The sequence below is a fragment of the Kutzneria sp. CA-103260 genome (genome assembly GCF_018263855.1).
Lineage (GTDB): Bacteria > Actinomycetota > Actinomycetes > Mycobacteriales > Pseudonocardiaceae > Kutzneria.
In genome coordinates this window covers 2,872,301-2,928,033 of sequence record NZ_CP073318.1, presented here as the reverse complement: position 1 = coordinate 2,928,033, position 55,733 = coordinate 2,872,301, and the positions used below count along the sequence as shown (strand labels likewise).

Here is a 55,733-nt window from a genome sequence, read left to right as displayed (position 1 = left end):
AGCCCCGGCGACCGCGATCCTGGCCAAGCCCGCCGGGCTGGGGTGGGCCGAGGCGGGGTCGCTGATGCTGACCGGCACCACAGCGGTCCACGCGCTGCACGCCGCCGGGGTGGCTGCCGGCGACGCGGTGCTCGTCCACGGCGGGTCCGGTGGCGTCGGTCTGATGGGCGTGCAACTGGCCGCCGCTGCGGGGGCGACTGTGATCGCCACCGCAGCCGAACGCAACCACGCGTTGCTGCGTGAACTCGGCGCAACCCCCGTTGTCTACGGCCCAGGGCTGGCCGGCCGGGTGCGCACCGCCGCGCCGCACGGTGTCAGTGCCGCGGTCGACTTTGCCGGAACCGACGAGGCGCTTCAGGTCTCGCTGGAGCTGGTGGCCGACCGCACCCGAATCGCCTCGATCACCGGGTCGCCGCGCCGCGCCGCCGCCGGCATCAAGCTGCTCGGCTACGGCCCGGGGCAGGACGCGGGCACCGAGATCCGCAGCGCCGCCCGCGGTGCCCTCATCGACCGCGTCGAGTCCGGCGCCCTACGCGTCATCGTCGACACCACCTTCCCGCTCACCCTGGCCGCGAAGGCCCACGAGGTCGGTATCGCCGGGCACGCTCCCGGCAAGCTCGTGCTCATCCCCTGAGCAGGCCATCGGTCGACGGGAAAGGAGAGCGAGACGATGACTGGGCAGGGACTGGGCGGCGGGTCGTCACCGGCCGACGATGTCGTCGATGTGGCGGTGGTGGGCGCGGGACCGGTGGGCCTGACGCTGGCGGCGCTGCTGGGGCAGGCCGGTCGCTCCGTGGTGGTGCTGGAGCGCTACCCCGGGCTCTACGGCCTGCCGCGCGCCGCTAGCTTCGACGGCGAGATCCTCCGGCTGCTCGCCGGGCTAGGCCTGGTGGAGGAGCTGTGGCCCACCCTGCATGTGCAGACTGCCTACCAGTGGAGCGACGCCGCCGGCGAGATTCTGGTCAACATGGAGAGCCGGCTCGTTGGCGACAGCGGCTGGCCCGACATGGTCATGTTCCATCAACCCGTCCTCGAACAGGCACTGCACGCGCGGTGTGCGTCGCTACCGATGGTCGAGGTCCGGCTCGGCGCGGCAGTAACCGGCCTCGAGCAGACCGAGGAGGGGGTTCGCCTCGCCACGGCCGAGGGCGGCACGGTGCGTGCGCGCTACGTCGTGGCCTGCGACGGCGGCAACAGCTTTGTGCGGGCGGCGCTCGGCATCGACCAGGACGATCTCGACTTCGCCGAGCCGTGGCTGGTGTGCGACTTCAAGCTCGGGCGTCCCGCCGACGAACTGGGCCTGCCCTCGGCCCTGCAGATCGGTGATCCCGAGGAGCCCACCACGATCATCACCACCGGCGCGGGACACCAGCGGTTCTGCTTCATGCTCGACGAGGCGGACGTAGGTCGGGAGTTCTCCGACGGGGAGACGTGGCAGCGGGTAAAGCGGTACCTGACCCCGGCCGATGCCGACCTCGTGCGCGTCGCGACCTACACGTTCCGGTCCCTGATCGCACGACGCTGGCGCGACCGGCGTGTCCTGCTCGCCGGCGACGCCGCCCACCAGATGCCGCCGTTCCTCGGGCAGGGCATGTGTTCGGGGATGCGCGACGCGGCGAACCTCGCGTTCAAGCTGGACCTTGTGCTGGCCGGCGTGCGTGAGACCGACGTGCTCGACACCTATCAAAGCGAGCGCGAGCCGCATGTTCGCACCATCACCGAGACCAGCATGGCGCTTGGGCGTCAGCACACCCTGACCGACCCCGAGCTTGCCCGCCAACGCGACGACAGGCTGCGGGCCCGTCGCGACTCCCGCCTCGAGCCCGAGCGAATCCGCCTTCCCGACCTTGGTCCCGGCCTGCACGGTCCCGGCGGCGGTACCCGCTCGGTACAGGGCCGGGTTGATGACGGCCAGCAGGTCGGACTACGTGACCAGGTCGTCGGTGGCGGTTTCCGGCTGCTGGTGCGCGAGGACAGTCTCGCCGGCGTCGACGTCCCGGCCCTGCGCGCCGCCGGCGTCACCGTGATCGTGATCGGTGAACTGGCTGGAAACGGCGTTGTGGCCGACGTGGACGGCACCCTGCACCGCTGGTTCGACCACCTCGGCGCCGCCGCGATCGCCGAGCGCCCCGATCACTACGTCCTCGCCGCCGGGCCCGATGCGAACGAGGTCGCGCACGAACTCCTGGCGTCCTGTGGCAGGGTGGCCTCCGGATGCCGTGCCGCGTCATCTACTGGGGTGTCGACACCCTGTTCAGCCTGAGGCCCGCGAACGGCTGGCAGTACGAGCGGCGTTGGGGCAGCCGCAAGAACCCTGAACAAGCGAAAACCAGTTGGCCTGGTGCCCTGAAACCGAGACGCTCGGCGTCGAAGGAAAGGGGCGGACGACGGTGCGCGGAACAGAATCGCGACGGGCGGTGGCTGCGGCGATCGCGGCGGTGTCGTCACAAGGCCTGGCCGGCGACGAAGCGGTCGTGCTGCAGGACTCGAACAAGCTCACGGTGCGGCTGCTCCCCGCTGACGTGCTGGCCCGGGTGGCGCCAGTGACGGATCAGGTGGCGCAGCTGGAAATCGACGTGGCACAAGGGCTGGCCGCGAACGGAAGCCCGGTGGCTGCCCTTGATCCCCGAGTGGAGCCGCGTGTCCACGAGCGTGACGGATTCGCGGTGACTCTGTGGAAGTACTACGAACCATTGCCACGAAAAGAGATCGCGCCGGTGGAGTACGCGAAGGCGTTGGAACGACTGCATGCTGGGATGCGCGGGCTCAAAGTGCCAACGCCGCACGTCACGGATCGGGTGGAGCAGGCCCAGCGCCTGGTGGCCAGTCGCGAGCGCACGCCGGAGCTGCCGGACGGTGATCGGGAGGTGCTCGCGGCGACGTTGCGGGATCTGAGTGGCGTGACCAGCGGCGGGGCGCAGCAGATCCTGCACGGCGAACCGCATCCGGGCAACGTGCTCAGCACGACGGAAGGCCCGCGGTTCATCGACCTGGAGACGTGCTGCCGTGGGCCGGTGGAGTTCGACCTCGCCCACGCGCCGGAGGAAGTCGGCGAGCACTATCCGGGCGTCGACCAGAACCTGTTGCGCGCGTGCCGGATCCTCGTGCTGGCCATCATCACGACCTGGCGCTGGGATCGGGACGACCAGCTTCCCGGCGGGCGCGAGCTGGCCGCGGAATGGCTGGGCCAGATCCGGACGGCGCGAGCCTGAGATCAGGCGTGGGCGACGTGGCGCCTCAAACGGCCCAATGACCGGTGTCATGGAGCCATTCGGGTGGGCAACTGGCGCGCTTCGGGCACCCACCGTGCCGGGTGGACGGGGCCATGACCTCGTCCCACACCGGCACGGGGAATCGCTCAGAACGCCGGCGGCACCAGTTCCAGCCGCAGCTCGGTGGCGCGGTGGCCGTCGGCATTGGCCGTGATCCGCAGCAGCACCGTCTCGGCGATGCTGCGCACCCGAACGGTAGCTGCGCCGGTCTCGTCGGTGATCGCGGTTTTGTGCGACAACAGGCCGCGATTGACCTCGAAGGAGACCTCGACGCCGGCCCTGGGTTCGGCCAATGTGGCGGTGATCGTAGCCACCGACCGGCCGTCGGCCAGCAGCTCCGGCCGGCCGTCGCCGTCGTTGTCCACGACGGCGAGCGCCTGGGCGAGGGCGCTGATGTCGGACATGGAGGTTCGCCCTCGGGATTGCCTTGTGTGGCACGAAACTATCCGCGGAGGTGATTTCCGGTCGCCGTTCTGCCCGATGGCGCGGCACTTTCCGCTCCTTCGCGAAGCGGGCCGGGTTCATTTGCGGGCGGCGGTGCCTCGGGGCGGGTAGTGGGACTCGGGGTCGACGGTGGCCAGGATCTGCTGGGCGATGGCGGTGAGCTGGCCGACCTGCTCCGGGGCCAGGGTGTCCAGGACGTAGCGGCGGGCCAGTTCCAGGTGGACGGGAGCGGTCCGCACCACCAGGTCGAAGCCGGCGTCGGTCAGGGTGGCGTTGGTGACGCGGCCGTTGCCGGGGCAGGCGGCACGGGTGACCCAGCCGTTGCCCTCCAGCTTGGCGATCACGTGCGAGAGCCGGGACAGGGAGGCGTTGGACAGCGTCGCCAGCTCGCTCATCGGCAGCGTGCGCTCGGCCGCCTCGGACAGGGCGCTCATGGCCAGGTACTCGAAGTGCGCGAGGCCGGTCCGGCGGCGCAACTCGCCCTCCAGCGCGGCCGGCACCTTGATCAGGACGCCGACCAGCGCGATCCAGGCGTCGGTCTCGGCGGCGGACAGCCAGCGGGGCTCGGTGCTCACGGCGTCATCCTAACTCACGCTTGAAGCTTCAACTGAGCGCCGCTAGGCTCACAAGGCTGAGTTGAAGCTTCAAGTCAGGGAGGCGTCATGCTGACACGACGGGGTTTGCTCGCGACGACGGTGGCCGGGGCAGGCGCGTACCTCAGTGGCTCACTCGGGCCGCGGGGTCACGCGGATGAGGATCCAACGGGGCTGGACGCCAGTCACGGGACGCCACGGTTGGCGGCCCAGGTGACCAGCCTGTATCGGGACAAGTCGACCGCCGACGTGGACCGCACCATGGCCCACTTCGCCCGGAGTCCGATGTTCTACACCGACGCCACGGTCGGCTGGTACATGCCGAGCTGGGACAGCCTGCGCGCGGTGTTCCAGCAGTACATGCCCTCCTGGCCCAAGACGGCCCGGTCGTATCCGACCCGGGTGATCGGCGACGAGCGCAGCGCGGTGGTGGTGTTCACCGACTCCCCCGAGCTGTTCGGCCACGAGATCCGGATCGTGGCCGCAGTGGATTTCCGTGACGGCAAGGTGATCCGTCAGGTCGACTATTGGGACGGCCGGCACTTCGGCATCGACGCCACCGCTGCGCTGCGGGTGCCGCCCTCGCAGTACCCGCCGACCTACGGCGAGGACGTGGTCGGCGCCCAGTCGTCCCCGGTGGTGCGGTCGGTGGCGGCACGGCTGGTCGCCGGGGACACCGCCGACCTGTTCGCCGCGGACGCCGTGTTGGAGGATCTGGCTCTGCGCGTGGAGATCGTCGGCCGTCAGGCCATTGAGGACTATCTGGGGCGGGCGTGGGCGTCGCTGCCGTACGGGCCCGGAGCGGCGATCCGGCACACCGTCGGCAGCGCCCAGGGCGGCGGCTACGAGTGGACCCGTCGGGGCGCGGCTGTCGATCACGGCATCGTCGCGTTCGAACTGGACGATCAGCGTCGGATCACCCGCCTCACCGTCACCTGGGACGGCGCCGCGCTGTCGGATGCCGCGATGATCTCGCTGCTGGCCGCGACGCTGGAGCGCTGAGCCGGCGTAATGGGCGTCGAGCGCTAGCCCATGTAGGCTCGGGGCATGGCGAACAGTGCCGAGCCGGAGGGGCCGCCGGCTGCCCGCGTGGTGGTGGACCTGCTGAACACGCGGGCTCATGCCATACATCCGGACACGTTGGCCGATCCGTCGGTGTCGGCGGCCCGGGCCGCGCTGCAGGCGGCGGTGGACGGTGATCCGGCGGCGTGGGCGGCGTTTGACGAGGCCACCACCGATGTGACGTTCCGGATGGAGTTCGGCCCTCTTGAGATCGGCACCGCGCAGGCGCGGCCGGTGCCGGTGACCGGGGATGCGGTGCTGGGTTCCGTGGTGCTGGCGGTGTCGGAGCTGGTTGCTCAGGGGCTGTGGTCGCGGATCCGGGTGTGCGCCAACGAGGAGTGCCGCAAGGTCTTCTACGACACGACCCGCAGTCGGACCCGGCGGTGGCACTCATACGAGGTGTGCGGCAACCGCGTGAACGTGGCGGCCTATCGGGCCCGGGCGACCTCCGGCTGAAACCCGGTCGCCCGCGGGGCGTTGGCGTGGCAGGGTCGGCGGGTGCGTTTCGAGCCGATCACCCGCGCGGACGGGGCCTTCCAGCAGTCCTTGACCGCCCCGGAGATCGCCGCCGTGTGCCGGCGGGGCTTCGGACGGGAGCCGGTTTCGGTGGTGGAGCTGGACGGCGGCTCGTTCAACACCACGTACCGGGTCGACTTCGGCTCCGGCGAGGCGCCGGTGATCCTACGGGTGGCGCCGGCGTGGTCGCACCGGATCGAGCGGGACTTCATGCGGCACGAGCATGCCGCGCTGCCATTCTTCGCCCCCATCGCCGCCTTGATGCCACGCACCCTGTTCGTGGACTTCACCCGGGAGTTGGTGCCACGGGACTACACGTTCCAGACCATGCTCGGCGGGGTGTCCGGCCCGGACGGGTTCCGCGCGCTGGCCGACAAGCCCGGGTTCTTCCGGCAGCTGGGTTCGATCGTTCGCGCGGTGCACGGTGTTCGCGGCTCCCGGTTCGGCCGTCCCGCCGGCCCGCTGTTCGCCACCTGGAGCGAGGCCGTTCTGTCCGCTGTGGACGACACCGTCGCCGACGTCCACGACGCCGGCCTCGACGACACCGACCTGCGGGAGTTGGCCGTCCTGGCCGCGAAGAACACCGCCGTGCTGGACGAGGTCACCGAGCCTCGGCTGCTGCACGGCGACCTGTGGGTGCCCAATGTGCGGTTGGACGGGGAGCGGATCGTCGGCGTCTTCGACCACGACCGGGCCTCGTGGGGCGATCCCGCCGCCGACTGGAGCATCTACGAGGCGCACCGCCGCCCCGGCACCGACCGTGACGCGTTCTGGGACACCTACGGCCGCCCGACCCCGTCCCCCGCCGCGGCGTGGCGCGCCAACCTGTACCGGGCGGTTCACCTCGGGGCGGTGCGGATCGAGCGTCACCGCCTCGGCCTCACCGACAAGATCCCGGACAGCTACGACGAGATGGCCGAAGTGTTGGCCGAGCTGCGCTAGCGGGGCCGTTCGCCGGTCGCGCCGTCGGCCTGTTCGCGCAGCAGGTCGAGGTGGCCGAGGTGGCGGGCGGTCTCCTCGATCAGGTGCAGCAGGATCCAGCGCAGCGACCGGTCCCGGTTCGCCGCCTTCTGGTCCAGGGTCTCGGCGGCCAGGATGACCTCGTCGCAGCGCTTCTGCTCGGCGGCGTAGTTGGCCAGCAGCTGGGCCATGGGGACGTCGTCGGGGATCCGGAAGTCGCCGTCCTCGTCCTCGTCGGTGAAGTCGAAGGTCAGGTCGGGCTGGTCGGCGAAGGCCTGGCGGAACCAGCCGCGCTCGCAGTTGGTCAGGTGGTTGACCACGCCCTGCGCGGTCATGCCGCTGGCGGTGCTGACGGCCCGCAGCACGTCCTCGTCGCCGCCCTGCACCTTCCACGCCACCAGGTCCCGCTGTCGTTGCAGGAACTCCAGCAGTGACTCGCGTTCGATGTCGCTCATGGCCGTGCAGGCTACGGTCATCAGCCCCGGCTCACGACCGAGTTTCGGCCAGGCCGCTGACCGTGGCCGTCATAGTCACGTTTGACTACGGATTCATAGTCATGTTTGACTAGCGCCGTGAACAGCACGCGGCTTTTCGCCCTCAGCGCCCTGGCTCGCGGCGGCGCGATGCACGGCTACGCCATTCGACAGGCCGCCCAGCTCGACCGCACCGAGCTGTGGACCGACGTGAAGCCTGGCTCGCTCTACAACGCGTTGAAGCGGATGACCGACGAGGGCCTGGTCCGGGTGGCGCGCACGGAGCGTGACGGCAATCCGCCGGAGCGAACCATCTTCGAGATCACCGAGGCCGGCCGGGCCGAGTTGACCAAGCAGCGTGATTCCGCGCTGGCCGATGTCCGTCTGCTGCCTGACCCCGTGGATCTGGCGTTGCAGTTCACCCCCGACCTCTCCCCTGGCCAGCTGGTCGCGGCGTTCACGGCGCGCCGGCAGGCGGTGGCCGAGCAGTTGGCCCGGTTCCGACGCGAGCAGGTGACCGCCGCGCCGGATCTCGTGGGGTTGGAACCGTTGATCTTCGAGCACTGCGTCGCCCGGCTGGAGGCGGACCTGGCGTGGCACGACCGCGTGCTCTCCCGACTGGAGGAGACGACATGATCCTGGTGACCGGCGCGACCGGTGAGATCGGCCGCGCTGTGGTGGACTCGTTGCTGGCACAGGACATTCCTGTCCGGGCCACCAGCCGCGATCCCTCGCGGGCCCGGCTCCCCGACGGCGTCGACGTCGTGCGGGCCGATCTCGGCGACGCCGCGGCCGTGGCCGCCGCGGTGTCCGGTGTGGACGGTGTGTTCCTGCTGACCGGTGGACCCGAGATTCCCCTGCACGACAAGACTGTGGCCACCGCGGCTGCCTCGGCCGGCGTGCGGCGGATCGTCAAGCTGTCCAGCGGGCGGGCCGGCGACGACACCGCCACCGACCCGATCCCACGCTGGCACCGTGCCGGCGAACGCGCCGTCCGCGAGTCCGGCGTGCCCTGGATCATGGTGCGGCCCATGGGTTTCATGTCCAACGCCCTGATGTGGGCCGGTTCCATCCGGGCTCAGGACGCTGTTTTCGCCCCCTACGCCGACGGTCGTGTCGCGGTGATCGATCCCCTCGACATCGCCGCCGTCGCGGCCGTCGCCCTGACCTCCGCCGCCACCGGCCAGGTCTTGACCCTGTCCGGCCCGCAGGCCCTGTCCCCGGGCGAGCAGGTGGAGACCTTGGCCTCGGTCCTCGGCCGGCCGCTCCGTTTCGTGGAGGTCACGCCGGCCGCCGCCCGGGATGCGATCATCTCCCACGGCGTGTCCCCGTCGATGGCCGACGCGATCATGGCGCTGCGGGCGACCGCCCTGGAGGAGTTCACCTCCGTCGTGCATCCCACCGTCGGGCGGGTCACCGGCCGTCCCGCCGGCACTTTTCACGCCTGGGCCATCCGAAACCTCGCCGCCTTCGGCTGAGGGTTGCTCCGACGCGGCGTCCAACTGCTCGGTTGCGCAGGTTGTGCCCAATCGGCCGCCGTGGTGACGGTGATCGCCGTACGTTCCACCGGTCCGGGTTCGGCGGCGTGGCGGGCTACTGCTCGTGGTCGGCTTGGTCGAGGGTGTCGAGTTGGCGCTGCACCCGTTCGGCGTCCTCGTCGCGTCCCTGCTGCCGGTACAGCTCCAGCGCTTCCCGCCACACGGTGCGGGCCTGCTCGTGCTGGCCGAGAGCGGCACGGGGGTGCCCGAGGCGGTCGAGGGTGTCGGCGGAGTTGTAGGTGTCGCCGAGGCCGCGGAGCAGGGTGAGGGCCCGCTGGTAGTGGTGGATGGCCTGGTGATGGTGGCCGGTGTGGTGGTCGATGTAGCCCAGGCTGTCCAGGGTTTCCGCCTCGCCGTGGGGGTGATGATGGAGGGCGAGGGCGGCCTGGCAGTGGGCGCGGGCGGTGTCGTAGTCGCCGAGACGGGCAGCATGCCATCCCACCTGGTTGAGCGCCTGCGCTTCCCACACCGGCTGGTCGAGGGTGCGGTAGAGGTTCAGGGCCTGGGTGGCGTGGTCCAGGGCCCGCCGATCGTCCCCCCGCCGCTCCCAGGCCCACGCGAGTGTTGCGTGGGTGAGGGCCCGGGTGGTCGGGTCGTGGTGGTGTTCGGCCAGGGCGAGGGCTTGGTGGAGGTGCCCGATCGCGTCATCGTGGTGCCCCAGGTCGGCGTAGGCACGGCCGAGGCGCCGGTGGGTGAGGGCGCGGGTGGTGGGGTCGGGCAGGTGTTCGGCGGCGGTCAGCGCGGCCCGCCACACGGCAAGCGCGTCGTGGCGATGTCCCCGTCGGCGCTGGAAACTGGCCAGGGCCCAGGCCAGCTGCCACACAGTGTCGTGCCAGGCGTGGCTGGTGGCGGTGTGCTGGGCGGCCAGCAGGTTGGGGTGTTCGATGTCGAACCAGGCCAGTGCCGCCGGCATGTCGGGCAGCGGCTGGGGGTGGGTCCCAGGGGCGGGTGAGGCAAGTCGGACGCGCCGGGCGTGGGGGTCCAGGAGGCGGTCGGCGGCGTGGGCGGTATGCAGGTAGAAATCGACCAGCCGCCGCAGCGCTGCCTCCCGGTCGGCCTCGGGATGGTCGCGGCGGGCTTTGTCGGCGGCGAACAGGCCGACCAGGTCGTGCATCCGGTAGCGGCCCGGAACCTGCTGCTGGACGAGGGAAACCCGCTCCAAAGCCCGCAACACCGCCATAGCCTGGCCAACAGGCAGGGCGGTCAGGCTGGCGACGGCGGGCACGCTGATGTCGGGGCCGGGGGCGATGCCCAGCAGCCCGAACACCCGCGTCTGCTCATCGGTGAGGGCACGGTAGGACCAGGACAGCACTGCGGGCAGGCTGGCGGCCGGGGCGTCCTCGTCCAGGACATTCAGCCGGGTGGTGGCATCACGTAACTCGGCGGCCAGTCCAGCTAGTGGAAAGCCGGGATGGGTTTGGGCGCGGCCGGCGACGATGCTCAACGCCAACGGCAACCCGGCGCAGCAGGCCAACAACTCCGCGGCGGCCTCCGGTTCGGCGGTCAGCCGGTCAGCGCCCAGCCGGTGCGCGAGCAGGTCGCGGGCCGCCGGCTCGTCGAGGACGTCCAGGGCCAGTGGGCGTGCGCCGTGCGTGGAGCTCAGTCCGGTGAGTCGGTTGCGGCTGGTGACCACCACCGTGCAGGTGGGGCTGCCGGGTAGCAGCGGGGCGATCTGGGTGGTGTCGGCGGCGTTGTCCAGCAGGATCAGCATCCGTTTGCCGGCGACCAGGCTGCGGTACAACGCGGCCTGCGCATCGAGGTCGACCGGAGTCGAGTCGGGGGCGACGCCGAGAGTGTCCAGGAAGCCGTACACGGCGGCCGCCGCTGGCATCGGCTGCCCGGTGGGGTCGAAGCCGCGCAGGTTCACGTACAGCTGTCCGTCGGGGAACCGGTCGAGGTGTTGGTGGGCCCAGTACAGGGCCAGCCAGGTCTTGCCGATCCCACCCGCGCCACCGATCGCTGAGATCACCACTGTCGCACCCGACTCTGAGCCGGCGTTCATGGCCTGGGTGAGCGCGGCCAGCTCGGTCGTGCGGCCGGTGAACCATCGTGGTGGCGCCGGCAACTGGTGCGGCACCGGCGGCCGGCGGGAACTGGCCGTGCTGCCGGTCGGGCTGGCCAAGCGCGGATCAGCGGTCAGGATCTGCTGGTGCAGGACCTGCAAGGGTGGGCTGGGATCCGTGCCCAGCTCCTCGGCCAACCGCTGGCGGCTGTGGCGGTAGTGCCGCAGGGCGTCGGCCTGGCGGCCACTGCGGTACAGGGCGAGCATCAGTTGGCCGGCAACGCGTTCATCCAGTGGGTGTTGTGCGGCGCGGGTGGACAGTGTGGCGAGCAGTTCGGTGTGCCGGCCGCAGCGCAGTGCGGCATCGGTGTGGTCGAGTTCGGCGGCCCACCGCTCGGCGGCCAGGGTCGCGCGGAGGGTGGCCAGCCAGGGGGAGTCCAGGTCGGAGAAGGCGTCCGCCTGCCACAGGCCGAGGGCCTGCTCGAGCAACGTCAGGGCCTGTTGATCGTCGGGGCTGGCCCGGGCTTGGGCCACCAGGCGGCGGAAGCGACACAGGTCCACGGCCGTCTCGTCGACGGTCAGCAGGTAGCCGCCACGGCGACGGCTGATGGTCACCTCCGTGGCCGCGAGGCTGTGCCGCAGGCGTGACAGGTAGCTGTAGAGCACCTCGCGGTGGCGTTGGGGCGGGTGCTGTCCCCATACCCGGTCCACCAACAGATCGACCGGCATGGGGTGATTGGCCTGCACCAGCAGCGTGACCAGCACGCACCGTTGCCGGGCGGGACCGAGCTCGATGGGGCGGCCATCGCTGGTGGCTGTCACCGGGCCGAGTACGTGGAACTCCACCGCCATCTGCGGCTCCCTGGTGTCATGCGGCTCCGGTGCGTGCCGGGCCCCTGGTCTTGCACATCGCGGTTCTGACGAGCCGATTCAAGGTGTTGGTCAAGGTGCGGTGATGGTTGTCGGCGCATCGTGGTCTCGGTGGCGGCCCGCCCGACGGAGGGGACCGGGCGGGCCGCCGCACCGACACCGCGACCGCAGTGCGGCACCACCTGTGCGGCCCTTGGGGAGATGGTTCGCATGACAGATGACCTCCCTCGGTTACTCGCAAGACTGGTTGATCCCGACGAGGACCCCGTCGAGCAATGCTCGGCTCTCTTGGTGTCCACGTCTCGTGGAGTTGGCGGCGAAAAGCTGACATTGGCGCGGATGCGTTCTCGCAGGCGCGCTCCGGCAGCGCACGCCCGATAACCGCCGTCCGGCGCCGATCCCTGTCCGGCGTCGCGCGACCACGAAAGGGTGCTGGTTGTTCATGAATTCGTTTCTCAGCTGCATGCGACACCGGCCGTCCACGCTGCTCGTCGCCTCGACCATCGCGCTGTTCGGCGCCACAGGTCTGTCCACCGCTGTCGCGCCAACCGCCTCGGCCGCCGTGTGCGCCGACGTCGACGTCGGCGTGGCTCGCGGCACCTTCGAGCCCGGCAACCTCGGCCTGATCGTCGGCGACCGGGTGTTCTCCGCCCTGCGTCACACGCTGCCGTCCACCTCGCTGAGCGGCTACCGCGTGAACTACCCGGCCAGCCTCGACCAGCCGGCTTCGGTACAGCAGGGCAACACCGATCTGGTCGCCCACGTGAGGACCCGGGCGGCGGCGTGTCCCCGCGAGCGGTTCGTCCTGGTCGGGTATTCCCAGGGCGCCAACGTGGTGGACAACGCGCTGGGTGTCAGCAGCGCCGGGGCCCTCGTCGGCGGGCCGATCGTGGCCGTCCTCCCGGCGTCGGTCGAGCTCAGGGTCGCCGCCGTTCTCCTGTTCGGCAGCCCCGGCCGTCGTATCGGCAGAAGCATCACCGGCGTCTACCAGAACCGCACCAAGGACTACTGCGCCCACGGCGACCCGGTCTGCCAGAACGGCGGCCTCAACCCGCTGGCTCATTTCAGCTACGGCAGCGACGCCGCCGACGCGGCCGCCTTCGCCGCCAGCAAGCTCTGAATCCACCACATCTCACGACAGGAAACAAACGGCAATGACCAGTATCGAATCCACGGTCAACCACCAACTCGGGACATCGCTGAGCATTGGCAAGGGGCGACCCGCGGCGACCGCGCTCTACCAGCACTACTGGCCGCCGGTCGCCCACTTCGCCGGGTTGAACGCGGAGCTGACCGACTTCATCGACTCCCCCGCCGACACCCAGAAGCGCCTCCTGGCCGGCCTGCGGCACGACGCCACCGAACACGGCCGATTCCTGCACGAGAACTTGGCCGAGCTGTACGCGTACAACTTCGGGTACCGGGACGGGGCGTGCACCGCCGACGTGGACGACGCACAGGAGATCGGCATGTTCCGGGCCAGAGTGGCGCTGGAGCGCGAACTGTTCGACCACTGGATGACACCGGAGCCGGTGCCGCACCACACCCACCAGCTCGCGGCGGCGGACTATCTGGACGAGTTGGCCGAGACCAACCCCGGCGTGGGGCATCCGCTGTTCGACTTCCTGCGCGACGAGGCCGATCCAGTGCAGCTGCTCCGTTTCCTGCAAGCCGATCTGATCCGCAACGAGGTCGTGGACGACGAGGTCGCCATGCTGGTCGTCGGCCTACAGGGCACGCAGAAGGCCGTGGCCGCGGCCAACCTGTGGGACGAGTGCGGCCGAGGCAGGCTGGAGAACTTCCACACCTACTGGCTGCGTCGCCTGCTGACGGCTACCGACGGGTGGGATCGACTCCGTACGTATCGGGCGCGGCATCCGTGGTTCGCCCGGTTCACCTCCAACACCAACGCCGCGCTCCTGACCCGGCCGGCCCGGAAGTTGGCGGCGTACGGCTGCTTCCTGGTCTTCGAAAGCTGGGTGGCGCCGCACTTTGTCGCGGTGCTGGGCGCCATGGACCGGCTTGGCATCGTCGACGACGACATCCGGATCTATTTCAGCGCCCACGTCAAGATCGATCCTCGGCACAGCCAGGAACTCGCCGACGGCCTGCGGATGCAACGGCCGGAACTGAGCGCGGACGAACTCCGCAAGGTGGTGTACGGCGCGCACCTGGCCGCCAGCGCCGGAAAACGCCAGTTCGACCACATGCTCGACCACCTGCGTGACCTGCCGATCCAGGAGCGGGTTCGATGAGCGCCAACCCAGCCGTGCGCCTGGTCACGGCAGCGCACCTGCCGGAGCTGGCGCCCGACGACCAGGAATTGTTGAAAGCGTTGCGGCGCAAGGGTATTGACACCGAGGTCGTGGTGTGGGGTGACGCCACGGTGGACTGGTCGACCGCGCGGCTGACGGTGATCCGGTCGGTGTTCGACTACCACCTGCGGTGCGCCGAGTTCCTCCGGTGGCTCGATCACGTCGAGTCCCGCACGATCGTGCACAACGCGCCGGAGATCATCAGATGGAACACGCACAAGTCCTACCTGCGTGCCGTTGCCGACGCCGGGTTCAGCACCATCCCGACCGAGTGGCTTCACCCGGGACAGCCGGTCGACCTGCGCCGGATCCGGGCCGACCGCGGTTGGGCCGAGGTGATCGTCAAGCCGGCGGTGTCGGCATCGGCGCACAACACGCTCAAGGTCACCGAGGACAACCTGGACGACGGCCAGGCGCACGCCGAACGGCTGGTCGCCGACGACCTCGCCCTGGTGCAGCCGTACCTGTACGACTTCGAAACCGTCGGCGAGACATCGGTGATCTACCTCGGCGGACAGCGGACGCACTGCGTGCGTCGGCCATCGGGCATCCACACCACACTGGAGCAGGCGCACGTCGGCGCGCCACTACAGCCGACGCAGGCCGAACTGGCGCTGGCCCAACGGGCCTTCGACTGGATCGCGCCGCAGCCGCTGTACGCACGAATCGACCTGATCGACAGCGTCGACCACGGCCTGCTCGTGCTCGAACTGGAACTGGTCGAACCAGCGCTCTATCTGCGCCATTCCACCGAAGCGACCGCCGCGTTCGCGGCCGCTGTCCAAGCACGGCTTTCCTGAAACCGTTCCCCAGCCCGGGCGACGGACACCGGTCTTTCCGGGCCCGTCGCCCAAGCCGCTCCCGTGCGGGAGATCGTCAGGCCGAACGCGAGGTCTGCTCCCAGTCCGACCAGGTCTTGACCCGCTCCGCGTAGATGTTCTGCGCGATGTCGTAGGCGGTGCCCGACAGCAGGAGCCGGCGCGGCGGGGTGTCGGCGTCGATGGCGGCGAAGACCGCGGCGGTGGTGTCGTCCGGGCCCGGCCGGTTGTCGGCCATCGAGGCCCGGCGCTGGCCCATGGCGTCACGCAGCGGCTGGTAGGCCGGGTTGGGCTCGGAGTGCGCGGCCGAGGAGCCGCCCCAGTCGGTGGCGTAGCCGCCGGGCTCGATGATCGTCACCTTGATGCCGAAGCCGGCGACCTCCTGGGCCAGCGCCTCGCTGAAGCCCTCCAGGGCCCACTTCGAGGAGTTGTAGATGCCGACCGTGGGGAACGCGGCCACGCCGCCGATGCTGGAGATCTGCACGATGTGGCCGGAGCCCTGCTCGCGCATCAGCGGGATGGCGGCCTGCGTCACCCACAGCGCGCCGAACAGGTTGGTCTCGAACTGGGCGCGGGCCTCGTCCTCGGTGATCTCCTCGATGAAGCCGAAGTGGCCGTAGCCGGCGTTGTTGACCACGATGTCCAGCCGGCCGAAGTGGGCGTGCGCCTGCCGCACGGCGGCGATGTCGGCGGCCCGGTCGGTGACGTCCAGCTGGATGGGCAGCAGGGCGTCGCCGAAGGTCTCGGCCAGGTCCTTCAACGTGGCCACGTCGCGGGCGGTGGCGGCGACCTTGTCGCCGCGCTCCAGGGCGGCCTTGGTCCAGCTGCGGCCGAAGCCGCGGGAGGCGCCGGTGATGAACCAGATCTTGCTCATGGGGACGCGTCCTTCCCGCGCCGCGGCTCGCGCGGCGCCGGCGGTACAAAGGGCTGCTAGTTGTCGAATCCGGTGCTGGCCCGGGCGAAACAGGCGCGGGCGATCTCCAGCAGGCGGTCGAAGCCGTCGTCGGGCGACCACATCGCGTAGGCCGTGCCCATCACGGCCTGCACGGTGTGCAGCATCAGGGTGTTGTCCAGCTCGTGGCCGGGGCCCGAGCGCTCGGCGATCCAGTCGCTCAGCTCGGTGCGGAACATCTCGCCGTGCTCGCGGGTCGACTCCGCCAGTTTCGGCGAGGTCTGCTTGAGCCGCTTCTGCACGACCAGCCGGTCGGAGAAGGTCGCCATGTAGCCCAGCGCGACTTCCCGCAGCGCCGACCACACCGGCTCGTCAGCCGGCCGGTCCCGCATCAGGGCCCGCCACACCTCCGGCTCCCCCGGGTCCGGGTCCAGCACCACGGCTTCCTTGGTCGGGAAGTAGTTGAACATCGTGCTGCGCGACACGTTCGCCGCCGCCGCGATCTCCTCGATGCTCACCGCGTCGTACCCGCGCTCCTCGATCAGCCGCAGCGCCGCCGCCCGGATCGCCCGCCAGGTCTGCAGCTTCTTGCGCGCTCGCAGTCCCTGCCCGTCACCATCGGCCACGTGTCCCACCGTAGGGGAAACTTAGACTCAGTGCAACGTTGATCGGAGTGCAAATCATGCTGGTCGTGCTGCGGGGCAACTCCGGCTCGGGAAAGTCGACGGTCGCCCGCGCCGTGCGGGCCCGGGCCGACCGGGTCGCCCTCGTGCAACAGGACGTCGTGCGCCGCCAGGTGCTGCACGAGCAGGACGTGCCGGGCGGCGCGAACATCGGACTGCTGGACCTGATCACCCGCTACGCGCTCGGCCACGGCTATCACGTGGTCCTGGAGGGCATCCTCGACGCCGGCCGCTACGGCGTCATGCTGCGCGACCTGGCCCGCGACCATGGCGGGGTGTTCTTCTACCTCGACGTGTCGTTCGAGGAGACCGTCCGACGACATGCCACCCGGCCCGAGGTGGCGGAGTTCTCGGCGGCGCGCATGCGCGGCTGGTACCGGGAAAGGGACCTGCTGGTGGACCCGGCGGAGCGGATCATCCCCGAGTCCACTCCCCTGGACGTCAGCGTTGACCTCGTCGCTGAGGTGCTGAACGCGAGGTCAGCGGGTGGCCGGTGAGAAGTCGTCGGGGTCGGCGGCGGCCTCGAAGTCGGCGGGGGTGGCGTCGGTGTTGTCGTAGTCGACGACGATGCGCCAGCGGCCGTCGGTCTTGCGGGTGAAGGTGTGGAAGTGGCCGTGGAAGACGGCGGAGTCGCCGTCGGCGCGGGTGCCGGTGAGGCGGTAGACGCCGCGTTCGCTGGCCAGGACGCCGTCGGTGATGCGCTCGGTGAAGCGGAACTCGATGGCGACGCTGCTGCCCCGCGCGGTCAGGTCGGCTCGCCAGGCGCGGCTGGCGGCAGCGTAGGTGGGGAAGTCGAGCACGGTCTGGCCGGGGCCGCCGGCGCGGATGAGGTCGGGGGCGTGCAGGGCGAGGAACGCCTCGGTGTCGCCGGCGGCGTGCGCGGCGCGGTAGGGCCGCCAGATCTGGGCGTTGAGCTCGGCCAGCGATCGGGCGACGGGCCCGCCGTGGACCATGGTGAGTGGGCCGTCGCCCTGTCCGTCGACGACAAACCCGTTGCGGCGGTAGAGATCCAGGGCGGGGACGTTGGCGGCGAAGACCTCCAGCCGCACGGTCCGCTCCCCCGCCCAGTCCAGCAGTTCGCCGACGAGGGCGTCGCCAAGGCCGCGGCCGCGGGCGGGCGGTGCGACCCACAGGGACACCAGCTCGACGCTGCCGTCGGGGTTGTCGGCGGCGCCGATCATGCCGGCCGGCTTGTCCTCGGCGAGGGCGACCAGGTGCAGGGCGCCGGCGGCGAGGCGGTTGCGCCAGCGCAGCTCGGAGGCGTCGCGCCAGTCGTCCAACGTCGAGGTGAACGCGTGCGGGGCGTCGGCGAGCGCGGCCAGTCGCAGCTCCCGCCAGATGGCCCAGTCGTCGACGCCCACAGCGCGCACGGTGATCATGCCGACCACCCTAGCCAGGGCGTCCGGCGGAGACGGTCAGTTGACCGGTTCCAGCACGAAAACCGGGATCTCGCGGTCGGTCTTGGTCTGGTACTGGTCGTAGTCCGGCCAGACCTGCGCGGCGCGGCCCCACCACAGGGCCCGCTCCTCGCCGGCCAGCTCGCGGGCCCGGTAGTCCTTCTTCACGGTCTTGTCCTGCACCTCGACCAGCGGGTTGGCCTTGAAGTTGTGGTACCAGACCGGGTGCGTGGGCGCGCCGCCCTGGGAGGCGACCGCGGCGTAGACGCCGTCGTGCTCGACCCGCATCACCGGGTTCTTGCGCAGCTTGCCGGACTTGGAGCCGACGGAGGTGACGACGATGACCGGCACGCCCCGCAACTCGGTGCCCTCGGTGCCGCCGGACCGCTCGTACTTCTCGACCTGCTCCCGCACCCAGTCGGAGGGGCTCGGCTCGTACTCGCCCTGCAAAGGCATGGCTTCTGCTCCAAAGTGAGAGGGGGTAACGCTGTCCACCTTGCTCCGTTCACCTGCCGGTCGTCAAGTGACTCACTTGCCGCTGGAAGGTGAAAATGCGAGGATGCGACGGTGACCGGAGTCCGCGCCGAACAGGCCCGCCGCACCCGCGCCGGCATCCAGGCCGCCGCGCTGGCGTTGTTCGCCGCCCGCGGCTATGACGCCACCTCGTTACAGGACATCGCCGACGAGCTGGGCCTGACCAAGGCGGCGGTGTACTACCACTTCCCCAGCAAGCTGGAGCTGCTGCAGTCGATCTGCGAGCCGGTCTACGAGAGCGTGTCGGCGATCATCGCCCGCAGCGCCGAGCAGGGCTCCCGGCAGCGGCGCATCGACGTGCTGGCCGAGGGTTTCGCCGATCTGACGGTGTCGCGCCGGTCCACGATCAGCGTGCTGGCCGCGGATCCGGTGATGCACGGCCGGATGAAGGCCGCCAGCAAGATGGACGACCTGCTCGACCAGGCCGCCCGCGTCCTCTATGGCGACGCCCCGACGCCCGACCAGGTGCTGGCGGTGCGGGCGATCGCGCCGCTGAGCGACAGCATCTCGGCGTTGCCGGAGCTGGGCGACGAGCAGGCCCGCGAGGTGTTGTGCCGGGCGGTGAAGCGGCTACTTCCCCGCCGCTGAGGACCAGTGCGCCGGCCGGTGCACGCTGTCCGGAATCCGGGTGGCGGCGTCGCCGCGGGCGGCGTTGATCTGGGACTGGGTGAGGAACAGCGTGTCGGAGAGGTCGGCCCCGCGCAGGTCGGCGTCCCGGAAGTCCGCGCCGATGACGTCGGCCAGCCGCAGGTCCGCGCCGCGCAGGTCGGCGGCGATCAGGTAGGCGCTGCGGAGGTTGGCACCGGCCAGGTTGGCGTCCTTGAGCTTCGCGCCCATGAGGTCGGCGCCGCGGCGGTCCGGCTTCTTGCCCTTGACGGTGGCCCGGGTCAGCTCGCTGGCCTTGAGCAGCAACTCGTTGACGTCCTTGCGGTGCGCGGGAATGTCGACCGCCAGCAGGGTGTCCGATGTGGACAGTGTGATCTGCTCGATCTGCTCGTAGGCGGCGGTGATGCGGGCGTGCAGCGAGCGGGCCGGGGCGAGGGTGCGGGCCTGGGCCAGGTACCAGAGCAGTTCGTGCAGGTGCAGCATGACCGTGAACGCGTCGAACATGTGCCGGCGGTCGGCGGCCGGGGCCTCGCGCCAGCCGGCGCCGCCGAAGGTGGTCTGGGAGACCTTCTGCCCGGCGCCGAAGCAGTCGAACACCGTGCAGCCGGGGAAGCCCTTGGCCCGCAGGTCGGTGTGGATGCCGCAGCGGTGGTCGGCCAGCAGGTTGCGGCAGGGCGTGCCGGCGTTCTTGGTGATCGCGAAGTCGGCGGAGGCGGTGAAGGGCAGCGCGACGCAGCAGAGGGCGAAGCAGTTGGAGCAGTCGGCGCGCAGGTCGTCGGTCACGGCGTCCAGTATGGTCGAGCGGCCGTCACCGAATACGCCGGCAGGGCCGGGTTTCCGCGCGGGCGGGCGGTGGCGCGGATCAGGTCGGCCTGGGTGGTGACCAACCGTCGGATCTCGGTCGGCAGGGCCGACATGTGCGCGGTGTCGGCGACGTAGTCCAGGGTCGCGGCGATCTCCCAGTCGGCGTCCTGCATGCCGTCGGCGTCCACGGTCTGGGTGGTCTCGATCCGTCAGCCGGCGTCCTCGGCGGCGCGGTGCAGGTCGTCGCGGCCGAAGACGGTGCGGACGTTGCCCTCGCCGCGTGCGCCGCCGGCCTCGATCTGGCCCTGTGCCAGCACGGCCAGCAGGTGCGGGACCTGCTCGACGGTCGTGGGCCGGAGGTCCCATTCGGACAGGCACAGCCGCCGGGCCCACGGCCGCACCCGGGCCAGGGTGTCGCGCAACTGCTCGTACGAGGCGAAGTACCAGGAGCACTGGGACAGCACGACGTGGTCGAAGGAGCCCTCCGGGAAGCTGGCTTCCAGCACGTCGGTGGCGAACCGGATCTCGATGCGCTCGCCCAGCGGGCCGGCGAGCAGGTGGGCGGCCGACTGGCCGAGGGTGACCGGCGCGCCGTAGGAGGGGTCGGCGATGTCGACGCCCACCACGCGGCCGTCGGGGCCGACGGCGTCGGCGAGCACGGCGGTCATGTCGCCCTGGCCGCAGCCGATCTCCAGCACCGACGAGCCCGGCGCGATCTTCCAGCTGTCGGCCAGTCCGAGCCGGAATCGGGTCTGCACGGCCTGCACCGCAGGGTTCAACGCGCTGGCGGCCATCAGCGCGGCGATCTGTTCGGCCCGGTCCACAGCGTCAGGCGCTACCCAGGCCTGGCCCGCGCGGCCCAGCGAATATGAGGGGTAGGAACAGCTCGTCGACGATCGACCGGATGCGGGACGGCGGCAGCGGCTTGAGTTCCATGAGCAGGTCGTGGCGCACCAGGTCGAACGGCATGTCCAGCACGGCGGCTGGGATGCGGGCCAGGTCGATCTCGCCGCGGTCGTGGGCCCGTTGGTAGAGGGCTCGGATCGGGGGGAGCCGCCGGGCGTCCATGATCCGGTCGCGGGCCTGCGCGGGGGTCAGTCCGGTGTCGGCCATCAGCCCGGCGAAGGCGGTGGCCATGGCGATGGCGAAGTAGCCGGCCAGGGCCTCGCTCACGGCCGTCAGGTGGGCCAGCAGGTCGCCGCGCAGGGTGCCGGTGTCGGGCTCGACGACCGGGTTGGCGGTGCGATGGTGCTCGATCGCCGCGAGCACGAGCTGGTCCTTGTTGGCCCAGCGCCGGTAGAGCACGGCCTCGCTGGTGCGGGCCCGCACGGCGATCGACTCCATGGTCAGGCGGGCGTAGCCGACCTCGACCAGCTCCTCCCACCCGGCGGCGAGCAGCGCCGACTCCAGCTCCTTGCCGTGCCGTCGACGGCGGACGGGTTCGGACGCCTCGGTGACCACCCTCTCAGGTTAGATAGTCTTTCCTTTCTTATCAAGGAGGCCTAGGGTAGTTAGGAAGGGATTCCTTTCTTAGGTGGGGTGGGATGAGCGAGACGATGGGTGAGACGTCGGTGCTGATCGTCGGCGCGGGGCCGACCGGGTTGACGCTGGCCTGTGAGCTGGCCCGCCGCGGCGTCTCGTTCCGGCTGGTCGACGCGACCCCCGGCCCGCAGCCCGGGTCGCGCGGCAAGGGGGTTCAGCCACGCAGCCTGGAGGTGTTCGACGATCTGGGGGTCGTGGACCGCGTGATCGCCCACGGCCGGCTGGCGATGCCGATCCGGTCGACCGGCGCTGACGGCCAGGTGACGATGAGCGGCGACGACGGGTACCGGGACCGGCCCGACATTCCTTATCCGGCAACGTTGATCACGCCCGAGTGGCGGATCGAGGAGGCGCTGCGGCTGCGGCTGGCGGAGCTTGGCGGCACCGTTGAGTTCGGGACCGCGCTCGACAGCTTCGAGCAGTCGGACGAGGGCGTGCGGGCGGTGGTCGTCAAGGGCGGCGAGGTCGAGACGGTCGCCGCGCGGTGGCTGGTCGGGTGCGACGGCGGGCACAGCGTGGTCCGCAAGCAGGCCGGCATCGCCTTCGAGGGCGAGACCCGCGACGAGGTGCGGATGATCGTCGCCGATGTGGCGGTCGACGGCCTGGACCGCGAGGTGTGGCACATGTGGCGGCACGAAGAGGGCATGGTCAACCTGTGCCCGCTGCCCTCCACCGACGTCTTCCAGTACCAGGCGTCCATCGGTCCGGGGCAGGATCCGGCGCTCAGCCTGGCCAACATGCAGGCGATCCTCGATCGGCGCAGCGGCCGCACGGACGTCCGCCTGCGCGAGCCGGAGTGGTCGTCGTTGTGGCGGGCCAACATCCGACTCGTCGACCGCTATCGCGAGGGTCGGGTGTTCCTGGCCGGCGACGCGGCGCACATCCGCTCACCGGCCGGCGGTCAGGGCATGAACACCGGCATCCAGGACGCCCACAACCTCGGCTGGAAACTCGCAGCGGTCGTGAACGGCGCTCCGCCGGCGTTGCTCGACAGCTACGAGGCCGAGCGGCGGCCGGTCGCGGTCGGCGTCCTCGCGTTGTCCAACGCCCGTCTCGCGCAGGCGATCGAGCAGAAGGGCGTCCCCGTCCGCCGCGACGCGGACACGATGCAGCTCACGGTGAACTATCGCGGCTCCGCTCTCGCGCTCGACGACCGTGACGAGACCGCACGGCTCCGGGCCGGCGACCGCGCCCCCGACGCGACCAAGCTGGCGACACTCGATGGCGAACGGCGGCTGTTCGACCTGACCCGCGGCGGCCGGTTCACCTTGCTGTGCTTCGGGCCCACGCTCGACGTACCCGGCCTCAGGACCCTCCACGTCGTCGCCCAACCGACCGGCCCCGACGACATCGCCGACACCGAAGGCCACCTGGCCGCCGCCTACGGCGCGACCGACCGCACGCTGGTGCTGATCCGCCCGGACGGCTATGTCGGCGTGATCTCCGACGCCGGCGACGTCTCGGCGGTGTCGGCCTATCTGGCTGCCCTGAGCTGGGACAAGGACGGCGCGATGACAGGTCGATGACGATCCTCGGCACGGTTGTGCCAGCCACAGCACAACCGACAAGGGGAGCACGGATGCGCAAGCTCATCTCGAAGGTGTTGATCGTCGCGGCGGCGGTGAGCGGGTTGGCGGTGACGGCGGCGTTGCCGGCCAGCGCGGCCCCGACGTGTCCGGCCGGGCACTCCTGCTTCTGGTCCGGCGCCAACTACACCGGCTACAAGTGGGACGACGGCGGCCACAGCACCCCGAACTGGGGAGCCGTCCACTACACGGGCACGAACATCCCGCTGTGGGGCGGTGACGGCCTGGAGACCAACGTCAGCTCGATGATCAACCGCGACGTCGACTCCTACGTCTCGATCTACTACAACTCCGGCTACCACGGCCCGTGCGCCTTCGTGGTGCCGAACGGCAACGTGCCCGACTTCCGCCGCGTGACGCTGCCGGACGGCACGCCGATGAACGACCGGATGAACTCCCACCGCTACAACGATCACTGCAGCGGCTGACGGGCTGTGGCGGGCGAGGGATGGTGGCAGCGGGTCCTGCCGATCATCCCTCGCCCGCTGTCAGGCGCTACCGGGCAATGCCGCCTCCACTGCGTCGGCGGCGGCTGTCGCACCGCCGGCGGCGCGAAGGTCGTCGGCCATGGTGGCGAGGTTGGCGCGGATGTCCTTGTCCTGGGCCACTTCCGTCACGGTGACGGCTAGTTCGGCCAGGTCGGTGAGGACCCGGCCGAAGCCGAGGGCGACCAACTGGTCGGCGTTGGCGGCCTGTTCGGGGGTCAGCGGGTGGGCGATCATGGGGACCTGGCTGAGCAGGGCCTCCATGACGGAGTTCATGCCAGCGTGGGTGAGAAACGCCGTGGCGTGCCGGAGGACCGCCTGCTGCGGGAAGAAGGGCCGGACCTCGAAGTTGGACGGGATCTCCCCCACCGCGGCGAGGTCGACCTGGTCGCCGACGGCCATCGCCACGTGCCAGTCGGTGTCGGCGAACGCCGCGACGACGGCGCGGAAGAAGTCCGGGTGGTCGTTGAACACCGTGCCCAGCGACACGAACAACACCTTGTCGGCGGAGGCCGGCGGCTGCCAGTCCTCGCGCTGCTCGGCCAGGGTGGGCCCGACGAACACGTAGGAGTCGTCGAAGGTGTCGCCGGCGAGCTGGAACCGCCGGGGCAGGAACACGATCTGCCGCCGCGGGGTGGGCGGCTCCATCGGCACGCCGAGGTCGGCGACGAGCTGGGACTGGGCGGCCAGGTACTCGCTGGTGTCGAAGTCCGGCGGCATCATCAGCGCGAAGAGGTTGAACGAGGCGTTGCTGGCGTGGGTGGGCACGGTGGCGACGGTCGGCACGCCGAGCCGGTGCGCGAGCAGCGGCGCGTAGGGCGTGAACCAGTCGTAGCAGAGCAGGTCGGCCGGGTCGTCGGTGAACGTCTTCTCCAGCCCCGGCAGCACTGCCCGGGACGCATCGACGCTGGCCAGCATCTGATCGTTCATGGTGCCGGTGGGCCGCACGGACTCGCCGCTGCCGGGCAACGCGGTGGCGCCGGCGGCGGCGATCGCGTCGGCCGAGACGCCGCCGCTGGAGTAGGTGACGCGGTGCCCGCGGCGGACGAGTTCGGCGACCAGCGGCAGCGTCGGGTTGACGTGGCCGGCGGCCGGCAGCGAGACGAACGCGAGATGTGCCATCAGCGCACCAGCTCCTCGATGGCGTCGGCACCGGCCGCGGGGCCGCCGGCGTCGCGTACGTGTCCGGCCATGGTCGCGAGGTTGGCGCGAATCTCCTTGTCCACGGCCACTTCCTCGACGACGTGGCGCAGTTCGTCCGGGTCGACGTCGCGGCTGATGTCCAGTAGCCGGCCCAGGCCGAGCTCCTGCACGCGCCGGCCGTTGGCGGCCTGCTCCGGGATCTGCGGGTAGGACACGATCGGCACCTCCCGCATGATGGCCTCCATGGTGGAGCCCATGCCGCTGTGGGAGAGGAAAACGTCGGTGTGCCGCAGCACCTCGGGCTGCGGGAAGTAGGGCCGCACGTCGAAGTTGGCCGGGATCTCCCCCAGCTGGGCGATGTCGACCTGGTGCCCGACGGCCATGGCCACGTGCCAGTCGCCACCGCCGAACGCCTTGATCACCGTGCCGAAGAAGTCGGCACGGTCGTTGACCACGGTGCCCAGGGCCACGAACAGCACCTTCGACGCGCCGGCCGGCGGCTGCCAGTCGTGCTCGTGCTCGCGGTTGCCGAAGGAGGGGCCGATGAAGCGGAACTCGGGGCCGAACACCTCGCCCTGGATCTGGAACTCGCGCGGGATCAGCACCAGGTTCAGGTCGGCGGTCTGGGCGGCGCCGGTCACCGACGACACCGGCACGCCGAAGTCGGCGGCCAGCTCGTGCATCTCGGCGACGAACTGGCGGAAGGTCGGGTGCTGCGGGTCGAAGTCGGGCGGCAGCAGCACGGTGGAGATGTCGAACTTGTCGTTGCCGGCAAAGTTGGGGAACGTCGACACCGACGGCAGGCCCAGCTTGGCCGCGAGCATCGAGCCCAGCACGGTGACCGCGTCGTGCACGATCAGGTCCGGCCGGTCGGCGGTGAGCCGCTCGTGAGTCCTGGGCAACACCTGCTTGGTGTGGCGGATGCTGGCCACCAGCATGTCGGCCAGCTCGCCGGTGGTCTGTCCGCCCTTGGATGCCTTGACCTTCTCCGGGTACCAGTCCACGGGAACCAGCTCCGCCCCCGAGTCGGCGATCACGTCGCGGTAGTCGGGAGAGGTGGCGTAGCTGACCCGGTGCCCGCGCCGGGTCAGCTCCTGCACCAGTGGCAGGGTCGGGTAGATGTGGCCGGACGCGGGCACGGTGACGAACACGATGTGCATGGCGGTGACTCCCCCAGTGAAACGGTTACTCCGATTCTGTCCGGGGACGCCATGATCCGTCGAGTGGAATGCCGGCGGCCGCGGCAATCCGGTTGCGCGACTCCAGTATCCTGCTCCTGAGTGTCGGCAGGTCCACGCCGACGAGCGCGCCGTCCCGCTTGACCACGCGGCCGGCCACCACAACGGTGTCGACCAGGCCGGGATGGCCGGCGGCGACGATGGTGCCGGCCGGGTTGTTGAAGGGGAAGACGCTGAGGTCGTCGGCCCGCAGCAGGACGATGTCGGCGTCCTTGCCCGGAGTGAGACTGCCCGTTCGGGCGAACAGTCCGCACGCCCGGGCGCCGTCCACGGTGGCGAACTCGAGCAGGTCACGGGAATTCAGGCTGCCGTCCAACCCGCGCTGCACGGCGAAGGCGGTGCGCAGGGTCGCGAACATGTCGCCGCCGGCCGACGGGCAGTCGTCGATGGAGAACGTGGGCCGCAGCCCGGCGGCCAGCATGCGGCCGGTCTCCGGCCAGCCGAAGCCCATCTTCACCTCGACGTCCGGGCTGATCGACACCGAGCAGCCGGCGTCGGCCAGCATGCGCAGCTCGTCGTCCTCGACTCCGTTGGCGTGGATGAACGTCGTGTTCTCGTGCAGCAGACCATGTTCGCGCATCGCCGACACCGGACGGCTGCCGCGGGCGCCGCCGGATCCGACGTGCACACTGGTCCGCAGGCCGACTTCTCCTGCCAGCCTGAGATCCGCGGCGGCAATGTCCATTGTGGTCAGTTGCGGGCCGCGCCAGGCCAACGCGAGCGTGACCAGGCCGTCGGCGGCGAAGCGTCCCAGTTCCGCCTCGTCGACCGGCCGGTCCGGGCCGGCTCCCGCGCACAGGGCGAAGACCGATCGCGCCGGGGCGTCCTTGAGGCCTTGCCAGGCGGCGTCGGCGTGCTCGGGACTCTGGTTGGCGTGGAACCAGTCCAGCATGGTGGTGACGCCGGAGTTCAGCGCCTCCAGGCGGCCGAGCAGGTTGCCGAGGTAGATGTCCTCCGGGCTGTAATGCGGTTTGAGCGTGCCGTGCATGGCCGTGCGGTACTCGGCGAACGTCCAGTCCGCGCCGATGCCGCGAAACGCCGTCTGCCAGGTGTGCCGGTGGGTGTCGACGAAACCGGGCAGCACGATCCGGTCGGTCGCGTCGATCACCTCGGCGTCCGGCGCGTCGATCCGCGCGGCCACCTCCGTGATCACGCCGTCGGTGATCAGCACGTCGCCGCGGCCGAGATCGCCGACGGCCGGGTCCATGCTGATCACGGTGCCGCCGCTGAGCAGGGTCCTCATCAGGTGAGCGCCTCCACGAACGCCTTGGGGTTGTCCAGCATCATGTTGTGGCCGCCGCCGGGGATCACCGTCACGGCCACACCGGAGTCGATCATCTCCTGCTCGTCGACCGGGCGGGGGCTGAGCTCCCCCAGCAGGAACGTGCGGGGAATGGTCAGCGCGCACAGGCTGCGCAGGAACCAGCGATCCCGGGGGCCGGCCAGTGACGTGGCGCTGCGGTGCATCGCGGCCGGGTCGGCCTGCCGCATGGTGGCCGCCCACTGCGGCCCGACCCCGCCGAGAATCCGCTGGTGCATCGTCGGCACGTACTCGTCCTCCGGGTAAGCCGCGATACGGGCGCTCATCGAGCGCGCCCCGGACGGCCGCAGGTTCGCCTCGGCCAGGACCAGCTCCCCGACCAGCTCGGGGTGACGCTCCGCAAGCAGGATGGCGACCGCCCCGCCCATGCTGTGCCCCACCACCCGCACGGCATGCAGATCCACACCCCGTAGCAGCGTGGCGACGGTGTCGGCGTGCTCCTCCATGGTGTAACCGAACTCCGCCGGACGGTCGCTGAGCCCGAAACCGAGGAAGTCCACCAGCAGCGACCGTCGGCCGGTGGCCGCCGCCACCTGCGCGAAGTACGCCGGCGCCGACGACCCCAGCCCGTGCAGGTAGACGGTGGCCGGCTCCGCCCCCGCCAGCTCCACCCAGCGCATCCGGGCCCCGTCCGGACCCACCTCCAGATCACGCACCGTCATCCCCCTTCGGCCAACCCATCTTTAACTGTCAACGTCCCATGTCACTGCAAGGGATTTCCCTATTACGTACCGTGTTCACTTCTCGGCAGGATCGAACTCGTTCCCGATGTCCGTTCCGTCCTTATCAGGCCGGATCGGCACCCTGCACCAGGAACGAGGAGACTCGATGAAACGTGTGACCCTGTGCTGCGCCGCGGCCGTCACGGTCGCCCTGGCCAGCACCGTCGCCGGGTTCGCCACCGCCACCGCGGCCCCGGCCAACCCGCTTCTCGCCCGGCAGGAGGCACTGCAGTCCGCGCAGGACCAGGCCCCCTCGCTGGCCGGCACGCTGGGCCTGGGCAGCCAGGAGAAGCTGGTCGTCAAGGACGTCGTCACCGACTCCGACGGTACCCGGCACCTGCGCTACGACCGCACCTACAACGGCATGCGCGTGCTCGGCGGCGACCTGATCGTCGACCAGACCGCCGCCGGCTCGGTCCGCGGCGTCACCTACGCCAACAGCGCCCGCATCGCGCCGGCCGCGACCCCGAAGCTGTCGGCCAACACCGCCGCTTCCGAGGCCGCCGCCTCCGTCACCGGGTCCAACCTGGCCAAGTCCGCGCCGCAGCTGGTCGTCTACGCGGTCGACACCGCGCCCACCCTGGCCTACGAGACCGTGGTGACCGGCCTGAAGGCCGACCAGACGCCGATCGAGCAGCACGTGTTCACCGACGCCGCCAGCGGCAGGGTGCTGTACTCCTACGACGGCATCGAGGAGGCCACCGGCACCGGCAACACCGAGTACTCCGGCACCGTCTCGCTGACCACCACCCAGTCCGGCAGCAGCTACCAGCTCAAGGACGGCACCCGCGGCAACCAGCAGGTCAACAACCTCAACCACGGGACCAGCACCGGCACCCTGGTGACCAGCACCAACAACGTCTTCGGCGACGGCAAGGCGGCCACCGCCAACACCGCGGCCGCCGACGCCGCCTACGGCGCGGCCGAGACGTGGGACTTCTACAAGAACACCTTCGGCCGCAACGGCATCAAGAACGACGGCGTCGGCGCGCTGAGCAAGGTGCACTACAGCAACTCCTACGTCAACGCCTTCTGGTCCGACGCCTGCTTCTGCATGACCTACGGCGACGGCCAGAACAACGCCCGCCCGCTGACCGCGCTGGACGTGGCCGGCCACGAGATGTCGCACGGCGTCACCTCCGCCACCGCCGGCCTGGTCTACTCCGGCGAGTCCGGCGGCCTCAACGAGGGCACCAGCGACATCTTCGGCACCATGGTCGAGTGGTACGCCAAGAACGCCTCCGACCAGGGCGACTACCTGATCGGTGAGAAGATCGACATCTTCGGCAACGGCAAGCCGCTGCGCTACATGGACCAGCCCTCCAAGGACGGCAACTCGGCCGACTACTGGTCCTCCACCGTCGGCAACAAGGACGTGCACTACTCCTCCGGTGTGGCCAACCACTTCTTCTACCTGCTGGCCGAGGGCAGCGGCGCCAAGACCATCAACGGCGTCGCCTACAACAGCCCGACCTCCAACGGCCAGGCCGTGACCGGCATCGGCCGCGACAAGGCCGCCGCCATCTGGTTCCGCGCCCTGACCACCAAGTTCACCTCCACCACCAACTACTCCAAGGCCCGCGCCGGCACGCTGGCCGCCGCGTCCGACCTCTATGGCGCCACCAGCGCCGAGTACAAGGCCGTGGCCGCCGCCTGGTCCGGCGTCAACGTGAACTGACGCTCTGACAAGGGAAGGGCCCTGGTCCACTGTGGACCAGGGCCCTTTCGTCACACCCGGAAGTAGTCGCGGTAGTGCACGATCTTGCCGTCGCGGACCCGGATCACCACGATGTAGGGCACCGCGACCCCGCCGGACATGTCGCGGGTGAACTCGGCGATCACCACCTCCGGATCGGCGCTCTGGTGCACCACCACGTCCCGGAAGTCGCTGCGGCTGCCCTGGACCCGGTCGGCCATGCCCCGGTAGAACTCGCGAAGCTGGTCGCCACCCTCCATTCGGGACGGGAAGCCCGGATACGGGTACATCCACTCCATCACCATGTCGTCGGCGAGCAGTTCCAGGTACGCCTCGAGATCACCGCTGGCGCTGGCCTGCCGGACCAACTCGAACACCTCGGCCGCTGTGGGCATGTCGACTCCCCCTGAGTTCGATGGTGCGCCCACGATACGGAGGGATGGTTCCGGTTGTCCAGCTCAGCAGATCGCCGTGTAGTCGGTGTTGCGGAGGTCGGTGAGCAGGTCCGGGCCGGTGGGGCGCCAGTCCAGTCGCTGCTGGGTGTGTGCGCCGGAGGCGGGCAGGTCCAGCTCGGCGAGTTGGAGCAGTGGCCCGAAGTACGCCGGTGCCTGCTGGGGCGTGAGGGATTGCACGGGCAGTCCCATCCGATCGCCCAGGACTTCGGCGATCGCGCGCAGGGGCACTCCCTGCTCGGTCACGGCGTGGTAGCGGGCACCCTGTCGGCCGTTGTCCAGCACCAGCCGGTAGAGCCGGGCGACGTCGGTGACGTGGGCGGCGGGCAGCCGGTTGTCGCCGTCGCCGATGTAGGCGACGGTGCCTTGTTGTTTGGCCAGCTGGATGTGCCGCAGGATGCGGCCCTGACGGCTGCTGTCGTGCACCTGGGGCAGCCGGATCACCATGACGTTGCGACCCTGCTCGATGAGCGCGTCTGCGGCTTCTTCCGTGGCGGCGCGGGGAAACATCGAGGACGGGGCGTGCGGGTCGGCCTCGGTGACCGCGCCACCGGCGGCGGACTGCGCCAGGCCGGTGCCGGAGGTGACGATGAGCGGCCCGGACGTGGCCGCGCCGAGGGTCGCGATGACCTTCCGGTCGTTCTCGCACTGCTGCCGCGCATCGGCTGGTGCCTCATGGTTGAACGCGGTGTGGATGACGGCCTCGGCGTCGGAGGCGACCTCTCGTAGCCATCGCAGGTCGTTGACGTCGCCGCGGACGACCGTTGCGCCGGCGCGGACAAGGGCCTGGGCGCCGGCGTCGGACCGGCTGAGCCCGATCACCTCGTGCCCCGCTCCGATCAGCTCCGCCACCGCGGCCGACCCGACGAACCCGGTTGCTCCGGTCACGAACACACGCATGCGCGACTCCTTGGTCAGGTGAGGCGGATCCCGCCGTCGACGGGCAGCACCACACCGGTGATGAACGGGTTGTCGATCAACGCGAGGATCGCCAGGGCGACGTCCTCCGGACGGCCGTTGCGGCCCAGCGGCGTGCGCCGGGCGAAGGTCTCCAACGCCGTGTCACGGTGCTCGCCCAGCGAGTCCCACCACTCGGTCGCGATCACCCCGGGCGAGACGGCGTTGACGCGACGCGGGGCGAGTTCCCGCGCGAGCGGCGCGACCGCGGCCTCCACGGCGCCGTTGACGGCGGCGGCCTCGGCCGTGCCGGCGAAGCCGGCCTGCGCGGTGACACCGCCCACCAGCGTGATCGAACCGTCTTCGGACAGCGCGTCCAGCGACTCGCCCACCGCGCGCAACACGGCGACCGCCTTGCCGGCGAAGGAACCGGCGAGATCGGCCAGGCCCAGGCGATCCCCCTCGCGCGACGGTCGGCGGCCGCGGCGGGTCAGGGTGATGACCAGATCGTCGATCGGCCCGGCCGCGCGGAAGAATCCGGCCAGCGAGGACATGTCCTCGGCGTCGACCGGGACGGCCATCGCGCCGGTGTGGGCCGCCGCGGCGGTCAGGCGCACCTGGTCACGGCTACCCAGTGTGATCCGTGCCCCGCGGTCGGCCGCCAGCCGGGAGGTCGCCAGGCCGATCCCGGAACTGCCGCCCAGGATCGCGATATGTCGGTCCAGCTTCAGGGTCATCATGCTCGTCCAATCCGTCGCGGACCCCGGACGCGGTGCGCACCGAGGAGGAGGAGACACGACACACGGTAACACAAGGCCTTGTGTTCACAAGGCCATACGGAAAGATGGGTAGACTGCGGGACGTGACTGCGACACCGACCGACGACACGCCGACCGGACCCGCTCTCACCGCACTGCTGCGCGGTCGTCTCCGGGAAGTCAGCGTGCTCATCGAGCAGCACGGCGAAGCCGCACTCGCCGGCACGTCGCTCTCACTGCCACTCAACCACCTGCTCGACACAGTCGTCGCCGAGCCAGGAGTGACCGTCACCGAGATCGCCAACCGGCTGGGCAAGAGCCAGCAGGCCATCAGCCAGGCCGCCAACCGGCTGGAGAAACTCGGCTACATCGAACGGCGGGTCGGCACCGGCCGCGCGGTCGCCCTGCACGCCACCAGCACCGGCCGCAACGCCTCAGCCGAAGCCGTCGCCCGCGAACTCGCCGCCGAGGACCGGGTACGCGAACTGCTCGGACCCGAGCGGTTCGACACCCTCATGGCGCTGCTCGCCGCAACCAGGGACACCCTGCGCGACGAGGCCTGAGTCGACCGGCTCACGCCCCGGTGGTGCCACCCACCACGGCGTCGGAGGCGTTGACCTTCTCCTCCTCCTTGGGCTTCACCGGAACGATCGCGGCGTACTCCGAGCCGTGGTCGTTCATGCGCACCACGAACGGCCGGGTGTGGGTGTAGCGGACCACCGACACCGAACACGGGTCCGCCACGATCCGCTGGAACGAGTCCAGGTGCGTGCCCAGGGCATCGGCCAGCACAGCCTTGATCACGTCCCCATGACTGCACGCCAACCACACGGCCTCGTCACCGTGCTCAGCGGTGATCCGGGCGTCATGCCGGCGAACGGCGGCGACGGCCCGAGCCTGCACCGAGGCCAAGCCCTCGCCGCCGGGGAAGACCGCCGCGGACGGATGCTGCTGCACCACCGTCCACAACGGCTCCTTGAGCAGATCCTTGATCGCCTTCCCGGTCCACTCGCCGTAGTCCACCTCGGACAGATCGTCCTCGATCACCGGCTCGATCCCCCGCGCGGCCGTCAACGGCGCGATCGTCTGCTGACACCGCAGCAACGGCGAGGACACGACACCGGCCAGCTCGACGCCGGCCAGCCGCTCCACCAGCTTCGCCGCCTGCTTCTGGCCGGACTCGGCCAACTGCACGCCGGGAGACCGACCGGCCAGCACCCCGGAACCGTTCGCGGTGGACTGCGCGTGCCGCAGCAAAATCAGAGTCGCCACACCCGCAGCCTACGGTCAGGCCACGCCCGACTTGTCCAGAGCCTCCGCCGCCGCCCGCAGCGCCGCCACGTTCAGGTCAAGATCGAAGTGCATCGGCGACACCGTCAACGTCGTCACCCCGGCCCCGGCCAGCGCCTGCATGCCGTCGGCGATCCGCTCCACCGGACCCAGCAGCGACGTCGCGTCCAGGAACTCCACCGGCAGCGCGGCCATCGCACCCTGGTAGTCCTTGGCCAGGAACTTGTCCTGCACCTCGGCCGCCTGCGCCTCGAAGCCCATCCGGCAGGCCAGGTTGTTGTAGAAGTTCTTCTCCCGGCTGCCCATGCCGCCCACATACAGCGACGCGTACGGCCGCACCGCGTCCGCGGCGGCCTGCCAGTCGTCACCGACAACCAGCGGCGCCGTCGGTACGACGTCAAACCCGTCAAGGGTCTTACCGACCTTCGACCGACCCGCGGCAACCTGCGCCAACGACTCCGCGGCGAACTCCGCCGAGTAGAACACCGCCAGCCAGCCGTCGGCGACCTCCCCGGCCAGCTCCAGGTTCTTCGGCCCCACCGCCGCCAGGTAGATCGGGATCTGCTCCCGCACCGGATGCACGGTCAGCGTCAGCGCCTTGCCCGGACCGTCCGGCAGCGGCAGCGTGTAGTGCTTGCCCTCGTACCGCAGCTTCTCCCGCCGCAGCGCCGACTTCACGATGTCGACGTACTCACGCGTCCGCGCCAGCGGCTTGTCGAACCGCACCCCGTGCCAGCCCTCCGACACCTGCGGACCCGACACCCCCAGACCCAGCCGGAACCGGCCACCCGACAACGTGTCCAACGTCGCCGCGGTCATCGCCGCCATCGCCGGCGTCCGCGCCGGAATCTGGAAGATCGCACTGCCCACGTCGATGCGGGACGTGTGCGCCGCCACCCACGACAACACCGTCGGAGCGTCCGAACCGTAGGCCTCCGCGGCCCACACCACCGCGAAACCCAGCCGCTCGGCCTCCTTGGCCAGCTCCAGATTGTCCGCGTCGTTACCCGCGCCCCAATAACCGAGGTTCAGCCCAAGTCGCACGAACCCGGACCCTACCGGCCAGTAACCACTACGGCAACAGGCCCAACGCCCAAGATCGGCATAGGCTCGCACCCGTGCAGCATCGACACCTCGGCCGCAGCGGCCTTCGGGTCCCCCGGCTGGCGCTGGGCACCATGACCTGGGGCAAGGACACCGACGCCGACGAGGCCACCAGGCAGCTCACCGCCTACATCGAGGCCGGCGGCACCCTCGTCGACACCGCCGACGTCTACACCGACGCCGACGTCGACACCGCCGACGTCTACACCGACGCCGAACAGATGCTCGGCGCCCTCGTCGGCGACGTCGTCGACCGCGACGACATCATCATCGCCACCAAAGCCGTCGCCCGCCGCGACGACGGCCCCTTCGGCGGCGGCGCCAGCCGCGGCGCCCTGCTCACCGCCCTCAACGGCTCCCTGCGCCGCCTCGACGTCGACCACATCGACCTCTGGCAGCTGCACGCCTGGGACACCGCCGTCCCCATCGAGGAAACCCTCAGCGCCATCGACGCCGCCGCCACCGCCGGCAAGATCCGCTACGCCGGCATCTCCAACTACACCGGCTGGCAACTCGCCACCGCCGCCGCGGCCAGCACCTTCCCCCTGGTCTCCACCCAGGTCGAATACTCCCTGCTCGAACGCGGCATCGAACGCGAAGTCGTCCCCGCCGCGAACCACCACGGCCTCGGCATCCTCTGCTGGGCCCCACTCGGCCGCGGCGTGCTCACCGGCAAATACCGCAACGCCACACCACCCGACTCCCGCGGCTCCAACCCCCACTACGCCCCCTACGTCGAACACCACCGCAGCGAACGCGCCGCCCGCATCGTGCAAGCCGTCGTCACCGCCGCCGACGGACTCGGCACCACACCCCTCGCGGTCGCCCTGGCCTGGGTCCGCGACCGCCCCGGTGTCGCGACAGCCGTCGTCGGCGCACGAGACACCACCCAGCTCCACACCAGCCTCGCCGCCGAAGACCTCACCCTCCCCCCGGCCATCCGCGCCGCCCTCGACGACGTGAGCGATATCGAACTCGGCTATCCGGAACGCCCACTCGGCTGACCGGGTGGCGCACATGACACGCAAGTGACCCCCACGTGACCACGAAGCGCCGGTCGGGGATGCTGGAACCAGCACAGCACCACGAGGAGGCCCACTTGCGCCGGCTCGCCGTCGTCCTCATCGCCGGATCCGCCCTGGTCACGGGCTGTTCCTCCGGCACCAACAGCGGGGACGACCTGCAAGTCGCGGACACCGTCACCGCCGCGACACCGGCCAACTCGCCGGCCCCCAGCACCGCCCCCAGCGGCACCGTCGTGCCGCTGAGCCAGAACGCCACGGCCATCGCCGTCGACCCCGCCCAACACACCGCGGCCGTCGCCGTCGACAACCCCGCGGCACTGCTCCTCTACGACCTGACCAGCATCGACGCCCCGCCCAAGACGGTGGCTCTGCCCGGCCGGGTCACCAACCTCAGCACCACCGGCGACACCGTCCTGGCCCCCGTCCAGACAGCCAACGCCCTCCTGCGCGTCACCCTCCCCACCGGCGCCGTGGACAAGATCACACTCCCCGGCGGACCCGTCGCCGCCAACGCCAAGGGCAACCAGACCCTCGTCGCCCTCCACGACACGAAATCCGTCGCCGTGCTCAACGGCGACAAAACCGACCACACCATCACCGGCCTCGCCAGCGCCGACCAAGCCCTCCCCGTCGGCGACAAGGCCGTCGTCCTCGACCGCCTCCGCACCGCCGTCTTCGACCTGAACCCCACCGCCGGCACCCTTGGCGCCGGCCTGCGCGCCGGTGACGGCGCCACCAACGCCGTCACCGACAACTACGGCCGAGTCATCGTCACCGACAGCCGCGGCGGCGAACTCCTCATCTTCAAACCCGACACCCTCGTCGAACTCCAGCGCTACCCCGCCGCCGGCACCCCCTACGGCATCGCCTACGACCCCACCCGCCACCTCGCCTGGGTCACCCTCACCGCCACCAACCAGGTCGTCGCCTACGACGTCGCCGGCGGCGAACCCGTCGAGAAACACCGCCTGCCCACCGTCCGCCAACCCAACTCCGTGGCGGTCGACCCGACCACCGGACACGTCTACGTCGCGTCCGCCCAAGGAGGAGGAATACAGGTGATCACTCCATGACGACCGCCACCGACGAGGTGGTCGACGGCGACTGGGAGTACCGCGGCCTGCGCCTGCCGCCCGGCGTCTCCCGCCGCACCGCCGCCACCCAACTCGCCATCCACGCCGAGTTCGCCGGCTGGGAACTGTCCCGAGTCCTGCTCTACGGCGACGGCACCCGCAAGGTCTGGCTCCGCCGCAAGCGCAGTGCCATCACCCGCGCCGCCGCCACCCTCGCCCCCGGCCCCATCACCTGACACAGTCACTGCTGGACACAGTCACTGCTGGACAACGAGGCCACGGACCAACCGAGCCACCTCGGCGGGACGCTCCAACGGCACCATGTGCCCAGCGCCCGGCAGCACAACCGCGTCCCCGGCGCCCACCGCCTTCACCAACGCCTGCGCGTTCGAGGACGGACACAACCGGTCCCGCTCACCCACCGCGGCCACCACCGGCCCCCGCGCCGCCACCGTCAACGCCGCCTCCCGGTCATACCGGTCGAAGGCCGGACGGAACAAGGCAACAGTCGCCGGCCAGTGCTCCGCCACCATCTCCGCCGTCAACGCGGCGTCCTCCTCGTTCGGATCATCCCCGAACAGCCACCACTTCAGGCCCGCGGCCTTCGCCGGCTCGATCCGACCCCGGATGTGCCGAACCACCGGGCCGAACACCTTCTCCAACTCCTCCACCAGCTTGCCCACCGCCTGCGGCCACGCCAGCGACGACTCACCCCGCCGACCCACCGCCGTCGACAGGAACGCCAAACCCGACACCCGCTGCGCGAACAGCCGCGGATGCCGCTCCACCAACGCCATCGCCGCCATGCCACCCATCGAATGGCCCACCACGACCACCCGCTCCGAGTCGACACCCCGCTCGATCAGCTCGGCCAGGTCGTCACCCAGCTGCTCGATCGTCGCGGTCTCCGGCGTCGCCGGCCCCGACTGCCCATGCCCACGATGGTCATAGGCCACCACCTGCAACTCGTCCTGCAACTCGTCGTGCGCCAACTCCGGGACCACCCGGAACCAGCTGCGATGATCCAACGCGTAACCGTGCGCCAGCACCACGGTCACCGGTGCGTCCGGAGCACCAGACCGAACCACGTTCAGCCCGACCCCGTCTTCCAGCGGGAAGACCTCATCCATTCGGAAATCCTGGCACGTCATCAGGACACCTGCGACCGATGACGTACGCTTTGGCCAGGAAGCTCGGCCGAACAGGGGGTGAACACCTGCACGACCTCGTCACGACGTTCACCACGCTCATGACCGCCGGCCCCGGCCTGACCAGCCCCAACCTGATCGGGCTCTGCCTGCTGGCCGGCGTCCTCGTCGCCGCCCTGGCCATCCACCTGTGCTCCACCCGCCACGCCGACCACGCGCTCCGCCGCGCCACCGTCGCCCTGGCCACCCGTGAGCACGCCCGCAGCCGCCGCGTGCTGCGCCAACTCGATCCCGACGCGGCCGGACACACCCGATCCCGAGCACCTTCAGCCGCCTGACCCACCTCAGGCACCCACACCTCACCCTTGGCTGAAGGGCTCTTCCATGCTGTCCATCTTCGATCCGTTCATCAACGCCGCCTACCTCCTGGTCTCCTGGCTCGCCCCGCTCACCGGAACCGCCGGCGCCATCGTCGTCTTCGTGATGGCCGTCCGCCTCTGCCTGCACCCCCTCGTCCGCATCCAGGTCCGCGGCGAGCAGACCCGGGCCGAGATCATGCCCAAACTCAAGGAGATCCAGGACAAGCACAAGGGCAACCAGGAACGGCTCAACCAGGAACTGGCCGCCTTCTACGGCGGCGAGGGCAAAGGCATGTTCGCCGGCTGCCTGCCCATGCTCATCCAGCTGCCCATCTTCTCCGTGATGTACCGGCTGTTCCTGTCGCCCACCGTCGGCGGCCACCCCAACCTGCTGCTCACCCACACCCTGCTCGGCACGCCCCTGAGCACCGTGTTCCTCACGTCGCCCAGCATCGCCGCCGTGTGCCTGTTCGCGGCGATGGCCGCTGTCGCCACCTGGTCGGCCCTGCGCATGGCCACCGGGCCGAAGTTCCTGCGCGTGCTGCCGTACGCCAGCGTCGTGTTCGCGATGTTCGTGCCGCTGGCCGCCGGGCTCTACCTGCTGACGACCACCACCTGGACCGCCGTCGAGCGGGCCCTGCTGATGCGCCGGCGTGAGAAGGTCACCGTGTGATCGATGCCGAACTCGCGCGGGCGGTGTCCCTACGCGAAAGCGGGGCTTTCGACGAAGCCCGCGACCTGCTGCTCCGGCTGTCGTCGGCCGCCCCCGACGACGCCCGGGTCGCATACCAGACCGCCTGGGTGCACGACCGCCTCGGCCTGGAAGGCGACGCCGTTCCGCACTACGTCCGCGCGCTCGACGGCGACGGCCTGTCCGCCGTCGAGCGCCGCGGCGCCCTGCTCGGGCTGGGCAGCACCTACCGGACCCTCGGCCGCTACGCCGAAGCCGTCGACGTGCTGTCCCGCGGTGTCCGGGAGTTCCCGGAGGACCGGGCCCTGGCCGTGTTCCTGGCCATGGCCCGGTACAACACCGGCGACGCCAAGCAGGCGGTGGCCGGCCTGCTCACCCTGCTGGCCGAGACCACCACCGACCCCGAGATCCAGCGCTACCGGCCGGCCATCGAGCTGTACGCCGAGGACCTGGACCGGATCTGGTCCTAGCCCTGAGCGTCACGGATCGCTTGCACCACGGCGTCCGGCCGCAGCCAGACGATGCCCGAATGCCCGGCGTCGTCCACCCGGCGAACCTCGGCCCGGGGCTGGGTTGTGGTTCTAGGCTGGGTTGTGGTTTCAGGCTGGGCCGCCGCCAGATCGGTGTACAGCTGGTGCTTGATCCGGTTCGACTCGGCCAGCGACGCACGGGCCTCCGGCGGCAACAGCTCCTCGGCGAACCTGTCGGCCCCCATGGCGGACACGAAGATCGTCGGCACGTCCGGCTCCGGCCCGGCCGCACGGACCTCGCCGAACACCCTCGGCAGGTTCAGGGACTCCCGCATGGACCGCCGGTAGACGTCGGGACTGAACCCCTGGTCCAGCAGCGGTTCACGGATCTCCGCGGGCCAGTCGGCCAGCGCCCGGCCGAACGTCGTCCGGTACGCGGCCCGCATGGCGTCCAACTGCTCGGCCGGGAACAGGTCGTCGGTGCTGGTGCTCCGCAGCCACCGCGCGCTGTCCTCCGGCAGGCGGTCGACGATGTCCTCGTGCGTCGGGTCGATCAGGACCAGACCCGCGACCTCGGCCGGGAACCGCTTGGCGTAGAGCCGCGCGTACAGGCCGCCGAGCGAGTGCCCGACCAACAGGTACGGACCGGGCACCCCGGCGGCCCGCAGCACCTCGCGCAGGTCGTCGGTGACCTGGGTGCCGCTGCGCGGCAGGTCCGCCTCGTCGCTCCACCCCGTGCCCAGCCGGTCGTAGACCACGCTCGTGGTGAACTCCGCGACCAGGTTGTGCGCGTTCCAGTAGTAGAGGCCGAACATGCCGCCGCCGGCCAGGAACACGACGGCCGGGCCGCCGGTTCCGCTGCGGTGCAGCAGCATCGCTCCGTCCGGGGTCTGGTACCTCGTACCCAGCGGCGGGTCGACGTCCTGCAACTCCTGTTCCTCCTGGCGTTGTTTTGGTGGTGGTGATGCCGGACCACTGCTTGCAATGTTGTTTTTAGTCGTCACTGAAGCTATAGTGATATTATGCCTCTTGGATGAAGCGGTCCAGGACCCTGGTCCCGAACTCCAGGGCCTCCACCGGAACCCGCTCGTCCACGCCGTGGAACAGCGCCGTGAAGTCCAGGTCGGCCGGCAGCTTCAGCGGCGCGAAGCCGAAGTTGCGGATACCCAGCCGCTGGAACGACTTCGCATCGGTGCCGCCCGACAGCATGTACGGCAGCAGCTTCGCCGCCGGGTCCTCGGCCAGGATGGAGCGGTGCATCTGGTCGACCAGGGCGCCGTCGAAGGTCGTCTCCACCGGGGGCAGGCTCAGCCACTCCCGCTCCACCTCCGGGCCCAGGATCTCGGCCAGCTCCCGGTCGAACGCCTCCTCGCGGCCGGGCAGGATCCGGCAGTCCACGTTGGCCTCGGCCACCGACGGGATCACGTTGGCCTTGTAGCCGGCGTTGAGCATCGTCGGGTTGGCCGTGTCCCGCAGGGTCGCCCCGACCAGCCGGGAGATGCCGCCCAGCTTGGCGATCGCGCCGTCCAGGTCGTCCTCGGGGAACTCCAGGCCGGTCAGCTCGGTGACGCCGGCCAGGAACTCCCGCACCGAGTCGGTCAACACCACCGGGAACCGGTGCCGGCCCAGCTTCGCCACCGCCTCCGCCAGCTTGGTGACCGCGTTGTCCTCATTGGTCATCGACCCGTGGCCGGCGCGGCCGCGGACCCGCAGCTTCAGCCAGGCGATGCCCTTCTCGGCCGTCTCCACCAGATAGGCCCGCACGCCGTCCTTGAGCGTGATCGAGTAGCCGCCGACCTCGCTGATCGCCTCCGTGCAGCCCTCGAACAGCTCCGGCCGGTTGTCCACCAGCCAGCTCGCCCCCTGCTGGCCGCCCGCCTCCTCGTCGGCCAGGAAGGCGAACACGATGTCCCGCTTCGGCGTGATGCCGTCCCGCTTGAGCCGGCGGGCCACCGCCAGGCTCATCGCCACCATGTCCTTCATGTCCACCGCGCCGCGGCCCCACACGTAGCCGTCCTGCACCGCGCCCGAGAACGGGTGCACCGACCACTCCGAGGCGTCCGCCGGCACCGCGTCCAGGTGCCCGTGCACCAGCAGCGCCCCCCGGCTCGGGTCCTCCCCCGCCAGCCGCACCACGACGTTGCCGCGGCCCGGGCCCTGGTCCCCCGACTCCACGTACGTCGTCTCGTAGCCCACCTCGGCCAGCTTCTCCGCCACGTACTCGGCGGCCGCCCGCTCCCCCACCAACGTCGCGGGGTCGCCGGTGTTGGTGGTGTCGATCTGGATCAGCTCACTGGCCAGCTCCACCGCTTCCCGCTCGGCCAGCCGCAACCCATCGTCCGTGTTCTGGTGCTCGCTCACCAGCCATTCCTATCACTGCGCGGGCGAGCGTCCCGATCCTCGGGACCACCGGCCTGTCCCCCTGTCAGGGCCTGTTTGTGTCGTCCGGACAGGTCTCAAGGCTGTATTCAGTCGTCACTGAAGCTATAGTGCTTTAATCACCAACGAGAGGCGGGCCTTCGTGCAGCACCGCACCGGCCGAGTCGTACGCCCGGACCCGGCGTGCCGGGGACTTCCCTGACGTTTCCCCCACGTCAACCCGATGACAGTCCAGGACAGACCGCTTTACAACGTTGTGTTCAGTGGTGTTCAGGTAATAGAACCGATTCAGCGTCACCTCGATCCCCTGCCGCCGAGGAGTGACCCATGAGCTCTGCTCACCGAACAGCCCTCGCCACCGTCCTGTTGCTGGCAGCGGCGACAGCACCGGCGATAGCTGCTCCCACCCATCCCCGGCCGCACGCCGTGACCTCCGGCAACGCCAGATTCGAGGTGCTCTCGCCCACGTTGGTCCGCACGGAGTACGCCGGTGACGCGAAGTTCGTGGACGCGGGGACGTTCAACGCAATCGGGCGGGACCGCTTCCCCACCACGCAGTTCACCACCAGCACGGCGAACGGCTGGCTGAGCATCGACACTGGCGCGCTGACCCTGCGGTACAAGACTGGCTCGGGGGCGTTCAACGCCGACAACCTCCAGGTGCAGCTCAAGGCCGGCGCACAGAGCGTGACGGCCGAGCCGTGGGTGGTGCCGTCCTGCTCCCCCGGCGTGCTGTGCGAGGCCGAGAACCTGACGCTGAACGGCATCGCGGTGGCCAACGACCACACCGGCTACACGGGCCAGGGCTTCGCGGCTGGCTTCCAGGGCAGCGGCAATTCGCTGTCGTTCCAGGTCACGGTGCCGTCGGACGGCACGTATCAGCTGGACGCCCGCTATGCCAACGCGACCGGCGGCGACGGGCAGACCACCACCCGCACCCTGACCGCCTCGGCCGACGGCGTGGCGCACACGCTGACCATGCCCACCACCGCTGACTGGAACACGTGGGCAGTGGTGTCGACGACGTTCACGCTCACGGCCGGCACGCACAACGTGACGATTGCCCGCGGCCCCAACGACTCCGGCAACGTCAACATCGACAGCCTGGCACTCGTGACGCCTGGCGCGGGCTACCCGGCTCCTCCCCCGCCGGTGGCCAGCAACTGCGCCTACGGCGGCGTGTGTGAGGCCGAGGCCGGCACGCTCGCCGGCGGGGCCGCCACGGCGACCGACCACAACGACTACTCCGGCGCGGGCTTCGTCGCCGGCCTGGGCACCGGCGCGAGCGACAAGATCCACGTCACCGGGGTTCCCTCAGCCGGCACGTATGCGTTGCAGCTGCGCTACTCCAACGCCCAATCGGCAGCGCGACCCGTGACCGTGCAGGGCAACTCGGTGTCGTTGCCGACGACCAGCGGCTGGGATGCCTGGCGCACCATCTCGACTCCGGTGACGCTCAACGCCGGCGCCAACGACGTGACCATCGCCTGCCCGGACGCCGCGAGCTGCCAGCTCAACATCGACACGGTCGCGGTCACCGCCACGGGATCGCCGCTGCTGGCCCCGCATGCGCCGCTGGGCGGCTACCGCCGTGGCCTCGACGGCGTGAGCGCCAACACGGTCACCACGCCCGGCCTGCTCTACCAGGACGGCTGGAGCCTGCTCGACGACACCACTTCCACCCTGTACACCAACGGATCCACCTCGACGCGCCCCAGCCACAACGGCCTGCCCTACCAGGACGGCTACGTCTTCGGCTATGGCCACGACTACCAGCGCGCACTGTCCGATCTGGGCACCCTGACCGGTTCCTCGGAGCTCCTTCCCCGCTGGGCCTACGGCGTCTGGTACTCCGAGTACTACGACCGGACCGCCGCCCAGTACGAGAACACCATCCTGCCCAAGTTCCGCGCCGACGGCGTGCCACTGGACGTCCTGGTCACCGACACCGACTTCAAGTCACCGTCCACATGGGACGGCTGGGAGATCGACCCGGCGAAGTTCCCCGACCCCAAGGCGTTCTTCGACTGGTCGGCGGCCCAGGGCCTGCACAACACCCTGAACATCCACTCCAGCATCGTGCCCAACGACACTCAGTTCGCGCAGGCCGAGGCCACCGCGCACAACGGGCTGGCCAAGTCCGGCGACAACTACGTGTTCGACTGGGGCCAGCCCGACCAGCTCAAGGCCTACATGGACCTGCACCAGCAGATGGAGCAGCAGGGCGCGGACTTCTGGTGGCTGGACTGGTGCTGCGACAACTCCTTCTCGTCGCTGGCGGGCGTCACCCCGGACGCCTGGATCAACCAGCAGTACGCCACCGACAGCAACAAGACGATCGGCCGCGGCTTCGCCTTCTCGCGGGCGTACGGCTCGCTCCAGGCCGGCGGCTACAGCGGGCAGGCCGGGCTGCCGACCGGCCCCTGGGCCGACAAGCGCACCACCGTGCACTTCACCGGTGACACCACGTCCAACTGGAACGTGCTCAAGTGGGAAGTCGGCTACACGCCAGGGGAATCGGCCTCGACCGGCCTGTCGGCGGTCAGCCACGACATCGGCGGCTTCAACAACGACGGCACCCAGGCCACCGGGGCGGAACCCGGCAGCACCAAGGACGCCGACGACCTCTACGCCCGGTGGGTGCAGCTCGGCACCTTCCAGCCGATCGACCGCCTGCACGGCAACCACAGCGACCGCCTGCCCTGGCAGTACGGCACCGACGCCAAGAACTCCGCCGAGAAGTTCCTGAACCTGCGGGAAAACCTCGTGCCGTACACGTACACGCTGGCGCGGCAGGCCAACGCCACCGGCATTCCGGTGGTGCGGCCGCTCTACCTCCAGTACCCGGACTCGCAGGACGCCTACGCCCAGGACGGCTCCGAGTACCTGTACGGGCCCGATGTCCTGGTGGCCCCGGCGACAACGCCGGGCAGCAGCGCCACCACGTCGGTGTGGTTCCCGCCCGGCAACAGCTGGACCGACTACTTCACCGGCAAGACCTACGCCGGCGGCACCACCCAGGACGTGACCACGGATCTCGGCACCATGCCGGTGTTCCTGCGTTCCGGCGGCATCATGACCACCCGCACCGGCAACGTCACCAACGACGTGCAGAACGCGCTGACCAAGGCCACGGTGACCGTCGCCGGCGGCGCCAACGGCCAGACCGCCCTGTACGAGGACAACGGCACCACCACCGACCTCGGGCAGAGCACTTCCACCCCGCTCCGGTACACCGACGCCAGTCACCAGCTGACGATCGGCCCCGCCACCGGGAGCTTCGCCGGCCAGGTCACCCAGCGGCAGTGGACCGTCGCCTTCACCAACGCGTCGGCCCCCACCACCGTCACAGTTAACGGCAAGACCGTTACATCGTGGACGTGGAACGCCACCACCCGCACCGTCACCGTGACAACGCCGACCCAGTCCACGAACCAGGCTTTGGTGGTGGCCTACCACTGAGCCGATGCATGTGAGTGGCTTATATGACCCTGAAAAGTCATATAAGTCACTCACATGCGGCTGGTCGACGAGATGCGGCCTTAGTGTCGCGGCCCGGACGCGGCCATGATGGCCTGCGCCGCCGGCGGCCAGTTGCCGCCGGTCACGACCGTGGTGTTGGTGATGACCACGTTGGTGCCGAGGTTTTTCACCACGGTGTTGTCGGTGAAGTTGTCGTGGATGGCGATGTCGTGGATGGTCGGCGTCCACATGCCGACCCAGCGCCCGGTCTGGTTGCTCACCACGTTGTCGTGGGTGTCCCAGTAGGAGCTGCCCTCGTCGTGGTAGAGCATGTTGTTGTTGTTCGGGGCGTCGTGCACCCAGTTGCCGACCACTGTGCTTTCGGCCCGCTGGTCCTGGCCGCCGAGGGTGTAGATCGGGCCGCCGTCGAGCAGGGTGCGCATCACGTCATGGATGTTGTTGCCGGTGATGTGGTTGTCGCCGGAGTAGATGGTGCCGCGCCGGCACACCGCCAGCCCCTGCTTGGCCTGGAGCTCGCAGGGTGAGGCCCAACCCCACCCCCAGCCCAGCGAGATGCCGGAGTACGGGGTGTGGGCGATCTCGTTGTGGTCTATGACCGTTCGCCGGCCGTGGCCGACCCAGACGCCGACGGCGTCGTGGTAGTCCTGCCCGACCGAGGTGATGGTGTTGTCGGCAATGGTGGTGTTCAGGGTCATCCGCGCCGGATCGGTCAGGTAGTAGTCGTCGACCTCGCCGACCGCCACTCCCCCGGCGCTGGTGTCGGTGATGGTGTTGCGCGTGATGGACGAGTCCTGCGTGCCGTCGGCGAAGGCCACGCCGACGCCGCCGAGGTGCGTGAACGTGTCGCCGGTGACGGCGATGTCCTCGGCCCGGTGGAATTCCAGCGCGGCCGGCGGCCGGAGTGGGTTGTGCGGTGCCTGCGCCGCCCACTGCACGCCGGCCTGGTTGTCGATGTAGCCGACGTGCGACGGCAGCGTCCAGGTGGTGCCGGTGAAGGTGATCCCGGAGATGCTGATGTCGTGGATGGGCCGCACGGCTTCCGGTGTCACGGCGAACGCGTCGACGAGCAGGTTGGCGCCGGCGTTGGTCAGCGTGACGGTATGGCGGCCGGGCCGCAGGTTCTGCACCGAGTAGACAACCTGCTGGGCCAGTCGGACGTCGCCGTGTTCGGAATGCGTTGCCTTGTCGGGCTTTCCGTCCACCGTGACGGTGAACGCTCCCCCGTCGGTGTTGGTCTCGCCGAGGACATCGAGTCCGGTGCCGGTGAACGTGTAGCTCACCGACGCGCCGGCGGCCTGCGTGGCGTGCACGCCGTCCTGAAAGTCACCGAGCTGCCGGCCCGTCGAGTTCTGCCAGTCGCCACGGTAGGTTCCCGCCGTGTCGTCGACCGGGGTGATGTGCCCCGGCGTGCCGCTGGCCGTGATCAGCTTGTCCAGCAACGGAAGTTCGACGTCGGCCCGGCCGAGGTTCTGGCCCGGCAACGGAATGTAGTAGAGCTTGCCGGCGGCCTTGTCCAGGTACCACTGCCCCGGCTTGGTCAGGAACTGGTAGGCGTTCTCCACCCAGCTCACGCCGTCCAGCTTGGGCAGTCCGTTGCCGTTGAACGGGAACTGGCTGTTGATCACCGAGGTGTTGTTGTCCTGCCAGCAGGTCGGCTGCACCACCAGGTTCGATCCCGTGCCGTCGGCCGTGACGCCGGCCAGCGGGCAGCGCATGTGCTTCCACTTGTTCTCCTGCACCACCTCCACGTCGCCGACGTTGGTGAGCTTGGCGAACGAGGGATCCGGCGTGGTGAACCCGGTCGCCGTCGCCGTGAACGTCGCCGAGTTCAACGCGGTGCGCGCCCGCTCCGCCCGCACACCGTCGACGAACAGCTGCCGGGTGTCCGTGCCGCGGGGCACCCGGGCCACATAGATGTTCTTGCTCGGATCGGACAGCGTGAAGCCACTGACCCGCCGCGCGCCCGTGAGCACCGGCGTCTCCCCCGGGTAGGCCCGGATCGACACGCCGCTCTGCGTCAGTTCTTCCGTCTGGGTCAGCCGGTACACCCCACCTCTGAGGTACAAGACCGATCCGCTGTGCAGGCGGTCCAGTGCCGTGTCCAGTCCGCACGGCAGGTACTTCACGCAGGTTCGGCCCCACCCGTCCGGGGCCGCGTACAGCGCGTTGTCCGGGCTCGCCACCGCCGGCGCGGCCATGCTCGCGGTGATCACCGCCGCGGCCGCCGCCGTGCCCAAAGCCAGCCGTAAGTGCCTCATGACCAGCGCCTTTCACTCGGTAGCGCGGGAAGGTCACTCGCGGCGGCGCCACCACGCTAGGCAGCCAGACATCCGATGTCAAGGCCACTCCGCGCCCGTTTTGCCCGTATCAGACGGTCAGTCATCAGATGACTTGGCGCGTGGCGTGTCCGGCCACGGATCGTGCGAACGGTGGCGGAAACTCGGGTGGCCCGCGTGCGCGATCTGGGTAGGGTTGGGCAGTGCCTGACCTGAAGCGGCTGCATGCTGACCATGCTCCGGCGGTCCTGGCCTTCGAGCTGGCGAACCGCGCCTACTTCGCTACCACGATCTCCGACCGCGGTGACGAGTACTACGACCAGTTCACCGACCGGCACAGCGCCTTGCTGGCTGAGCAGGAGGCCGGCATCGCCGCCTTCTACGTGCTCGTCGCCGAGGATGGCACGGTTGTGGGCCGGTTCAACTTGTACCGCATCGAGGACGGCACCGCCGAACTCGGCTACCGGGTCGCGCAGCACGTTGCCGGCCACGGCGTGGCGACCGCGACTGTCCGCGAGCTGTGTGGGCTGGCGGCGGCGCGGCACGGGCTGCGGACGCTGCGGGCGGCCACCTCCCGCGAGAATGTCGCGTCCCAGAGGGTGCTGGCCAAGGCCGGGTTCGTCCCGGTTGGTCCGGCTGACCCGGCCGACGTGGGCGGCAAGTCAGGCACGTGGTATCAGCGTGACCTGGTGCTCCGGTAACAGATCGTGATCTTGATGGTGGGTCGCCCCAGCCATGCTCGCCCACGCCTTGATCAGGCCCGAGCCCAGGCCAGCCACTCGTAGTTGACCTGGAGCACGGACCACCCGATACGGTCACGTGACATGACGACCATCCTGATCACCGGTGCGAACAAGGGGCTCGGCCTGGAGGCTGCCCGCCAGCTGGTGGCGGCCGGGCACAAGGTGTGGCTGGGCAGCCGGGACGTTGAGCGGGGGCGCAGGGCGGCGGAGGAGGTCGGGGGGACGGCGGTGCAGCTGGACGTCACCGACGACGCCTCGGTGGCGGCAGCGGCGGAAGCCGTTGCGGCGGCGGGAGGTCTGGATGTGCTGGTGAACAACGCGGGCATCCAGGCGGAGATCACGGCCAAGGGGGTGACGGCCGGCCCGGCGGAGCTGACGGCGGAGATGATGCGTACCACGCTGGACACGAACGTGGTGGGCACGGTGCGGGTGCTGCACGCCTTCCTGCCGCTGCTGCAGCGGTCGGAGGCTCCGGTGGTGGTGAACGTGAGCAGCGGCCTGGCCTCGCTGAGCGGGATCAGCAAGCACGACACCCTGCTCGTGGCCTACCCGACGTCGAAGGTCGCGGTCAACATGGTGACGGTGCAGTTCGCGAAGGCCTTCCCGGGCATGCGGATCAACTCGGTGGAGCCGGGCTACACCGCGACGGACCTGAACCACCACAAGGGTTTCCAGTCGGTCGAGCAAGGCGCGAAGGTGATCGTCGAGGCGGCGCTGCTGGGCCCGGACGGCCCGACCGGCGAGTACTTCGACGCCAACGGCACTATCCCCTGGTGACGGCGATGACCTCCGTGCTGTCGACCAACAGCGCCTCGGCGGCGGTCAGGCCGGTGGCGGCCAGGTAGGCGTCGACGAGGCGGTTGCCGGCCGCGTACCCGGCGCCGGTCGGCAACCCCACCGGGGTCCCGCCGTAGCGGACGGCGTGCGCGTCGCCGAGCACCCAGGCGGTGAAGTTCTGCATGCCGGTCACGTCGAGTCCGGTGCGGACCTTGGCGAACACCTGGTCGTCACGCAGGTGTGGCACGCCGATGCGGGCGTAGCCGAGCTCGTCCCCGTACAGCTGACGGGCGAACGCGTCGGCCAGGCCCTCGGACACGACATGCTCCCCCACCGTGACCGTGGCCGGGTTCCACACCACGTTGCCGGGGCTGTAGCGGAGGTTGTGGTTGAGCTCGTGCACGGCCATCGCCTCCAGCCGAGCCAGGTTCTCCGCGTACGGCCACAGGTTCAGGAACAGGTAGCCGCTGACGCTGCCGTTCGCGGTCTCGCCGAGGCTCGTCCGCATGAAGTGCTCGTCGCTGGGATCGCCGAGTACCAGCAGGACGGTGATGTCCGGCACGGTGATCTCCGGCGTCGCCTTGACCTGCACCGCTACCGCGTTCTCCAGCGCGTGCCCGATCCGGCCCCAGGCGTCGGCCTCGTGCAACGTCTCCAGCGCGGCCAGGCACCGGTCCTCGTCACGGTCGAGCGGGAAGCCCGACCCCATCCGGTGCATGGCCACCAGGTCGACCTCGCCCGGGAAGTACCGGTACATGCCGGCCGCCGGCGTCAGCATGGCGCGCAGCGGCTCCGCCCGGTCCGCCTGCGGGGCCCGCAGGATCTCGCGCATGGCCGGGTAGGTGTCCAGGACCGTGATCGTCATGTCGGTGACGCTAAACTCTCCAGCCACTGGAGACTCAACTGGTTTCGGCGAACCGCTGGGCGCCGATCACCCGGAGCAGGGCCAGCTTCTCGGCGTCGGCGGCCGTCAGCGGCAGCAGGACACGCAGTCGGAGATCGACCTCGGGTGTCACGAGCACCTGGCAGCGCAGCCGGATCAGTCCGACCGTCGGATGCTGGATGTCCTTCAGGTCGACGTGTCGGACGGCGACGTCGTGCCGGTCCCACAGCGTCCGGAACTCCTCACTGTGGGCGGCGAGGTCGGTGACCAGCGCGGTGATCTGCTGGTCCTCGGCACGACGCGAGTAGGTGGCACGGAGGTCGCTGACGTGGGCCGCCGACAGCCGGGCCCGGTCCGCCTCCGGCACATGGTCACGGGATTCGCGGCAGGTGAACCAGGTCCGGTAGACGTTGCCGTCCCGAAGCTCCTCCCGGCAGGCCAGGGCGTCGTCGAGCGCGTTGGTGTAGAGGACGTCTCCGAGGTCGTTGTAGATCAGCGTCGGCAGGTCTTCGAGGTGCGCGGCGAGTTCGCGAAGCCCCGGCTCGACGTGCCGGACAACCTGGCGTGGCGGCACCGGCACGCCGGCGAGCCGGAACATATGATCCCGCTCATCGGGGGTGCACCGCAGCGCCCGGGCGAGGGCGGTCACGACGGATTCGGACGGATCGGAGCCGCGGGCCTGCTCCAGGCGTGCATAGAAGTCGCTCGACACACCAGCCAGGGCGGCCACCTCTTCACGCCGCAAGCCGGGTGTGCGGCGGCGCGTTGTCTCGGGCAGGCCCACCTCCGAAGGCGAGAGGCCCTCACGTCGGCGGCGCAGGAACTCGGCCAGCCCGGCCCGGTCGATCACGTCCGACAGTATGCCTCCGCCGGCACGCCGTCACCCAGGACGGAGTTGGTCCTGGCTAAGCCCCGACCAGCAACGACACAGTGGGCTCATGCCCACCAGCATCCCCGTTCCTGACGCGGTCCCGACCGTCGCGGTCAACCCCGTCGTCCTGAAAGCGGACGGCCGCGCCTACCCGCTGGAGTTGCGGGTCACCGCGCCCCTGGCGGGTGACGCCCTGCCGATCGTGATCCTGTCCCACGGCGGCGGCAGCTCGCCGTATCTGAAGTCGAAGGACGGCTACTCGCCCCTCGTCGACTTCTACGCGAGCCGTGGCTTCGCCGTCATCCAGCCAACCCATCTGAGTGGGCTCGGCCTCGACCCGAGCACTCCCGGCTACCCGGTGTTCTGGCGGTCGCGGATCGACGACTTCCGGCTCATCCTCGACAACCTGGACGCCATCGAGACCCCGGTCTTCGCTGGCCGGTTTGACGCCACCCGGGTCGCCATTGTCGGCCACTCCGCCGGAGCCAACACCGCCTGCGCCCTGCTCGGCGCGCGGACCAACGGCCTCGACCTGCGTGACCCTCGGATCAGCGCCGGCGTGCTGCTGGCCCCGACCGGCACCGCCGAGGGCATGACCGACACCGCCCGCGAGCGGTTCCCCGACCTGGACGCCGACTTCTCGCACCTGACCACCCGAGCCCTGGTCGTCTACGGCGATGAGGACGACGAACCGCTCTTCACCACCCGCGGTGCTGCCTGGCACGCCGAGCCCTACCACCTCAGCCCGGGCGCCGACGCCCTGCTGACCCTGCCCGGGGCGAAGCACTACCTCGGCGGCGTCATGGGCTACAGCCTGGCCGAGTCCGACGACGAGGATCCCGACCGATTGGCCGTCACCCAGCGCATGACCTGGGCCTACCTATGGTCGGCCCTGCACGCCGGCGACCCCGCGTGGCAGCAGGCCACCGACGCTCTCAGCCGACTCCCGGAGCTTGGCCAGGTGCAGGCCAAGTAGTCCGGGCCAGCAGGCGCGGCATGCCCAGCCGGACGGCGATGGCCCTGGCTTCCTTGGCATTGCTCAACGCCTCGGCCTGCTCCCCACGGTCCAGCAGGACAAGGGCGAGGCGGTGACGGGACTCGGCCACCCGAGGCAGGAGGCCCGAGCCGGCGTTCGCGGCGACGGCGGAGCGGAAGTGGTCGACGGCGGTGTCGACCCGTCCGGCGGCCGCCGCGGCCAGTCCGAGGTAGTGGTGCACCGATCCACCGGTCAGGGCGACATTCGCGCCGTTGGTCATGTGGAGTTCGGCGTACGGAAGCAGCCGCTCGTAGGCCGCCGAAGCACCGTCAGGGTCGCCGAGGGCGGCGGCGATCTGGGCGTACTGACCGTAGACGGTGAGGCGGTACCACTCCTGGATCTCCGCCCGGTCCACCGGCGGCAACGTCTGGTAGTGCTCCCGGGCCCGGTCCAGGTCCTCGAAGGCCACGAAGAGGGTGGCCAGCGTGAGGCGGGCCATGACTGAGGAGGCGAAGCCACGGAGAAGCATTTCCGGCACGGAGTCGCCGACGCCGGTGGCGGACCGGTAGTACGCCCGGACGATCTCGGTGGCAGCGACCCCGTGCGGGTTGTCGCCTCGCTCGGCCAGCTGGGAAGCCCGGTCCAGGCAGGCGAAGGCGTCGGCGAACCGGCCGCGCCCCTGAAGGACCGAGGCCCGGGCGAGCGCCAGGTACCACTGGGCGAGCGGCAGCTCGATCCGCGCCGACTCGAACCGATCCAGCGCGACCTCGGCCTCGTGCACGCGACCAAGCTGCATGAGCGCGTCGAACCGCCACAAGTGTCCCCACAGCGCCGCCGGCTCGCCGGCCAGCGCCACCGTGCGATCCCCGACCGCCAACCGCACGTGCACACCATCAGGACCGGAGTTCGCGTGTCTGCGCGCCCGCAGGGTGGCGATCACCGTGGCCGGATCCCCCAGCCGCTCGGCCATGGCCACCGCGGCCTCCCCGGTGCGCACGGCGTCGTCCGTGGCGCCGGCCATGGTGTCGATGACCGTGCGCAGAGCCAGGAGTTTGGCTCGCAGCAGGCTGTCTTCCGGCGGGAGGCCGGCCAGGGCCTGGTCGCACCACGGCCGGATGGTGGGCAGCCACAGCGGATCGGCCTGTTCCGGCATCACCAGCGCCGCCCGGCCCAGGCCTTCGGCGTCACCGGTGCGGCGGGCCAGATCCGCTGCTTCCTCGCAGGTGCGACGGGCCGGCTCGACGTCGTTGCACAGGTACTGCGCGGTTGCCTTGCCGATCAGGAGATCCATGTGGGGACGCCCGCCGGCGGTGAGGGCCTGGTCGTAGAGGTGGGCCGCGTCCTCGTAGGCGAGGTGGGTCATCGCCTGCTCGGCGGCCCGGACCGCCGCCCGCACGGCCAGCGCCGGGTCGCCCAGGGGTAGGGCGGCGAGCCGGTGTCGGGCGATCTGGGCCGGATGACCTTTCCGGCCCTCGAAGAACTCCGCCGCGTGCAGGTGGATCCGGGCCCGGTCGGCCTCACCGAGATCTAGCATCAGGCTCTCGCGCACAAGGTCGTGCGCGAAGCGGAAACCGGGCAGCACCACCGAAGCGGCGACGGCTTCGTCCAGTGCGGTCAAGGTTTCCTCGATCTCGACGCCGGAAACCGCCGCCAGGGCAACGGGATCGATGTCGACCGACAACACGGATGCCGTGGTGAGCAGCGATCGACAAGACGGCGTCAGGGCGCGCAGGTGTTGGCGGATCGCATCCCGGGCGCCGGCCGGCACCTCGTCAAGATCGATCCGCCGCAACCGCCCGATTTCCCTGACGAACAACGGATTTCCGCCGGTGCGCCTCGCTACGGCCGCTGCCTCGTCGAGTTCACACGGCCGTCCCAGCTCGACGGTGAGCTGCTGCGCCACCTCGTCCACCGACAACCCGGCCAGCTCCAGCCGGCACACGCCGGCCAACCGGGTCACTTCGGCCAGCACGTCGTCACCGCGCCCGACCTGCCGCATCTCGTACGGGCGAAACGCCCCCACCAGCAACAATGGAGCACTGGCGGCACCCCGGGCCAGGTGGCTGAACAGCCGCAGCGAAGCCGGATCCGCCCAGTGCAGATCGTCGATCACGATCACCAGGCCGCCGACGGCGATCCTGCCGACGACCTCCGTCACGGCGTCGAACAGGGCGAACCGCTCCTCGGCGGTCGGCTCGGCGGACCGTTCCGCACCGGCCAACCGCCGGATCTCCGGCACGATCCGGGCGATCTTGTCGGCGGCGTCGCCCAACATCTCGGCTGCCACGGTCGGTTCGGTCTCACCCAGCCACTGCCGAAAAACCTGCCGCCACGGCCAATACGCCGGCGCACCCTCCTCGGCGACGCCCTGACCGCGCAACACCCGCCCGCCGCGGCCGAACTCGTCCAGCAACGTGCTCTTCCCGATACCGGCGACGCCCTCCAGCAACACCACCACGGCCCGGCCCGACGCCGCCTTGGCCCGCCACTCCGCGAGCTGGGCCAGCTCGGGCCGCCGGCCGATCAGCGTCGGCTCCGCAACGACCGGCGGGTCCAGCTCGGCGTCGTTGCGGAGGATCGCCAGCTCCAGCCGCCGCAACTCCGCGCCGGGATCGATGCCCAGCTCCTCGGCCAGATACGCCCGGGTGCGCCGGAACACCTCCAGCGCCTGGCTCGCCCGGCCGCCCCGGTACAGCGCCAGCATCAACGGCCCGACCAGCCGTTCCCGCGCCGGATGAACGCCAACGAGACCGAGGAGTTCGACCACGACGTCCCGGTGCCGACCCAGCCGCAGCAGCACGTCGGCCCGGTCCTCGACGGCGACCAGCCGCGCTTCCTCCACACCGGCCCCGAACGTCTGGTCCGGCGCGACATCGGCCAGCACCGGCCCCCGCCACAGGCCCAGCGCCTCGTCCAACACCGCAAGCCGGTCCTGGTCGTCGGCCGTCGTCCGGGCCTGCGCCACCAACGCGAGGAACCGGTGCACGTCGATCGCCATCGGGTCGCAGCGCAGCAGATAACCGGTCCCCTGCGCTTCGAGCACCACGCCGCTGAGCCGGGATCGCAGGCCGGACACCGCCACCCGAATCGCGTGCGCCGCCGAGCGCGGCGGGTCCTCCGGCCAGACGTGGGCGATCAGCCGGTCGAGGGACACCGGCCGGTTGGCCTCCCAGGCCAGCAGCCCCAGCACCAGCCGCTGCTGACGCGGCCCGAGCGGCACGACCACGTCGCCGTCGCGCGCCTCGACTGTCCCCAACAGCCGGATTTCCACGCTGTCCGTCTACCACAGACAGTGCGGCCGTGTCACAACAGCCGGGCGGCCAGCGGGGCCATTCCCAGCCGGACAGCGATCGCCCTGGCCTCGTCCGCCTGTCGCACGGCTTCGTCGCGGTCTCGGAGCACAAGGGACAGCCGGTATCGGGACTCAGCGACCCGCGGGGTGAGGCCGGCTTCGACGTTGGCGGCGATCGCCGCTCGCAGGTGGTGGACGGCGTCGTCGGTACGGCCGCAGACCGCGGCGGTGATGCCGAGGCAGTGGTGCACGGATCCGTTGGTCAGCAGCACGCCGGAGCCGGTGGTGACGTGCAGGTCGGCGTAGGGCAGCAGCTCCCGGTAGACGGCGTCGGCGGTGTCGACGTCGCCGAGGGCGCTGGCGATCCGGGCGTACTGGTCGTGCACCAGCAGCCGGAACCAGGCCGGCTTGGGCACCTCGGCCAGCGGCGGCAGCCCCCGGTAGACCTCGCGGGCCCGGTCGAGCTGCCCGGTGTCGACGTAGAGGTTGGCCAGGCCGATCCGGGCCATGATCAGCGAGCCGAACCCGCGCTCCAACGCCTCGACCGACGGGACGCCGGCCCCGACGGTCGTCTCGATCTCGACGTACGCCCGGGCGAGCCGCATGTTGGCCACCCCATAGGGATTGCGGCCGCGTTCGGCCAGCCGGGCCGCGTCCACGAGCATGGCGTCGGCCTCGGCGAACCGGCCGCGACCTTCGAGGATGGCGGCCCGGCCGCGTTGCCGGTGCCAGCGGGCGATGGGCTGGTCGAGACGGGCGACGGCCGGTTCCACCAGGTCCAACTCCAACTCGGCCTCCCCCACCCGGCCGAGCTGCATCAGCGCGTCGAACCGCCACAGGTGGCCCCACAGCACGGCCCAGTCACCCGCGGCCGGGGCCAGGGCGATCATGCGGCTGCCGATCGCGAGCCGTTCGACGTTGCCGTCGGGCCCGGAGCTCAGGTGCTGGCGCGCCCACAGCACGGCGATCATCGGCTCGGACTTCCCCAGGCGTTCGGCCATCGCCAGCGCGGCGTCGCCGGCCTGCTTGGCCCCGTCCTCGTCGTCGTTCGAGACGAGGACGCTCACCTTCAGGGCCAGCAGCCGCGCCCGCAGCACGCTGTCCTCCGGCGGCAGCTCGGCCAAGGCTTGCTCGCACCAGGGCGCGACCGTGTGCAGCCACATCGGTTCGGAATGGTCCAGCCGCACGAGTGTGGCCCGCCCGAGCCCGGCCGGGTCGCCGTTGCGCCGCGCCAACTCCGCCGCCTCCTCGACGGTGCGGCGGGCCGCGTCCAC

General features: G+C 70.4%; 56 protein-coding genes (2 of these 56 running past the window's edge). 27 read left to right on the top strand and 29 right to left on the bottom strand.

What is annotated here, in order from left to right:
• From JJ691_RS12540 to JJ691_RS12530, 3 genes are all read left to right on the top strand, one after another.
• On the top strand, positions 1–634 hold the 3' portion of the coding sequence (locus JJ691_RS12540) for an NADP-dependent oxidoreductase (protein ID WP_211768946.1). It extends 329 nt beyond the left edge of the window; only the last 634 of its 963 coding nucleotides appear in the window; its start codon lies beyond the left edge, outside the window; it ends in the stop codon at positions 632–634.
• Positions 635–670: 36 nt separating this feature from the next.
• Positions 671–2,263 (top strand): bifunctional 3-(3-hydroxy-phenyl)propionate/3-hydroxycinnamic acid hydroxylase, encoded by a 1,593-nt coding sequence (locus tag JJ691_RS12535; RefSeq protein ID WP_211768945.1) that lies wholly within the window; start codon positions 671–673, stop codon positions 2,261–2,263.
• A gap of 127 nt (positions 2,264–2,390) precedes the next feature.
• Entirely contained in the window at positions 2,391–3,212 is an 822-nt protein-coding gene (locus JJ691_RS12530; RefSeq protein WP_211768944.1) for a phosphotransferase, read from the top strand.
• A 146-nt stretch (positions 3,213–3,358) separates the two neighbouring features.
• Here the strand turns inward: JJ691_RS12530 and JJ691_RS12525 are convergent, their stop codons facing one another.
• Both JJ691_RS12525 and JJ691_RS12520 read right to left on the bottom strand, forming a co-directional pair.
• Positions 3,359–3,676, bottom strand: a complete 318-nt coding sequence (locus JJ691_RS12525; protein WP_211768943.1) for an Ig-like domain-containing protein — start codon at positions 3,674–3,676, stop codon at positions 3,359–3,361.
• 117 nt (positions 3,677–3,793) lie between these two features.
• Entirely contained in the window at positions 3,794–4,291 is a 498-nt protein-coding gene (locus JJ691_RS12520) for a MarR family winged helix-turn-helix transcriptional regulator (protein WP_211768942.1), read from the bottom strand.
• 87 nt (positions 4,292–4,378) lie between these two features.
• On the opposite strand from JJ691_RS12520, the gene JJ691_RS12515 reads away from it, so the two are divergent.
• The 3 genes from JJ691_RS12515 to JJ691_RS12505 are packed head-to-tail and all read left to right on the top strand — an operon-like array spanning position 4,379 to position 6,829.
• Positions 4,379–5,311 carry a hypothetical protein gene (locus JJ691_RS12515; protein ID WP_211768941.1) on the top strand — a complete coding sequence of 311 codons (933 nt, stop codon included), beginning with the start codon at positions 4,379–4,381 and terminating at the stop codon, positions 5,309–5,311.
• Positions 5,312–5,356: 45 nt separating this feature from the next.
• Positions 5,357–5,827, top strand: a complete 471-nt coding sequence (locus JJ691_RS12510) for a CGNR zinc finger domain-containing protein (protein WP_211768940.1) — start codon at positions 5,357–5,359, stop codon at positions 5,825–5,827.
• A gap of 42 nt (positions 5,828–5,869) precedes the next feature.
• Positions 5,870–6,829, top strand: a complete 960-nt coding sequence (locus tag JJ691_RS12505) for a phosphotransferase family protein (RefSeq protein ID WP_211768939.1) — start codon at positions 5,870–5,872, stop codon at positions 6,827–6,829.
• On the opposite strand, the gene JJ691_RS12500 is transcribed toward JJ691_RS12505, so the two are convergent.
• Positions 6,826–7,302: a DinB family protein gene (locus tag JJ691_RS12500; protein ID WP_211768938.1), complete on the bottom strand. Its 477-nt coding sequence runs from the start codon at positions 7,300–7,302 to the stop codon at positions 6,826–6,828. The two genes, JJ691_RS12505 and JJ691_RS12500, sit on opposite strands and share 4 nt — an antisense overlap.
• A gap of 117 nt (positions 7,303–7,419) precedes the next feature.
• Here JJ691_RS12500 and JJ691_RS12495 point away from each other — a divergent pair, with 117 nt between their 5' ends.
• Both JJ691_RS12495 and JJ691_RS12490 read left to right on the top strand, forming a co-directional pair.
• Positions 7,420–7,956, top strand: coding sequence for a PadR family transcriptional regulator (locus JJ691_RS12495; protein ID WP_211768937.1), 537 nt, complete (start codon positions 7,420–7,422; stop codon positions 7,954–7,956).
• On the top strand, positions 7,953–8,798 hold the full coding sequence (locus tag JJ691_RS12490; RefSeq protein ID WP_211768936.1) for an NAD(P)H-binding protein: 846 nt from the start codon (positions 7,953–7,955) through the stop codon (positions 8,796–8,798). The genes JJ691_RS12495 and JJ691_RS12490 overlap by 4 nt, the downstream gene beginning before the upstream one ends.
• 115 nt (positions 8,799–8,913) lie before the next feature.
• On the opposite strand, the gene JJ691_RS12485 is transcribed toward JJ691_RS12490, so the two are convergent.
• Positions 8,914–11,712, bottom strand: coding sequence for an AfsR/SARP family transcriptional regulator (locus JJ691_RS12485; RefSeq protein ID WP_211768935.1), 2,799 nt, complete (start codon positions 11,710–11,712; stop codon positions 8,914–8,916).
• Positions 11,713–12,172: 460 nt separating this feature from the next.
• Between JJ691_RS12485 and JJ691_RS12480 the strand changes: the two genes are divergently transcribed.
• Genes JJ691_RS12480 through JJ691_RS12470 form a run of 3 tightly spaced genes read left to right on the top strand, consistent with a single transcriptional unit; the run spans position 12,173 to position 14,845 of the window.
• Positions 12,173–12,850 carry a cutinase family protein gene (locus tag JJ691_RS12480; RefSeq protein WP_249227864.1) on the top strand — a complete coding sequence of 226 codons (678 nt, stop codon included), beginning with the start codon at positions 12,173–12,175 and terminating at the stop codon, positions 12,848–12,850.
• Positions 12,851–12,884: 34 nt separating this feature from the next.
• On the top strand, positions 12,885–13,985 hold the full coding sequence (locus tag JJ691_RS12475) for an iron-containing redox enzyme family protein (RefSeq protein ID WP_211768934.1): 1,101 nt from the start codon (positions 12,885–12,887) through the stop codon (positions 13,983–13,985).
• On the top strand, positions 13,982–14,845 hold the full coding sequence (locus JJ691_RS12470; protein ID WP_211768933.1) for an ATP-grasp domain-containing protein: 864 nt from the start codon (positions 13,982–13,984) through the stop codon (positions 14,843–14,845). Before JJ691_RS12475 ends, JJ691_RS12470 begins: the two co-directional genes overlap by 4 nt.
• Positions 14,846–14,921: 76 nt before the next feature.
• Here the strand turns inward: JJ691_RS12470 and JJ691_RS12465 are convergent, their stop codons facing one another.
• Positions 14,922–15,737 carry an SDR family oxidoreductase gene (locus JJ691_RS12465; protein WP_211768932.1) on the bottom strand — a complete coding sequence of 272 codons (816 nt, stop codon included), beginning with the start codon at positions 15,735–15,737 and terminating at the stop codon, positions 14,922–14,924.
• Between the two features lie 56 nt (positions 15,738–15,793).
• Entirely contained in the window at positions 15,794–16,381 is a 588-nt protein-coding gene (locus JJ691_RS12460; protein ID WP_211768931.1) for a TetR/AcrR family transcriptional regulator, read from the bottom strand.
• Between the two features lie 47 nt (positions 16,382–16,428).
• On the opposite strand from JJ691_RS12460, the gene JJ691_RS12455 reads away from it, so the two are divergent.
• On the top strand, positions 16,429–16,935 hold the full coding sequence (locus tag JJ691_RS12455; RefSeq protein WP_249228220.1) for an AAA family ATPase: 507 nt from the start codon (positions 16,429–16,431) through the stop codon (positions 16,933–16,935).
• Here the strand turns inward: JJ691_RS12455 and JJ691_RS12450 are convergent.
• Entirely contained in the window at positions 16,918–17,817 is a 900-nt protein-coding gene (locus JJ691_RS12450) for a GNAT family N-acetyltransferase (RefSeq protein ID WP_211768930.1), read from the bottom strand. The genes JJ691_RS12455 and JJ691_RS12450 overlap by 18 nt on opposite strands.
• Positions 17,818–17,853: 36 nt before the next feature.
• The gene (locus JJ691_RS12445; RefSeq protein ID WP_211768929.1) at positions 17,854–18,291 is read right to left on the bottom strand and encodes a nitroreductase family deazaflavin-dependent oxidoreductase; all 438 of its coding nucleotides are present in this window, start codon (positions 18,289–18,291) and stop codon (positions 17,854–17,856) included.
• Positions 18,292–18,402: 111 nt separating this feature from the next.
• On the opposite strand from JJ691_RS12445, the gene JJ691_RS12440 reads away from it, so the two are divergent.
• Complete coding sequence (locus JJ691_RS12440) at positions 18,403–18,957, top strand: TetR/AcrR family transcriptional regulator (protein ID WP_211768928.1); 555 nt, start codon at positions 18,403–18,405, stop codon at positions 18,955–18,957.
• Here the strand turns inward: JJ691_RS12440 and JJ691_RS12435 are convergent.
• From JJ691_RS12435 to JJ691_RS12420, 4 genes are read right to left on the bottom strand one after another with little or no spacing between them, the layout of a single operon-like run.
• On the bottom strand, positions 18,940–19,758 hold the full coding sequence (locus tag JJ691_RS12435) for a pentapeptide repeat-containing protein (protein ID WP_442912723.1): 819 nt from the start codon (positions 19,756–19,758) through the stop codon (positions 18,940–18,942). The genes JJ691_RS12440 and JJ691_RS12435 overlap by 18 nt on opposite strands.
• Entirely contained in the window at positions 19,755–19,967 is a 213-nt protein-coding gene (locus tag JJ691_RS12430) for a hypothetical protein (RefSeq protein ID WP_211772287.1), read from the bottom strand. The genes JJ691_RS12435 and JJ691_RS12430 overlap by 4 nt, the downstream gene beginning before the upstream one ends.
• 21 nt (positions 19,968–19,988) lie before the next feature.
• Positions 19,989–20,603, bottom strand: a complete 615-nt coding sequence (locus JJ691_RS12425) for a methyltransferase domain-containing protein (protein ID WP_211768927.1) — start codon at positions 20,601–20,603, stop codon at positions 19,989–19,991.
• Positions 20,604–20,607: 4 nt separating this feature from the next.
• Positions 20,608–21,240 carry a TetR/AcrR family transcriptional regulator gene (locus tag JJ691_RS12420; protein WP_211768926.1) on the bottom strand — a complete coding sequence of 211 codons (633 nt, stop codon included), beginning with the start codon at positions 21,238–21,240 and terminating at the stop codon, positions 20,608–20,610.
• Positions 21,241–21,323: 83 nt separating this feature from the next.
• On the opposite strand from JJ691_RS12420, the gene JJ691_RS12415 reads away from it, so the two are divergent.
• Entirely contained in the window at positions 21,324–22,847 is a 1,524-nt protein-coding gene (locus JJ691_RS12415) for an FAD-dependent oxidoreductase (RefSeq protein ID WP_249227863.1), read from the top strand.
• A gap of 53 nt (positions 22,848–22,900) precedes the next feature.
• The gene (locus JJ691_RS12410) at positions 22,901–23,335 is read left to right on the top strand and encodes a peptidase inhibitor family I36 protein (RefSeq protein ID WP_211768925.1); all 435 of its coding nucleotides are present in this window, start codon (positions 22,901–22,903) and stop codon (positions 23,333–23,335) included.
• Between the two features lie 60 nt (positions 23,336–23,395).
• Here the strand turns inward: JJ691_RS12410 and JJ691_RS12405 are convergent, their stop codons facing one another.
• Genes JJ691_RS12405 through JJ691_RS12390 form a run of 4 tightly spaced genes read right to left on the bottom strand, consistent with a single transcriptional unit; the run spans position 23,396 to position 27,750 of the window.
• Positions 23,396–24,514 carry a macrolide family glycosyltransferase gene (locus tag JJ691_RS12405; RefSeq protein WP_211768924.1) on the bottom strand — a complete coding sequence of 373 codons (1,119 nt, stop codon included), beginning with the start codon at positions 24,512–24,514 and terminating at the stop codon, positions 23,396–23,398.
• Positions 24,514–25,695, bottom strand: a complete 1,182-nt coding sequence (locus JJ691_RS12400; protein WP_211768923.1) for a macrolide family glycosyltransferase — start codon at positions 25,693–25,695, stop codon at positions 24,514–24,516. The genes JJ691_RS12405 and JJ691_RS12400 overlap by 1 nt, the downstream gene beginning before the upstream one ends.
• 25 nt (positions 25,696–25,720) lie before the next feature.
• Positions 25,721–27,016, bottom strand: coding sequence for an amidohydrolase family protein (locus tag JJ691_RS12395; protein WP_211768922.1), 1,296 nt, complete (start codon positions 27,014–27,016; stop codon positions 25,721–25,723).
• The gene (locus JJ691_RS12390) at positions 27,016–27,750 is read right to left on the bottom strand and encodes an alpha/beta fold hydrolase (protein ID WP_211768921.1); all 735 of its coding nucleotides are present in this window, start codon (positions 27,748–27,750) and stop codon (positions 27,016–27,018) included. Before JJ691_RS12390 ends, JJ691_RS12395 begins: the two co-directional genes overlap by 1 nt.
• Positions 27,751–27,922: 172 nt before the next feature.
• Here JJ691_RS12390 and JJ691_RS12385 point away from each other — a divergent pair, with 172 nt between their 5' ends.
• Positions 27,923–29,494, top strand: coding sequence for a M4 family metallopeptidase (locus JJ691_RS12385; RefSeq protein WP_211768920.1), 1,572 nt, complete (start codon positions 27,923–27,925; stop codon positions 29,492–29,494).
• 50 nt (positions 29,495–29,544) lie between these two features.
• On the opposite strand, the gene JJ691_RS12380 is transcribed toward JJ691_RS12385, so the two are convergent.
• From JJ691_RS12380 to JJ691_RS12370, 3 genes are all read right to left on the bottom strand, one after another.
• Complete coding sequence (locus JJ691_RS12380) at positions 29,545–29,907, bottom strand: nuclear transport factor 2 family protein (RefSeq protein WP_211768919.1); 363 nt, start codon at positions 29,905–29,907, stop codon at positions 29,545–29,547.
• 63 nt (positions 29,908–29,970) lie between these two features.
• On the bottom strand, positions 29,971–30,864 hold the full coding sequence (locus tag JJ691_RS12375) for an SDR family oxidoreductase (protein ID WP_211768918.1): 894 nt from the start codon (positions 30,862–30,864) through the stop codon (positions 29,971–29,973).
• A 14-nt stretch (positions 30,865–30,878) separates the two neighbouring features.
• The gene (locus tag JJ691_RS12370; protein ID WP_211768917.1) at positions 30,879–31,601 is read right to left on the bottom strand and encodes an SDR family oxidoreductase; all 723 of its coding nucleotides are present in this window, start codon (positions 31,599–31,601) and stop codon (positions 30,879–30,881) included.
• A 122-nt stretch (positions 31,602–31,723) separates the two neighbouring features.
• On the opposite strand from JJ691_RS12370, the gene JJ691_RS12365 reads away from it, so the two are divergent.
• The gene (locus JJ691_RS12365) at positions 31,724–32,182 is read left to right on the top strand and encodes a MarR family winged helix-turn-helix transcriptional regulator (RefSeq protein ID WP_211768916.1); all 459 of its coding nucleotides are present in this window, start codon (positions 31,724–31,726) and stop codon (positions 32,180–32,182) included.
• Between the two features lie 10 nt (positions 32,183–32,192).
• On the opposite strand, the gene JJ691_RS12360 is transcribed toward JJ691_RS12365, so the two are convergent.
• A complete protein-coding gene (locus tag JJ691_RS12360; protein WP_211768915.1) occupies positions 32,193–32,891 on the bottom strand; it encodes a histidine phosphatase family protein in 699 nt (232 codons plus the stop codon).
• Positions 32,892–32,906: 15 nt separating this feature from the next.
• Positions 32,907–33,953, bottom strand: a complete 1,047-nt coding sequence (locus tag JJ691_RS12355) for an LLM class F420-dependent oxidoreductase (protein ID WP_211768914.1) — start codon at positions 33,951–33,953, stop codon at positions 32,907–32,909.
• Positions 33,954–34,027: 74 nt separating this feature from the next.
• Between JJ691_RS12355 and JJ691_RS12350 the strand changes: the two genes are divergently transcribed.
• Genes JJ691_RS12350 through JJ691_RS12340 form a run of 3 tightly spaced genes read left to right on the top strand, consistent with a single transcriptional unit; the run spans position 34,028 to position 36,347 of the window.
• Positions 34,028–35,017, top strand: coding sequence for an aldo/keto reductase (locus JJ691_RS12350; RefSeq protein WP_211768913.1), 990 nt, complete (start codon positions 34,028–34,030; stop codon positions 35,015–35,017).
• Between the two features lie 35 nt (positions 35,018–35,052).
• Positions 35,053–36,111, top strand: coding sequence for a YncE family protein (locus JJ691_RS12345; RefSeq protein ID WP_249227862.1), 1,059 nt, complete (start codon positions 35,053–35,055; stop codon positions 36,109–36,111).
• Complete coding sequence (locus JJ691_RS12340; RefSeq protein ID WP_211768912.1) at positions 36,108–36,347, top strand: DUF5703 family protein; 240 nt, start codon at positions 36,108–36,110, stop codon at positions 36,345–36,347. Before JJ691_RS12345 ends, JJ691_RS12340 begins: the two co-directional genes overlap by 4 nt.
• Before the next feature lie 21 nt (positions 36,348–36,368).
• On the opposite strand, the gene JJ691_RS12335 is transcribed toward JJ691_RS12340, so the two are convergent.
• Positions 36,369–37,241 carry an alpha/beta fold hydrolase gene (locus tag JJ691_RS12335; RefSeq protein ID WP_211768911.1) on the bottom strand — a complete coding sequence of 291 codons (873 nt, stop codon included), beginning with the start codon at positions 37,239–37,241 and terminating at the stop codon, positions 36,369–36,371.
• A gap of 38 nt (positions 37,242–37,279) precedes the next feature.
• Between JJ691_RS12335 and JJ691_RS12330 the strand changes: the two genes are divergently transcribed.
• From JJ691_RS12330 to JJ691_RS12320, 3 genes are read left to right on the top strand one after another with little or no spacing between them, the layout of a single operon-like run.
• Complete coding sequence (locus tag JJ691_RS12330; RefSeq protein ID WP_211768910.1) at positions 37,280–37,597, top strand: DUF6412 domain-containing protein; 318 nt, start codon at positions 37,280–37,282, stop codon at positions 37,595–37,597.
• A gap of 46 nt (positions 37,598–37,643) precedes the next feature.
• Positions 37,644–38,291, top strand: a complete 648-nt coding sequence (locus tag JJ691_RS12325) for a YidC/Oxa1 family membrane protein insertase (RefSeq protein WP_211768909.1) — start codon at positions 37,644–37,646, stop codon at positions 38,289–38,291.
• A complete protein-coding gene (locus tag JJ691_RS12320) occupies positions 38,288–38,779 on the top strand; it encodes a tetratricopeptide repeat protein (RefSeq protein WP_249227861.1) in 492 nt (163 codons plus the stop codon). The genes JJ691_RS12325 and JJ691_RS12320 overlap by 4 nt, the downstream gene beginning before the upstream one ends.
• On the opposite strand, the gene JJ691_RS12315 is transcribed toward JJ691_RS12320, so the two are convergent.
• Positions 38,776–39,654 carry an alpha/beta fold hydrolase gene (locus JJ691_RS12315; RefSeq protein ID WP_211768908.1) on the bottom strand — a complete coding sequence of 293 codons (879 nt, stop codon included), beginning with the start codon at positions 39,652–39,654 and terminating at the stop codon, positions 38,776–38,778. The two genes, JJ691_RS12320 and JJ691_RS12315, sit on opposite strands and share 4 nt — an antisense overlap.
• Before the next feature lie 145 nt (positions 39,655–39,799).
• Entirely contained in the window at positions 39,800–41,140 is a 1,341-nt protein-coding gene (locus JJ691_RS12310) for a M20/M25/M40 family metallo-hydrolase (protein ID WP_249227860.1), read from the bottom strand.
• A 345-nt stretch (positions 41,141–41,485) separates the two neighbouring features.
• On the opposite strand from JJ691_RS12310, the gene JJ691_RS12305 reads away from it, so the two are divergent.
• A complete protein-coding gene (locus JJ691_RS12305) occupies positions 41,486–44,620 on the top strand; it encodes a TIM-barrel domain-containing protein (RefSeq protein ID WP_211768907.1) in 3,135 nt (1,044 codons plus the stop codon).
• Positions 44,621–44,700: 80 nt separating this feature from the next.
• On the opposite strand, the gene JJ691_RS12300 is transcribed toward JJ691_RS12305, so the two are convergent.
• The gene (locus tag JJ691_RS12300) at positions 44,701–46,899 is read right to left on the bottom strand and encodes a right-handed parallel beta-helix repeat-containing protein (protein WP_211768906.1); all 2,199 of its coding nucleotides are present in this window, start codon (positions 46,897–46,899) and stop codon (positions 44,701–44,703) included.
• Positions 46,900–47,120: 221 nt separating this feature from the next.
• On the opposite strand from JJ691_RS12300, the gene JJ691_RS12295 reads away from it, so the two are divergent.
• Entirely contained in the window at positions 47,121–47,618 is a 498-nt protein-coding gene (locus JJ691_RS12295; protein WP_211768905.1) for a GNAT family N-acetyltransferase, read from the top strand.
• A 123-nt stretch (positions 47,619–47,741) separates the two neighbouring features.
• Positions 47,742–48,437: an SDR family NAD(P)-dependent oxidoreductase gene (locus tag JJ691_RS12290; protein WP_211768904.1), complete on the top strand. Its 696-nt coding sequence runs from the start codon at positions 47,742–47,744 to the stop codon at positions 48,435–48,437.
• Here JJ691_RS12290 and JJ691_RS12285 read toward each other — a convergent pair.
• Both JJ691_RS12285 and JJ691_RS12280 read right to left on the bottom strand, forming a co-directional pair.
• Positions 48,424–49,302, bottom strand: coding sequence for a DUF2268 domain-containing protein (locus tag JJ691_RS12285; protein ID WP_211768903.1), 879 nt, complete (start codon positions 49,300–49,302; stop codon positions 48,424–48,426). The genes JJ691_RS12290 and JJ691_RS12285 overlap by 14 nt on opposite strands.
• A gap of 34 nt (positions 49,303–49,336) precedes the next feature.
• The gene (locus JJ691_RS12280) at positions 49,337–50,170 is read right to left on the bottom strand and encodes a helix-turn-helix transcriptional regulator (RefSeq protein WP_211768902.1); all 834 of its coding nucleotides are present in this window, start codon (positions 50,168–50,170) and stop codon (positions 49,337–49,339) included.
• An 88-nt stretch (positions 50,171–50,258) separates the two neighbouring features.
• Between JJ691_RS12280 and JJ691_RS12275 the strand changes: the two genes are divergently transcribed.
• Positions 50,259–51,167, top strand: a complete 909-nt coding sequence (locus JJ691_RS12275; protein ID WP_211768901.1) for an alpha/beta hydrolase family protein — start codon at positions 50,259–50,261, stop codon at positions 51,165–51,167.
• On the opposite strand, the gene JJ691_RS12270 is transcribed toward JJ691_RS12275, so the two are convergent.
• Both JJ691_RS12270 and JJ691_RS12265 read right to left on the bottom strand, forming a co-directional pair.
• Positions 51,127–54,438 (bottom strand): BTAD domain-containing putative transcriptional regulator, encoded by a 3,312-nt coding sequence (locus JJ691_RS12270; RefSeq protein WP_211768900.1) that lies wholly within the window; start codon positions 54,436–54,438, stop codon positions 51,127–51,129. The genes JJ691_RS12275 and JJ691_RS12270 overlap by 41 nt on opposite strands.
• A gap of 32 nt (positions 54,439–54,470) precedes the next feature.
• A protein-coding gene (locus tag JJ691_RS12265) for a BTAD domain-containing putative transcriptional regulator (RefSeq protein ID WP_211768899.1) crosses the window boundary here: on the bottom strand, positions 54,471–55,733 show its 3' end. It continues 2,049 nt past the right edge of the window; 1,263 of the gene's 3,312 nt are visible here — the last part of the coding sequence; the start codon falls outside the window, past its right edge; the stop codon is at positions 54,471–54,473.

What these genes read in the sequence shown, in the direction of transcription:
- JJ691_RS12285 (WP_211768903.1), bottom strand. Translation starts at nt 49,302, where the DNA reads ATGACGATCACGGTCCTGGACACCTACCCGGCCATGCGCGAGATCCTG.
- JJ691_RS12445 (WP_211768929.1), bottom strand. Translation starts at nt 18,291, where the DNA reads ATGCCTTTGCAGGGCGAGTACGAGCCGAGCCCCTCCGACTGGGTGCGG.
- JJ691_RS12485 (WP_211768935.1), bottom strand. Translation starts at nt 11,712, where the DNA reads ATGGCGGTGGAGTTCCACGTACTCGGCCCGGTGACAGCCACCAGCGAT.
- JJ691_RS12305 (WP_211768907.1), top strand. Translation starts at nt 41,486, where the DNA reads ATGAGCTCTGCTCACCGAACAGCCCTCGCCACCGTCCTGTTGCTGGCA.
- JJ691_RS12290 (WP_211768904.1), top strand. Translation starts at nt 47,742, where the DNA reads ATGACGACCATCCTGATCACCGGTGCGAACAAGGGGCTCGGCCTGGAG.
- JJ691_RS12300 (WP_211768906.1), bottom strand. Translation starts at nt 46,899, where the DNA reads ATGAGGCACTTACGGCTGGCTTTGGGCACGGCGGCGGCCGCGGCGGTG.
- JJ691_RS12375 (WP_211768918.1), bottom strand. Translation starts at nt 30,864, where the DNA reads ATGCGTGTGTTCGTGACCGGAGCAACCGGGTTCGTCGGGTCGGCCGCG.
- JJ691_RS12405 (WP_211768924.1), bottom strand. Translation starts at nt 24,514, where the DNA reads ATGGCACATCTCGCGTTCGTCTCGCTGCCGGCCGCCGGCCACGTCAAC.
- JJ691_RS12525 (WP_211768943.1), bottom strand. Translation starts at nt 3,676, where the DNA reads ATGTCCGACATCAGCGCCCTCGCCCAGGCGCTCGCCGTCGTGGACAAC.
- JJ691_RS12470 (WP_211768933.1), top strand. Translation starts at nt 13,982, where the DNA reads ATGAGCGCCAACCCAGCCGTGCGCCTGGTCACGGCAGCGCACCTGCCG.
- JJ691_RS12340 (WP_211768912.1), top strand. Translation starts at nt 36,108, where the DNA reads ATGACGACCGCCACCGACGAGGTGGTCGACGGCGACTGGGAGTACCGC.
- JJ691_RS12395 (WP_211768922.1), bottom strand. Translation starts at nt 27,016, where the DNA reads ATGAGGACCCTGCTCAGCGGCGGCACCGTGATCAGCATGGACCCGGCC.
- JJ691_RS12380 (WP_211768919.1), bottom strand. Translation starts at nt 29,907, where the DNA reads ATGCCCACAGCGGCCGAGGTGTTCGAGTTGGTCCGGCAGGCCAGCGCC.
- JJ691_RS12510 (WP_211768940.1), top strand. Translation starts at nt 5,357, where the DNA reads ATGGCGAACAGTGCCGAGCCGGAGGGGCCGCCGGCTGCCCGCGTGGTG.
- JJ691_RS12465 (WP_211768932.1), bottom strand. Translation starts at nt 15,737, where the DNA reads ATGAGCAAGATCTGGTTCATCACCGGCGCCTCCCGCGGCTTCGGCCGC.
- JJ691_RS12370 (WP_211768917.1), bottom strand. Translation starts at nt 31,601, where the DNA reads ATGATGACCCTGAAGCTGGACCGACATATCGCGATCCTGGGCGGCAGT.
- JJ691_RS12450 (WP_211768930.1), bottom strand. Translation starts at nt 17,817, where the DNA reads ATGATCACCGTGCGCGCTGTGGGCGTCGACGACTGGGCCATCTGGCGG.
- JJ691_RS12330 (WP_211768910.1), top strand. Translation starts at nt 37,280, where the DNA reads ATGACGTACGCTTTGGCCAGGAAGCTCGGCCGAACAGGGGGTGAACAC.
- JJ691_RS12410 (WP_211768925.1), top strand. Translation starts at nt 22,901, where the DNA reads ATGCGCAAGCTCATCTCGAAGGTGTTGATCGTCGCGGCGGCGGTGAGC.
- JJ691_RS12385 (WP_211768920.1), top strand. Translation starts at nt 27,923, where the DNA reads ATGAAACGTGTGACCCTGTGCTGCGCCGCGGCCGTCACGGTCGCCCTG.
- JJ691_RS12515 (WP_211768941.1), top strand. Translation starts at nt 4,379, where the DNA reads ATGCTGACACGACGGGGTTTGCTCGCGACGACGGTGGCCGGGGCAGGC.
- JJ691_RS12400 (WP_211768923.1), bottom strand. Translation starts at nt 25,695, where the DNA reads ATGCACATCGTGTTCGTCACCGTGCCCGCGTCCGGCCACATCTACCCG.
- JJ691_RS12480 (WP_249227864.1), top strand. Translation starts at nt 12,173, where the DNA reads ATGAATTCGTTTCTCAGCTGCATGCGACACCGGCCGTCCACGCTGCTC.
- JJ691_RS12325 (WP_211768909.1), top strand. Translation starts at nt 37,644, where the DNA reads ATGCTGTCCATCTTCGATCCGTTCATCAACGCCGCCTACCTCCTGGTC.
- JJ691_RS12335 (WP_211768911.1), bottom strand. Translation starts at nt 37,241, where the DNA reads ATGGATGAGGTCTTCCCGCTGGAAGACGGGGTCGGGCTGAACGTGGTT.
- JJ691_RS12500 (WP_211768938.1), bottom strand. Translation starts at nt 7,302, where the DNA reads ATGAGCGACATCGAACGCGAGTCACTGCTGGAGTTCCTGCAACGACAG.
- JJ691_RS12535 (WP_211768945.1), top strand. Translation starts at nt 671, where the DNA reads ATGACTGGGCAGGGACTGGGCGGCGGGTCGTCACCGGCCGACGATGTC.
- JJ691_RS12315 (WP_211768908.1), bottom strand. Translation starts at nt 39,654, where the DNA reads ATGCTGCTGCACCGCAGCGGAACCGGCGGCCCGGCCGTCGTGTTCCTG.
- JJ691_RS12475 (WP_211768934.1), top strand. Translation starts at nt 12,885, where the DNA reads ATGACCAGTATCGAATCCACGGTCAACCACCAACTCGGGACATCGCTG.
- JJ691_RS12415 (WP_249227863.1), top strand. Translation starts at nt 21,324, where the DNA reads ATGAGCGAGACGATGGGTGAGACGTCGGTGCTGATCGTCGGCGCGGGG.
- JJ691_RS12490 (WP_211768936.1), top strand. Translation starts at nt 7,953, where the DNA reads ATGATCCTGGTGACCGGCGCGACCGGTGAGATCGGCCGCGCTGTGGTG.
- JJ691_RS12275 (WP_211768901.1), top strand. Translation starts at nt 50,259, where the DNA reads ATGCCCACCAGCATCCCCGTTCCTGACGCGGTCCCGACCGTCGCGGTC.